This window comes from Nocardia sp. NPDC051463 (genome assembly GCF_040681975.1).
GTDB lineage: Bacteria > Actinomycetota > Actinomycetes > Mycobacteriales > Mycobacteriaceae > Nocardia.
Genome location: NZ_JBFBAB010000023.1, coordinates 57,084 through 113,236, shown reverse-complemented (window position 1 = coordinate 113,236; position 56,153 = coordinate 57,084). Strand labels below are relative to the sequence as shown.

General features: G+C 65.9%; 57 protein-coding genes (1 of these 57 only partly in view). 34 read left to right on the top strand and 23 right to left on the bottom strand.

The genetic code is table 11. The annotated features are described in order from the left end of the window. The 3 genes in view from AB0M74_RS26040 to AB0M74_RS26030 are tightly spaced (at most 22 nt apart) and all read right to left on the bottom strand, a layout consistent with a single transcriptional unit that may run on beyond the window. Positions 1-291, bottom strand: the 5' end (the start) of a protein-coding gene (locus AB0M74_RS26040) for a carbohydrate ABC transporter permease (protein WP_366528913.1). 651 nt of this gene lie to the left of the window's left edge; only the first 291 of its 942 coding nucleotides appear in the window; its start codon is at positions 289-291; its stop codon lies beyond the left edge, outside the window. Continuing rightward, positions 288-1,175 carry a sugar ABC transporter permease gene (locus AB0M74_RS26035; RefSeq protein WP_366528912.1) on the bottom strand — a complete coding sequence of 296 codons (888 nt, stop codon included), beginning with the start codon at positions 1,173-1,175 and terminating at the stop codon, positions 288-290. Before AB0M74_RS26035 ends, AB0M74_RS26040 begins: the two co-directional genes overlap by 4 nt. A gap of 22 nt (positions 1,176-1,197) precedes the next feature. Next, complete coding sequence (locus tag AB0M74_RS26030; protein WP_366528911.1) at positions 1,198-2,448, bottom strand: extracellular solute-binding protein; 1,251 nt, start codon at positions 2,446-2,448, stop codon at positions 1,198-1,200. Positions 2,449-2,573: 125 nt separating this feature from the next. Here AB0M74_RS26030 and AB0M74_RS26025 point away from each other — a divergent pair, with 125 nt between their 5' ends. The 7 genes from AB0M74_RS26025 (at position 2,574) to AB0M74_RS25995 (ending at position 10,595) form a co-directional block, all read left to right on the top strand. After that, positions 2,574-3,518 carry a sugar isomerase gene (locus tag AB0M74_RS26025; RefSeq protein WP_366528910.1) on the top strand — a complete coding sequence of 315 codons (945 nt, stop codon included), beginning with the start codon at positions 2,574-2,576 and terminating at the stop codon, positions 3,516-3,518. Positions 3,519-3,531: 13 nt separating this feature from the next. After that, complete coding sequence (locus AB0M74_RS26020; protein ID WP_366528909.1) at positions 3,532-4,677, top strand: ROK family protein; 1,146 nt, start codon at positions 3,532-3,534, stop codon at positions 4,675-4,677. Between the two features lie 127 nt (positions 4,678-4,804). Then, positions 4,805-5,974, top strand: coding sequence for an amidohydrolase family protein (locus AB0M74_RS26015; RefSeq protein ID WP_366528908.1), 1,170 nt, complete (start codon positions 4,805-4,807; stop codon positions 5,972-5,974). Next, positions 5,962-6,924: a 1-phosphofructokinase gene (locus AB0M74_RS26010; RefSeq protein WP_366528907.1), complete on the top strand. Its 963-nt coding sequence runs from the start codon at positions 5,962-5,964 to the stop codon at positions 6,922-6,924. Before AB0M74_RS26015 ends, AB0M74_RS26010 begins: the two co-directional genes overlap by 13 nt. Before the next feature lie 76 nt (positions 6,925-7,000). After that, positions 7,001-7,828: a class II fructose-bisphosphate aldolase gene (locus AB0M74_RS26005; RefSeq protein WP_366528906.1), complete on the top strand. Its 828-nt coding sequence runs from the start codon at positions 7,001-7,003 to the stop codon at positions 7,826-7,828. A 344-nt stretch (positions 7,829-8,172) separates the two neighbouring features. Next, positions 8,173-9,474: a glycosyltransferase 87 family protein gene (locus AB0M74_RS26000; protein WP_366528905.1), complete on the top strand. Its 1,302-nt coding sequence runs from the start codon at positions 8,173-8,175 to the stop codon at positions 9,472-9,474. Between the two features lie 413 nt (positions 9,475-9,887). Continuing rightward, positions 9,888-10,595 (top strand): hypothetical protein, encoded by a 708-nt coding sequence (locus AB0M74_RS25995; RefSeq protein ID WP_366528904.1) that lies wholly within the window; start codon positions 9,888-9,890, stop codon positions 10,593-10,595. A gap of 440 nt (positions 10,596-11,035) precedes the next feature. On the opposite strand, the gene AB0M74_RS25990 is transcribed toward AB0M74_RS25995, so the two are convergent. Both AB0M74_RS25990 and AB0M74_RS25985 read right to left on the bottom strand, forming a co-directional pair. Then, on the bottom strand, positions 11,036-11,242 hold the full coding sequence (locus AB0M74_RS25990) for a DUF397 domain-containing protein (protein ID WP_366528903.1): 207 nt from the start codon (positions 11,240-11,242) through the stop codon (positions 11,036-11,038). An 11-nt stretch (positions 11,243-11,253) separates the two neighbouring features. Next, the gene (locus tag AB0M74_RS25985) at positions 11,254-12,114 is read right to left on the bottom strand and encodes a helix-turn-helix transcriptional regulator (protein WP_366528902.1); all 861 of its coding nucleotides are present in this window, start codon (positions 12,112-12,114) and stop codon (positions 11,254-11,256) included. Between the two features lie 193 nt (positions 12,115-12,307). On the opposite strand from AB0M74_RS25985, the gene AB0M74_RS25980 reads away from it, so the two are divergent. Both AB0M74_RS25980 and AB0M74_RS25975 read left to right on the top strand, forming a co-directional pair. Then, positions 12,308-12,604 carry a hypothetical protein gene (locus AB0M74_RS25980; protein ID WP_366528901.1) on the top strand — a complete coding sequence of 99 codons (297 nt, stop codon included), beginning with the start codon at positions 12,308-12,310 and terminating at the stop codon, positions 12,602-12,604. A gap of 64 nt (positions 12,605-12,668) precedes the next feature. After that, positions 12,669-13,127 (top strand): DUF4254 domain-containing protein, encoded by a 459-nt coding sequence (locus tag AB0M74_RS25975; protein ID WP_366528900.1) that lies wholly within the window; start codon positions 12,669-12,671, stop codon positions 13,125-13,127. Here the strand turns inward: AB0M74_RS25975 and AB0M74_RS25970 are convergent. The 6 genes from AB0M74_RS25970 to AB0M74_RS25945 all read right to left on the bottom strand — a co-directional run bounded on the left by AB0M74_RS25970 (position 13,112) and on the right by AB0M74_RS25945 (position 18,123). Continuing rightward, a complete protein-coding gene (locus AB0M74_RS25970) occupies positions 13,112-13,597 on the bottom strand; it encodes a hypothetical protein (protein WP_366528899.1) in 486 nt (161 codons plus the stop codon). The two genes, AB0M74_RS25975 and AB0M74_RS25970, sit on opposite strands and share 16 nt — an antisense overlap. Positions 13,598-13,759: 162 nt before the next feature. Then, positions 13,760-14,053, bottom strand: coding sequence for a DUF3349 domain-containing protein (locus AB0M74_RS25965; protein ID WP_366528898.1), 294 nt, complete (start codon positions 14,051-14,053; stop codon positions 13,760-13,762). 9 nt (positions 14,054-14,062) lie between these two features. Continuing rightward, positions 14,063-14,398 carry a DUF3349 domain-containing protein gene (locus AB0M74_RS25960; protein WP_366528897.1) on the bottom strand — a complete coding sequence of 112 codons (336 nt, stop codon included), beginning with the start codon at positions 14,396-14,398 and terminating at the stop codon, positions 14,063-14,065. A 10-nt stretch (positions 14,399-14,408) separates the two neighbouring features. Continuing rightward, positions 14,409-14,693, bottom strand: a complete 285-nt coding sequence (locus AB0M74_RS25955) for a hypothetical protein (RefSeq protein WP_366528896.1) — start codon at positions 14,691-14,693, stop codon at positions 14,409-14,411. Positions 14,694-14,807: 114 nt separating this feature from the next. Then, entirely contained in the window at positions 14,808-16,190 is a 1,383-nt protein-coding gene (locus AB0M74_RS25950) for an inorganic phosphate transporter (protein ID WP_366528895.1), read from the bottom strand. A gap of 421 nt (positions 16,191-16,611) precedes the next feature. Beyond that, complete coding sequence (locus tag AB0M74_RS25945) at positions 16,612-18,123, bottom strand: ATP-dependent DNA ligase (RefSeq protein ID WP_366528894.1); 1,512 nt, start codon at positions 18,121-18,123, stop codon at positions 16,612-16,614. Between the two features lie 93 nt (positions 18,124-18,216). On the opposite strand from AB0M74_RS25945, the gene ramB reads away from it, so the two are divergent. Then, positions 18,217-19,623 (top strand): acetate metabolism transcriptional regulator RamB, encoded by a 1,407-nt coding sequence (ramB, locus tag AB0M74_RS25940; RefSeq protein ID WP_366528893.1) that lies wholly within the window; start codon positions 18,217-18,219, stop codon positions 19,621-19,623. A 355-nt stretch (positions 19,624-19,978) separates the two neighbouring features. On the opposite strand, the gene AB0M74_RS25935 is transcribed toward ramB, so the two are convergent. Then, positions 19,979-21,241 (bottom strand): MFS transporter, encoded by a 1,263-nt coding sequence (locus AB0M74_RS25935; protein WP_366528892.1) that lies wholly within the window; start codon positions 21,239-21,241, stop codon positions 19,979-19,981. 74 nt (positions 21,242-21,315) lie between these two features. Between AB0M74_RS25935 and AB0M74_RS25930 the strand changes: the two genes are divergently transcribed. After that, positions 21,316-22,242: a TetR family transcriptional regulator gene (locus AB0M74_RS25930; protein WP_366528891.1), complete on the top strand. Its 927-nt coding sequence runs from the start codon at positions 21,316-21,318 to the stop codon at positions 22,240-22,242. Between the two features lie 390 nt (positions 22,243-22,632). Here AB0M74_RS25930 and AB0M74_RS25925 read toward each other — a convergent pair whose 3' ends face one another. Continuing rightward, positions 22,633-24,462, bottom strand: coding sequence for an acyl-CoA dehydrogenase (locus tag AB0M74_RS25925; RefSeq protein WP_366528890.1), 1,830 nt, complete (start codon positions 24,460-24,462; stop codon positions 22,633-22,635). Between the two features lie 353 nt (positions 24,463-24,815). Here AB0M74_RS25925 and urtA point away from each other — a divergent pair, with 353 nt between their 5' ends. The 6 genes from urtA (at position 24,816) to AB0M74_RS25895 (ending at position 30,498) form a co-directional block, all read left to right on the top strand. After that, on the top strand, positions 24,816-26,111 hold the full coding sequence (gene urtA / locus AB0M74_RS25920) for an urea ABC transporter substrate-binding protein (RefSeq protein WP_366528889.1): 1,296 nt from the start codon (positions 24,816-24,818) through the stop codon (positions 26,109-26,111). Positions 26,112-26,181: 70 nt separating this feature from the next. Continuing rightward, a complete protein-coding gene (gene urtB, locus AB0M74_RS25915; RefSeq protein ID WP_366528888.1) occupies positions 26,182-27,066 on the top strand; it encodes an urea ABC transporter permease subunit UrtB in 885 nt (294 codons plus the stop codon). Then, positions 27,063-28,226: an urea ABC transporter permease subunit UrtC gene (urtC, locus tag AB0M74_RS25910; protein WP_366528887.1), complete on the top strand. Its 1,164-nt coding sequence runs from the start codon at positions 27,063-27,065 to the stop codon at positions 28,224-28,226. Before urtB ends, urtC begins: the two co-directional genes overlap by 4 nt. Further along, a complete protein-coding gene (gene urtD, locus AB0M74_RS25905) occupies positions 28,226-29,071 on the top strand; it encodes an urea ABC transporter ATP-binding protein UrtD (RefSeq protein WP_366528886.1) in 846 nt (281 codons plus the stop codon). Before urtC ends, urtD begins: the two co-directional genes overlap by 1 nt. After that, positions 29,064-29,756 carry an urea ABC transporter ATP-binding subunit UrtE gene (urtE, locus tag AB0M74_RS25900; protein ID WP_366528885.1) on the top strand — a complete coding sequence of 231 codons (693 nt, stop codon included), beginning with the start codon at positions 29,064-29,066 and terminating at the stop codon, positions 29,754-29,756. Before urtD ends, urtE begins: the two co-directional genes overlap by 8 nt. A gap of 10 nt (positions 29,757-29,766) precedes the next feature. Then, positions 29,767-30,498, top strand: a complete 732-nt coding sequence (locus AB0M74_RS25895; RefSeq protein ID WP_366528884.1) for a GntR family transcriptional regulator — start codon at positions 29,767-29,769, stop codon at positions 30,496-30,498. Positions 30,499-30,526: 28 nt separating this feature from the next. On the opposite strand, the gene AB0M74_RS25890 is transcribed toward AB0M74_RS25895, so the two are convergent. Continuing rightward, complete coding sequence (locus tag AB0M74_RS25890; RefSeq protein ID WP_366528883.1) at positions 30,527-31,414, bottom strand: nuclease-related domain-containing protein; 888 nt, start codon at positions 31,412-31,414, stop codon at positions 30,527-30,529. A 351-nt stretch (positions 31,415-31,765) separates the two neighbouring features. On the opposite strand from AB0M74_RS25890, the gene AB0M74_RS25885 reads away from it, so the two are divergent. Then, positions 31,766-32,311: a carboxymuconolactone decarboxylase family protein gene (locus AB0M74_RS25885; RefSeq protein WP_366528882.1), complete on the top strand. Its 546-nt coding sequence runs from the start codon at positions 31,766-31,768 to the stop codon at positions 32,309-32,311. 41 nt (positions 32,312-32,352) lie between these two features. Here the strand turns inward: AB0M74_RS25885 and AB0M74_RS25880 are convergent, their stop codons facing one another. After that, entirely contained in the window at positions 32,353-33,129 is a 777-nt protein-coding gene (locus AB0M74_RS25880; protein ID WP_366528881.1) for a TetR/AcrR family transcriptional regulator C-terminal domain-containing protein, read from the bottom strand. Positions 33,130-33,272: 143 nt separating this feature from the next. On the opposite strand from AB0M74_RS25880, the gene AB0M74_RS25875 reads away from it, so the two are divergent. Beyond that, a complete protein-coding gene (locus tag AB0M74_RS25875) occupies positions 33,273-33,650 on the top strand; it encodes a VOC family protein (RefSeq protein ID WP_366528880.1) in 378 nt (125 codons plus the stop codon). A 97-nt stretch (positions 33,651-33,747) separates the two neighbouring features. Here AB0M74_RS25875 and AB0M74_RS25870 read toward each other — a convergent pair whose 3' ends face one another. Beyond that, positions 33,748-34,599, bottom strand: coding sequence for an SDR family oxidoreductase (locus AB0M74_RS25870; RefSeq protein ID WP_366528879.1), 852 nt, complete (start codon positions 34,597-34,599; stop codon positions 33,748-33,750). A 100-nt stretch (positions 34,600-34,699) separates the two neighbouring features. On the opposite strand from AB0M74_RS25870, the gene AB0M74_RS25865 reads away from it, so the two are divergent. The 3 genes from AB0M74_RS25865 to AB0M74_RS25855 all read left to right on the top strand — a co-directional run bounded on the left by AB0M74_RS25865 (position 34,700) and on the right by AB0M74_RS25855 (position 36,291). Further along, the gene (locus AB0M74_RS25865) at positions 34,700-35,098 is read left to right on the top strand and encodes a helix-turn-helix domain-containing protein (protein ID WP_366528878.1); all 399 of its coding nucleotides are present in this window, start codon (positions 34,700-34,702) and stop codon (positions 35,096-35,098) included. 91 nt (positions 35,099-35,189) lie between these two features. Continuing rightward, positions 35,190-35,606: a PPOX class F420-dependent oxidoreductase gene (locus tag AB0M74_RS25860; RefSeq protein WP_366528877.1), complete on the top strand. Its 417-nt coding sequence runs from the start codon at positions 35,190-35,192 to the stop codon at positions 35,604-35,606. An 88-nt stretch (positions 35,607-35,694) separates the two neighbouring features. Beyond that, entirely contained in the window at positions 35,695-36,291 is a 597-nt protein-coding gene (locus tag AB0M74_RS25855) for a Uma2 family endonuclease (RefSeq protein WP_366528876.1), read from the top strand. Positions 36,292-36,375: 84 nt separating this feature from the next. Here the strand turns inward: AB0M74_RS25855 and lpdA are convergent, their stop codons facing one another. Then, a complete protein-coding gene (gene lpdA / locus AB0M74_RS25850; RefSeq protein ID WP_366528875.1) occupies positions 36,376-37,776 on the bottom strand; it encodes a dihydrolipoyl dehydrogenase in 1,401 nt (466 codons plus the stop codon). 184 nt (positions 37,777-37,960) lie between these two features. Between lpdA and AB0M74_RS25845 the strand changes: the two genes are divergently transcribed. After that, positions 37,961-39,043, top strand: coding sequence for an AraC family transcriptional regulator ligand-binding domain-containing protein (locus AB0M74_RS25845; protein ID WP_366528874.1), 1,083 nt, complete (start codon positions 37,961-37,963; stop codon positions 39,041-39,043). A gap of 150 nt (positions 39,044-39,193) precedes the next feature. Beyond that, entirely contained in the window at positions 39,194-40,231 is a 1,038-nt protein-coding gene (locus tag AB0M74_RS25840; protein WP_366528873.1) for an NADP-dependent oxidoreductase, read from the top strand. Between the two features lie 61 nt (positions 40,232-40,292). On the opposite strand, the gene AB0M74_RS25835 is transcribed toward AB0M74_RS25840, so the two are convergent. Then, the gene (locus AB0M74_RS25835; protein ID WP_366528872.1) at positions 40,293-41,270 is read right to left on the bottom strand and encodes a membrane dipeptidase; all 978 of its coding nucleotides are present in this window, start codon (positions 41,268-41,270) and stop codon (positions 40,293-40,295) included. A gap of 277 nt (positions 41,271-41,547) precedes the next feature. Between AB0M74_RS25835 and AB0M74_RS25830 the strand changes: the two genes are divergently transcribed. The 5 genes from AB0M74_RS25830 (at position 41,548) to AB0M74_RS25810 (ending at position 47,038) form a co-directional block, all read left to right on the top strand. Then, the gene (locus AB0M74_RS25830; RefSeq protein ID WP_366528871.1) at positions 41,548-41,961 is read left to right on the top strand and encodes a hypothetical protein; all 414 of its coding nucleotides are present in this window, start codon (positions 41,548-41,550) and stop codon (positions 41,959-41,961) included. 41 nt (positions 41,962-42,002) lie between these two features. Further along, positions 42,003-44,066: a prolyl oligopeptidase family serine peptidase gene (locus AB0M74_RS25825; protein ID WP_366528870.1), complete on the top strand. Its 2,064-nt coding sequence runs from the start codon at positions 42,003-42,005 to the stop codon at positions 44,064-44,066. Positions 44,067-44,198: 132 nt separating this feature from the next. Then, positions 44,199-44,834 carry a TetR/AcrR family transcriptional regulator C-terminal domain-containing protein gene (locus AB0M74_RS25820; protein WP_366528869.1) on the top strand — a complete coding sequence of 212 codons (636 nt, stop codon included), beginning with the start codon at positions 44,199-44,201 and terminating at the stop codon, positions 44,832-44,834. A gap of 661 nt (positions 44,835-45,495) precedes the next feature. Beyond that, positions 45,496-46,128, top strand: coding sequence for a TetR/AcrR family transcriptional regulator (locus AB0M74_RS25815; protein ID WP_366528868.1), 633 nt, complete (start codon positions 45,496-45,498; stop codon positions 46,126-46,128). A 49-nt stretch (positions 46,129-46,177) separates the two neighbouring features. Then, entirely contained in the window at positions 46,178-47,038 is an 861-nt protein-coding gene (locus AB0M74_RS25810) for an alpha/beta fold hydrolase (protein ID WP_366528867.1), read from the top strand. On the opposite strand, the gene AB0M74_RS25805 is transcribed toward AB0M74_RS25810, so the two are convergent. The 3 genes from AB0M74_RS25805 to AB0M74_RS25795 all read right to left on the bottom strand — a co-directional run bounded on the left by AB0M74_RS25805 (position 47,035) and on the right by AB0M74_RS25795 (position 48,308). After that, the gene (locus AB0M74_RS25805) at positions 47,035-47,472 is read right to left on the bottom strand and encodes a nitroreductase/quinone reductase family protein (protein ID WP_366528866.1); all 438 of its coding nucleotides are present in this window, start codon (positions 47,470-47,472) and stop codon (positions 47,035-47,037) included. The two genes, AB0M74_RS25810 and AB0M74_RS25805, sit on opposite strands and share 4 nt — an antisense overlap. Before the next feature lie 10 nt (positions 47,473-47,482). Further along, positions 47,483-47,830 (bottom strand): helix-turn-helix domain-containing protein, encoded by a 348-nt coding sequence (locus tag AB0M74_RS25800; RefSeq protein ID WP_366528865.1) that lies wholly within the window; start codon positions 47,828-47,830, stop codon positions 47,483-47,485. A gap of 157 nt (positions 47,831-47,987) precedes the next feature. Continuing rightward, entirely contained in the window at positions 47,988-48,308 is a 321-nt protein-coding gene (locus tag AB0M74_RS25795; RefSeq protein WP_366528864.1) for a helix-turn-helix transcriptional regulator, read from the bottom strand. A 46-nt stretch (positions 48,309-48,354) separates the two neighbouring features. Here AB0M74_RS25795 and AB0M74_RS25790 point away from each other — a divergent pair, with 46 nt between their 5' ends. Beyond that, positions 48,355-49,533, top strand: coding sequence for an MFS transporter (locus AB0M74_RS25790; RefSeq protein ID WP_366528863.1), 1,179 nt, complete (start codon positions 48,355-48,357; stop codon positions 49,531-49,533). Continuing rightward, positions 49,458-49,988, top strand: a complete 531-nt coding sequence (locus tag AB0M74_RS25785; RefSeq protein ID WP_366528862.1) for a YceI family protein — start codon at positions 49,458-49,460, stop codon at positions 49,986-49,988. The genes AB0M74_RS25790 and AB0M74_RS25785 overlap by 76 nt, the downstream gene beginning before the upstream one ends. A gap of 30 nt (positions 49,989-50,018) precedes the next feature. On the opposite strand, the gene AB0M74_RS25780 is transcribed toward AB0M74_RS25785, so the two are convergent. Then, positions 50,019-50,462 carry a MarR family transcriptional regulator gene (locus AB0M74_RS25780; RefSeq protein ID WP_366528861.1) on the bottom strand — a complete coding sequence of 148 codons (444 nt, stop codon included), beginning with the start codon at positions 50,460-50,462 and terminating at the stop codon, positions 50,019-50,021. Positions 50,463-50,586: 124 nt separating this feature from the next. Between AB0M74_RS25780 and AB0M74_RS25775 the strand changes: the two genes are divergently transcribed. From AB0M74_RS25775 to AB0M74_RS25765, 3 genes are all read left to right on the top strand, one after another. Further along, complete coding sequence (locus AB0M74_RS25775; protein WP_366528860.1) at positions 50,587-51,612, top strand: superoxide dismutase; 1,026 nt, start codon at positions 50,587-50,589, stop codon at positions 51,610-51,612. 130 nt (positions 51,613-51,742) lie between these two features. Continuing rightward, positions 51,743-53,044, top strand: coding sequence for a PepSY-associated TM helix domain-containing protein (locus AB0M74_RS25770; protein ID WP_366528859.1), 1,302 nt, complete (start codon positions 51,743-51,745; stop codon positions 53,042-53,044). Positions 53,045-53,126: 82 nt separating this feature from the next. Then, positions 53,127-54,239, top strand: a complete 1,113-nt coding sequence (locus AB0M74_RS25765) for a DUF6585 family protein (RefSeq protein ID WP_366528858.1) — start codon at positions 53,127-53,129, stop codon at positions 54,237-54,239. A 102-nt stretch (positions 54,240-54,341) separates the two neighbouring features. Here the strand turns inward: AB0M74_RS25765 and groL are convergent, their stop codons facing one another. Beyond that, a complete protein-coding gene (groL, locus tag AB0M74_RS25760) occupies positions 54,342-55,967 on the bottom strand; it encodes a chaperonin GroEL (RefSeq protein WP_366528857.1) in 1,626 nt (541 codons plus the stop codon). Positions 55,968-56,153 lie beyond the last annotated feature (186 nt).

The following is a 56,153-nucleotide window of genomic DNA, read 5'->3' as shown; positions in this document are numbered from 1 at the left end:
CCACATCGTGCGGTAGTTGTCCGGATGCCAGGACTCCGGCAGGTATGTCGGTGGGATGCGCAGGATCTCGGCCCTGCTCTTCAGCGACCCGAGCACCATGACGAGGAACGGAATCAGGAAGATCGCGGCCACCAGCACTCCGACCGCGGTGAGCTCCCAGCGGCGCCGCTTGCCGCGCCCGGCCGTTGGTCCCCGATGCGCTGCCGTGGGCGGGAGGTCGACGCCATCGATACGGATATCGGCCTGTGTCGTCATCGCCTCGCCCTGCCCTCGGTGCTGCTGCGCGCTCATCGGTCGACCTGCTGTGTCGGCTTGACGACCTTCACGTAGATCGCGATGATCACCACGATCAGCGCGAAGTTGAGCACGCTCATCGCGGCAGCGGTGTCGATCTGCTGATTCTGCCGAATCAGCTTGAACGTCAATGTGGTTGTGGTGTCAGCGGAGAAGCCTGCGATGCTGCCGGTGATCACTTGCAAGATCGGCAGCGAATTGAACACATTGATGATGTTGATGATGGTGGCTACCGCGATCGCCGGACGCAGTTGCGGCAGTGTGAGATACCGGTAACGCTGCCACGGACTTGCGCCGTCGACCCGACCCGCCTCGCCGATCTCCGCCGGAATCCCTTGTAGCCCCGCCAGAATCGTGTAGGTGGTGAACGGAATGGAGACGAATACCGCGACCCCCATCGCCACCAGGAAGGCCGGGACCGGCTGCTTGGTGAAGCCGTAACCACGGTCGAGCAGCCCGATGTCGACGAGGAAGCGGTTGGCGATGCCGACGTCGGGGTCGAGCATGTAGTAGAAGATCGTCGTCGTCATCACCACCGAGGCCGCCCACGGCACCAGGATCGCCATTCGCACCGCGGTGCGCCCCGGAAAGTCCTTGTTCAGGAACTGCGCCAATGCCGCCGAGAGCACCAGAGTGATCAGCACGACGCAGACCACCCAGATGACCGTGTGCAGCAGCACCGAGCCCAGTTCACTGATGTCGAACAGATTGCGATAGTTGGCCAGCCCGGCGGAGCCGCGATCCTGGCCGTAGGCGCTCAGGTCCCTGGTGCTCGTCCAGACCATGTAGCAGACCGGGAAGGCGACGATAGCCGCGATCAACACCAGGGCGGGCCCGAGCCACGGAATCGCCCGCAGCCCGCTCGCCCGTCCAGACGGCACCCGGGCTTCTGTGCGCCCCACGCTAGTTCGCGGCTTCCTGGATGCGCTGCAATACCTGCGCCGGGTCCGCGCCCTGGGCGATGGTGCCCATCTGCTGACGGATGGCGCCCTGTGCCGCAGCCCATTTCGGGTTGTTGCTGGGGTAGAACTTGGCCACCGGCAGCGTCGCGGCGAACGCCTTCGTCACCGGGTCACCGGCGAGCTCGGCGGCGGCGCTGTTGGTGATCGGGATGAAACCCTCGTGCTGCACGAAGTTCGAGTAGGTATCCGCACCGTAGAAGAAGTCGAGGAACTTCTTGATCGATTCGGTCTTCTTGCCGTCCTTCTTGAACGCCATCAGATGATCGGCGACGCCGAGGGTGACCGGTTCGCCCGACTTGGTCGGCGAGGGCGCCGTCAGGTACGGCAGACCCGCGTTCTTCGACGCGATCTGGCCGATCGTCGGTGGCAGACCCTCGATCATGCCGATCTTGCCCTGAATGAAGGCGTTGATGACGTCCTTGCGGTCGGTAGCGCCCGGATTAGGCTGTGTCGCACCGGAATCGATGAGTTCACGCATGGCACGGACACCCTCGAGATTCTGCGGAGTGTCCACGGTGACCTTGTCGCCATCGGCCCAGTTACCGCCGGCACCGAAGGTCCAGATGGAGCTTTCGCCCTGGGCCTCCTCGCTACCGAGCGGCAGACCGTAGCCGGAGACGCCGCCGCCGAGCGCCTGGATCTTCTTGGCCGCTTCGGTGAGTTCGGCCCAGGTCTTCGGCGGCGCGGCGACGCCCGCCTTGGCGAACAGGTCGGTGTTGTAGAACAGGGTGCGGGTCGAGGCGAACAGTGGCAGCGCGAACTGCTGGCCGTTGAGCGACGCGTTCTTGGCGAAGCCGGGCTGGATATCCGACAGCACGTTCGGGGACACGACCTCCGAGGCCTCGTAGAGCATGCCGTCACCGGCGAAGCTCGCATAGGCGTCGATGTTCAGAATGTCGGGGGTAGTGGACTTGGATTGCAGCTTGGTCCGCACCACGTCGTTGATCGAGTTCCACGACTCCATCTGCAGGTTCACCGTGACGCCGGGGTTGGCCTTTTCGAAGTCGGCGATGATGCCGTCCCACAGCGCCTTGGTGCCGGTGGCGCCGTCGCTGTAGACGGGAGCCAGGACGTTGATCGTGGAGTCGGAGTCGGTCGAGTCTTTCGAGCCGAACCCACAGGACGCGACGGCGAGGGCGAGGCCGGTGGCCATCGCGATCCCCGCGAGCACGCCGTGGAGTGGTCTTTTCACGAGCAGAACCTTTCAATTTTCACACCCGGCGCCAGCGGACCGCCGATGATGGAGCGAACTATCGACTGACCAACAATCTAGACCTCAGAGTGATCATATGTGACTGTTTTGATCGTAAATTTGACATGAACGATCATCAGGTCGATTCTGTTGTGGTGCCGATCTCCGCTCACCCCGCCCCCGCGACCCATCTGGCCGCCGAGGTCGCCACCCAGCCGGACGACTGGGCGCGCGCCGAAACCATCGCTGCCGAACACCGCGCCGTACTGCCCCAGCGGGGCGAGCGCGTCGCCGTCATCGGCTGCGGCACTTCACTGTTCATGTCCCGGGCCATCGCGGCGCTGCGCGAGGGCTCCGGCCAGGGCATTACCGATGCCTGGCCGGCCAGCGAAGTCCGCAGCGGTCGCGAATACGACCGCTACCTCGTCATCTGCCGCTCCGGCACCACCACCGAGGTGGTCAACGCCATGCGGGAGATCCCGGCCCACATTCCGCGCACCGTCATCTGCAGCAGCCCGGGCACCCCGGTGCTCGAGCTGGGCGATGCGATCCTGATCGACGAGGTCGACGAGCAATCGGTGGTACAGACCCGCTTCGCCACCACCACGCTCGCCATCCTGCGCTGGCATCTCGGCGAGGACTTGAACCCCGCGATCGCCCAGGCCCGCGCCGTCCTCGCCGAGGATCCCGCGGCGGCACTCGCCGAAGTCCGGCACGCCGAACAGATCAGCTTCGTCGGCATGGGCTTCGCGGCCGCCATCGCCGAAGAAGCGGGCCTCAAGCTCCGCGAGTCCTGCCAGTCCTGGACCGAGGCCTACCTGCAGACCGAATACCGCCACGGCCCGATCAGCATCTCCACCCCCGGTCGCGCGGTCTGGGCCTTCGGCCCGTTGGTCCCGCATTTCGAAGCCGATGTCGCCGTCACCGGCACCCACTTCGAACACCGCGATATCGACCCGATGGCAGACCTGGTCCGAGTCCACCGACTCTGCGTCCTGCGCGCTGCCGACCTCGGCCTGGACCCCGACCATCCCCGCAACCTCAACCGCTCGGTAGTCCTCGACCGGTGACCCTGACGCCACCATGACCGACTCTCCGACACCGGCCGGCGGATCGGTGCTGCTCACACCACCAGAAGTGGTTACCCTGACCGAGATGGGAACGGCACACCCCGCAGCAGGATCACCGCGACCGGACGCCGGATCAACCCGGCCCGGCCCGACGGCCGTCGCGCCCGGCGTGGCAGTCGATCCGAGAGCCACCACACCGGATGCCGCATTTCCCGAGGACACGTCGATGCCGGGGCCCGTACTTCCCGAGGATGCCCTGGTGCTCGGCATGGATGTCGGTGGGACCACCACGAAAGGTGAGATCACCGACGCGGCCGGAGTAGTGCTGGCCGCTGCCGTCACCGCAACACCGCGGGGCGAGGCGGCGTTCGACGCCATGGGCGCGCTCGGGGATCGGCTGCTGGCCGAGCTCACGGCACCACAGCGCGGCCGAGTGGCGCGGGCCGCGGTGCTGTTGCCGGGGATCGTGGACCATGTCCGGTCGATTGCCGTGTTCAGCAGCAATGTCGGCTGGCGCGATGTGCACATCGGCGATCGGTTCATCGAACGCTGGCACATGCCGGTGTTGATCGAGCACGATGTCGCGGTGGCCGGTTGGGCCGAATGGCGGTACGGAGCAGGGCGCGACCACGACAACGTGTGCGTGGTCATTCTCGGCACCGGTATCAGCGGAACCCTGTCCGTCGGTGGCCGACTCGTGCGCAGCGAATACGGCCAGACCGGCGAGTACGGTCACATCCCGGTTCGCCACGCGGATGGCCTGCGCTGTCCGTGCGGCAACATCGGCTGCGTCGAGACGGTGGCATCCGGCGCGTCCATCGCCCGCGCCTACACCCGCCGAACCGGCACCGAAACAAAAAGCGCGGCAGACGTTTTCGCACTTCTCGATACCGACGCCGACGCCAAGGCCGTAGTCGACGACGCCATCAGCGCCCTCGCCGATGGCCTGCTCGGCATCATCCATGCCGCCTGCCCCCAACTCATCGTTCTCGGTGGCGGACTGGCCGGCGCGGGCGCCGCCCTCACCGAACCCCTGCACCGCACCATCGCCGAACGACTCCGCATCGTCCCCGCGCCACGGGTGGTCCTCGGTGAATTCGGCGCACGAGCGGGCCTGGCGGGCGCGGCCCTGTTCGCCCGCCGCGGGGGTTTGACATGAAGCACGACAACGCACACCGGACACCGCAGGCAGGAGGCGAACAAGGTCGAGCAGTTGCCGTGGTATCGGCTGCCGAAAGCGTTGCCGCGCTGCATGACTGCGCCATGCTCAGCAACGGAGCCGACGTATGACGCGGCAGGCCCTCGCAGCCGAGTTCGACATTCGCGGGCGGATTGTTTCGACGGCACAGACACTCGACGACGGCGTGGTCTCGGTTCGCGGCGAGCGGATCAGCGCGGTGCGGTCGGTGACGGAATGGGCTGCGGTGCATCCCGATTCGGCCATGCCGATATTCAGCGGCACGGTGTTGCCCGGACTCGTCGACATCCATAATCACGGCGGGTTCGGACATCGGTTCGATACCGTCGACGACGCGCAGGCGCGCGCAGCGGCCGAGTTTCATCATTCGCGCGGGTCGACCACAGTGTTGGCGAGCGTTGTCACCGGTGCCGCGGCGGACATGGTGGCGCAGACGACCATGCTGGCCGGGTTGGCCCAGACCGGAGTGATCGGCGGGATCCATGCCGAGGGACCGTTTTTGTCCTCGGCCCGCTGTGGCGCCCAGGATCCGCGCTATCTGCGCGATCCCGACCTCGAGCTGACCGATCAACTGCTGAAGGCCGCGGGCGGACACCTGCGCGTGATGACGATCGCACCGGAACTTCCGGGATTTCGGGCAGTCGCCGAACGACTGTCCGACAACGATGTGGCGGTTTCTCTCGGGCACAGCGACGCCGCCTTCGATGAGTTTCGACAGTCGTTGCGCCCCAATGGTTTCGGAAGTCTCGTCACGCACCTGGCGAACGGTATGCCGCCGCTGCATCATCGAGAGCCCGGTCCGGTGGCCGCCGCATTGGTCGCCGCCGCGGCCGGTGATGTGGTCGTCGAACTGATCGGCGACGGGGTTCATGTCGACTCCGGTTTCGCCGCACTGGCTTTCGCGACCGCGCCGGGTCGGGTCGCGCTGATCACCGACGCGATGCAAGCGGCGGGCATGCCGGACGGCGAGTACCAGCTCGGTCCGCAGGCCGTGCGGGTTATCGACGGCATCGCCAGAGTAGCCAGTGGATCCATCGCCGGGGGTACTGCTCACCTACTGCAGTGTCTGGCCTGGGCCGTGCGCGAGTGCGGCGTCCCACTGCGCGACGCTGTGATTGCGGCCACTTCCGTTCCGGCCCTTTCCGTCGGATTGGCCGATGTGGGCGATATATCGACCGACCAGTTCGCGGACCTGTTGATAGTCGATGACAATCTACAGTTGCGCCGGGTGCTCAGACATGGACAGTGGTTGACGTGATCCTCACCGTGACAATGAATCCTGCCTACGATATGACCTATCGCGTCGAGCGTTTCGAACGCGGCCAGGCGCATCGGGTCAGGTCCGTCGAGCAGCGCATCGGCGGCAAAGGCATCAATGTGACGCGAGTGCTCAACCAACTCGGAAGATACTCCCGGGCAACGGGTTTCTCCGACCATGCCTTCGCGGCCGCCGCCGAACTGGAGATGCCGGTCGATTTCGTGCACGCGCTGCCGTGGGTCCGGCGCACCGTGGTGATCAGCGAATCCGAGGACGGTACCGCCACCGCCTTGTGGGAACCCGGTGCGCGCGTGTCGAATCCGCATGCCGTCCAACAGCTTGCCGTGCGAGTGTCCGGCCTGCTACCCGATATCAACGGCCTGGTGATTTCCGGATCGCTGCCCGGCGGCGTCTCGCCCAGTCTCCCCGCCGACCTCGCCCGCACGGCCATCGCCGCAGGTGTTTCGACCATCTGCGACGTCGACGGCGAATCCCTACGCCTTGCCGCCCAGGTCCCCGGCGTCATCCTCATGCCGAACACCGACGAACTCGAACGCCTCACCGGCCGAGTCCCGCTCACACCCGACGAGGTCGCGACCGCCGCGCGCCCACTCATCGATCGCGGAGTGCGCGCCATTATCGCCACCCGCGGTATCGATGGCATGATCGCGATCACCGAGGCAGGCTCCTGGTATGCGAATCTCCCCGAACCGATGTCCGGAAATCCTACCGGCGCAGGCGATTCCGCCGCCGCAGCCGTCATCTCGGCCCTCTCGGACGGCGGCGATCCGGACTGGCCCGCCATCCTCATCGACGCAGTCGCCACCGCCGCCGCCGCAGTACTGATCCCGGTGGCAGGCGAAATAGATCGCTGCGCCAGGACCCGGCTCACCCCCACCGTCCACCTCGAAAAGCTAGCCGAGCCCAGTCCGCAGGACTCCTCACCATGAGCTCGAGACACCAGGCTCCCACGACGGCCGGCACGCCACCTCGCCCCGGCCGACCCGAGTTCCAGGAGACCCGACCATGACTCTGACACCTGTCTCCGAACTGATCACCGCCGCACGTCCCGGTGGCCTCGGCGCGTTCAATGTGATCACCCTGGAGCATGCCGAAGCCATCGCGAGCGCGGCTGAAGTAGCGAAACGGCCAGTGGTTCTACAGCTTTCGGAGAACACCGTCAGCTACCACGGCAGCATAGCTCCTATCGCGCTCGCCTGTCTGCGGATCGCCGCGGACAGCACCGCAGCCATCGCCGTGCACCTCGACCACGCCACGTCGTTCGACCTGATCCGCGCCGCCGTCGATCTCGGCATCCGATCGGTCATGTACGACGGCTCCACCCTCGACTACACCGCCAATGTCGCGGCCACCGCGGAAGTTGCCCGGTGGTGCCATGATCGTGGCGTCTTCGTCGAGGCCGAATTGGGTGCGGTCGGCGGCAAAGACGGCGCACACGCGCCGGGCGTGCGCACCGATCCGGACGAGGCGGTCGAGTTCGTCGCGACAACAGGCGTCGACGCCTTGGCCGTGGCAGTCGGCTCCTCACACGCCATGCACACCCGCACCGCCGAACTCGACAACAACCTCATCTCCCGGTTGGCCGCGAAAGTGCCCGTCCCCCTTGTCCTACACGGCTCCTCCGGCGTGCCTGACGAAGGTCTGCGCACCGCGGTCGAACACGGCATGACCAAAATCAACATCGCCACCCGCTTGAACGTCCTTGCCACCGAAGCAATCCGGGCCACGCTGGAGCGGAGCCCCGACGTTTCCGATCCGCGCAAATACCTGAAACCCGCACGCGCCGTTGTCCAGTCCGAGGTCGAACACCTCCTGCACCTGCTTGCCACGTAGGCCGTATCCACCCATCTGCCAGAGCTCTCCACGCCGGCTTTCACTGGCGCGGCAGCCACCCCTCGGCAAGCATCACGCAACCGGGATCCGCGCTCGGTGCCGAAACCACAATGCAGAGCGCGACTTCGATCACTCCGTCAGCCGTTCCACTCTCGGCGGTGCGTCGTCGCAGTTCAGGTGACGTATCCAACGGGAACCGGCGGGGATCGCGACCTCCCCATGCCCGGGAAAGCATGGGCACGCGCATCGGCCGGGCTGGATGATAGGATGAATTGCCCTTAGTTTAGCTAACTATTTGCTCGCCTCGCTTGTGCTGTCTCACCTGATGAAGGAAACACAACTACATGGCTGCCATCCTGCAAATGGGAGAACAGCGCGCCACCGGGACCGTCGAGCCGTCCCGGGCCCCGCACACAGTGCCGGCCCTTTGTGCCGCAATAGCTTTCGCTGCCCTATCCGTCGGCGTCTGGCTGGAATTCCTGCGCCCGAATTGGGAGATGTACTGGCACCAGATCGACCTACAGGTCTATATGTGGGGCGGTTCGACCGCGGCGGCACACCCCGAGCTGCTCTACGACGGCCGCGGGCCGATGGGCCTGCCCTTCCTCTACCCAGTCTTCGCCGCATGGATCTGCGCCGAGCTGTCACGATTCCCGATCAATTACATCGGGACCGGCATCGTGGCCCTCACCATGGCATCGCTGTATGTGAGCGTGTGGAGCACCGCCGCACTCCAGCGGCATCGGCGCGGAACCAGCGTGGTCGCGATGACAATCGCCATCAGCGCCGCCGCGATCTGGATCGAGCCGGTGCAGCAGGCATTTCAGTTCGGTCAGCTCAGCGTGATTCTCATGGCGTTGGTGCTCGCGGACTTGGCCATCCCCAAGGATCGCCGGTATCGGGGCATCCTGATCGGTATCGCCACGGGTCTCAAGCTGACCCCCGCGGTGTTCATCGTCTACCTGCTCATCACACGCCAGTTCAAAGCCGCGGGCGTCGCCATCGGGACCTTCGCCACCACCGTCGCGATCGGCTTCTGGTATCGCCCTGCCCAGGCGTTCGAGTTCTGGACCACGACCACGTCCTCGCAGAACCGAATCGGCTTCGCCTATGTCCAGAATCAGTCGATCAACGGCCTTTTCGGTCGCCTGCAATGGACGACATGGGATAGCAGCGAGGCCTGGCTCGTCGGCGCAGGCTTGCTCGCGATCGCCGGCATTGCCGCCGCCCGCGTCGCCTACCTGCGCGGCGACGAACTACTGGGCGCCCTCCTCGCGGCCACCGTCATGCTGCTCGCCTCCCCGATCTCCTGGACCCACTACTGGGTCTGGATCGTCCCCGCCCTGATATGGATCTTCCACGCACTGCGCAACCGCCCACGCAGCATCCGAATCGGCGTCCCCGCCGCCATCTACCTCTTCACCTTCGCGTGGCCGATGCAGGTCGACCGCATCGGCATGTGGGACCCGGACCTTCCACTCCTCCCGCAGGGCCTGATCTGGTTCGTCCCCCAAACCAACGCCCGCGAATTCCACTGGACCCTCCCGCAATTCTTCCTGGGCAACGCCTACGCCCTCCTGGCCACCGCAGCCCTGCTGGCGGCCATCGCCTATCTGCTCCCCCGTAGCCCTAAAGCCTTCCGATAACACCGGCGTCCCGACAACACCCACGTGACAGCAGACGCGGTCGGGTGCGGATCAGACGTGTCCGCTGCCAGTAGACGCCGCGACGAATTTTCACTGATGGGAAGCCACAGAGCTCCGAAAAGGCGCCGGTTCAGAGCCGCGAAAACGCTGGCCCCGCCGCGAAGAATGCCAGTTCAGGGCGGAGATCGAAACCACGAACGGCAGTCGTCCACAGCACCGGCCGCACACCACTCGGTGATAGACAACGAAAATCGTTTCCGTTAAGTTTGCCCTCCCAAGTCGAGAGCTCAGTGGCGGGCGCGAACGGCAACCGAGATTCGTTGTGGTGCTCATGGACGACACGCACCGACGACGGACTCGTTGACGAACCGACCCACGCTGCGCAGTCAGTGCAGATCAGAGGTAAGGGCTACATGGATAAGTTCACCCGCGCGACCGTTGTTGCTGTGACGATCGCGAGTGCTGTGGGAATCGGGTCCGCTACGGCGACGGCCGCACCCGCAATACCGGACCGGCGCACATTGAGTACCGAGATCGCGCCGGGGGTGCAGTACACCAGTAGCTCGCTGGACCAGTCCGTGGTCATCGAAACCGGGATGTCCACTCTCATCACCCAGGGCGGGCAGTTCCAGGTGCGGGACGCGACCGGCAACACAGTGGCCGGGGTTGCGTCGTTCGCAGTCACGCCGAAAGCGCTGGAAGCCGTCGAGGCGCCGGCACAGGTGAAGGCGGCCGTCCAAGCGGCGACGCCGGACATGCATCTCGACGACATCAGCGCCGATCCACGGACCGAGCGGTTCGACACGGCCATACAGGCCGCCATCAACGAGTTCGATTTGGCCGTCGGGATGGGCACCCTGGCCGGCGGACTGATCGGTGCGGCCATCGGCTGCGGTGTCGGCGCGGTCGCCGGTGCCGTTTTCGGCGCTCCCATCCTCGATGCCGGTGGCCTCACCCTGATCGCGGGCTGCCTTGCCGGTGCCGGCGTCCTCGGCGGATTGGGCGCCATCGTCGGCGCCGGGGTGCTCGGTGTCCCCGTGGGCATTGCCGCCGCGATCAAGTTCCAGAACACCATGAACCAGCCCTACGACGAGGAAAAGCCGGACGCCGACAAGGAGTGAGGCGACCTCCGATGCCGACCGGTGGCGCGGGCGAGGGTTCCCACGCCACCGGCAGGCGGGCGGTGGGTCAGGGCAGTGAGCCACCTGGGCCGGACGGAAAGGTTGGACCGTTGGGTGAGGTGGACCGCTCCCGTTGCCGACAGGGCAAGCCTGCTCGGAGGACTGCCCACGGGGACACCGAGCACCCCGGCGCCGACGATGGCGCCCGACCTCGAGGGTTACCGGGATCGGGCTGTGAGTCGGCTGGGAACTACGCCGCTGAAGTCCGGCGGGCAAAATCGCGCCGCCAGTGCCGCGGCCAGATAGCTCCTGTCGTATCGAACCCCGGTTCCGGGAGGCTGCCGAACGTAGTCGAATGGCGGTCGCCCAGGCCGTATTCGACCGCCATCCGACTACGCTCGGCGAGCCGCCGGAGTGGGTAGCGAGGTGACGGTGGCCGCTCAGGCCAGCGACGACGGGGACGTTCGGATGGCCGCGGTAAAGCCGGCCCACTCGACGTGGCCGAACTCGAGGACCGGACGGGCGTCAGGGAGCCCCTGATACTTGCTGTCGCGGACGAGAATTCGGTCGCCTTCGAATCGGACTTCCACACACGCGGTGCTGTCGTTCGAGTACGACGACTTGAACCAGCCCGGCACGCCATCCATACCGGCCGAGCCTACAGCTCACCGAGTTTGCGCTCGATCAACGTTATCGAATCGTCCCGCGGCAGGGCATGATCGGCGATGGTGTTGGCATACATGGTGCTGAGATGCCTTACCGGCTCGGCGTCTTCGATCAATCCGAGATGAACCAAGGTCTCGGTCCAGCCCACGTCGGGCAGCAGCACGTTCTCGAATCCGAGTAGGTGGAACGATGCGCCGGCCAGCAGCGCACCCCCGGGCGCATCGAACGGGATGACGCGAATGTCCACCGAATCGCGGTGCTCATCGACCATCGAGACCAGATGGCGTAGCTGACCTTTCAAGACCTCGGTACCGCCTGTTCGCTGTGTCAGGGCGGCCTCGCCGACAATGGCGGTGACATTCAACGGTTCCGCGCCGGTCAGCCGTTGCTGACGCCGCATGCGTACCGCCACCCATCGATCGATCTCGACCTGCCGAACGCGCGCGGTGTCGTTGGCGATCACCGCACGGGCGTAATCCTCGGTTTGCAACAGCCCGGGGATCAGGACACTCGCATAACTCCGAATGTTGTGCGCTCCGGACTCGAGCCCATAGAGCCGCGAGACCTCATCCGACAGCAACCCGGCATAGCTCGACCACCACCCGCGTTGCTTGGCGATCTCGCGCAACCGCAGCATCTCGTCGCGTTCGGCGGGGTCGAACTCGAGCAACGACATCAGCCGCTTCAGCTTGTCCTCGGCCAGGATGCGTTCTTTCTCGACCTTCGACCAATATGACAGCGTGAAGCCGAGTTCCTTGGCGATGACCGACGCGCTGACATCGAACTCGCTGCGCCTGCGCTTGATTCGGAGCATGAGTTCCCAGCGGGCGACCGTTGGCGAGAGTGGTGCCATCGACGGATGGTGTCCTTCCAGCTCTAACGATGCGTGGAGATGACCGTACCTCTCAGGAGACTAGATCGATCAGTGGTGAAATCGATTGGTCAACTTGACTTATCGATAGACAAAACCCTAAGCTTCCTGTGTCTCAGATCACAGGCGGGAGCGTTCCAGCCGGGCCCGCACGGCGTGGGATCGAGGGGGGCGCATGGCTGTGCATGTTGTCGGGCGGGCGTGGATGGTCGGGGATCGAACGGCGCATCAGGCGCGGCGGGTCAGCGATGACGCGTGGGTGGTCTCGTATTTGCGAGGCAGGACACTTACCACCGAGCAGGCGACGGCTGCGATTCAGGCGGCGGAGTTTGTTGCGGTAATGGATGAGCTTGCGGCGCGGATGGGGCTCACCGCGCTGGAGGCATTGGGGCTTGTCGTCAACGAAACCCCTTGGGAGACACCGCCATCACGGCAGCGCCATACCGGAATCCGTGGACGGCATCGGCGTTGAGCATTGTCGGCTTATACGGGTAGATCGTTGTCCAGCAACATCATTCGAATGAGGGGGAATCGGCATGGAACCACTGCCATCGAAGGAAATGATCCTGGAAGCCTGCCGCAGCCTGCCGCGCGGCGATCATCCGATCCTGGCATCCGCGCACCAACTGGCGGGGCTGCACGAACGGCGCAGCTACTGCGCGCTGGGCTCCACAGCCGAAATCGACGAGCGGCGAGCGCATTTCGTACTCACCATCGATCGTTGGATCGCCACGGAAGTTCCGCTTCCGCACGGTGGCGCGCACATGCACACCGAGACGGTCGGCACCGTGATCGACAGGATGGCCCAATTCTCCACCTGTGCGTACGCGGCCCTGCGCACCGCACCGGACTGGATCGTCCACGACGCCTGGCAGCGTTTGGCCGAGCTCGCCCTCGGCTACCAGGATCTCGCCTTCGAGGTCTCCGCCGGCATCCGCCGCCTCCCCGACCTCGGCGGCCACCGACCCTACAGCTCCGGTCAGGGCTGGCTCTGAACCACCACCCGAGACCACGGCAGCGCTTCCCGCCACCCCGGCTGTCCGAAAGCCCAGCCCTGCAACACCTTTGCCACGATCTCGTGACCCGACATATCGAACGGGCCGGCCACGCGCGCCGCGAAGTGCCGGTCGGAGCTCCCCTCGCGGAACTCGATCTGACAACTCATGTTGTCGTTGAGATAGATCTGCATGTAGTGCTGTCCGACCGGCTCGGCATCCAACCGATCCACGATCACGAACCGATGCTGCAGATTCATCTCGCTCAACAGATCGAACAATAAGTCCGCAGAGGGGTTTCCCCACGCCTCCCCGCTCGCCGTCTCCACCCGCAACGCCGCATCCATCACCCCGCCGACCCTAACCAGTTCCCCATACTGGCAATACCCAAACATCACCGCAAAACTTTGATCCGCCGAGCCGCTGCTGCCGACCGATATGCACTCCTCGGCCGTGGTCGCTCGGCCCACCTACCGTGCCCAGCGCCCTCCGATCCACCGAACAGGGCATCACCGAGATCCAATCCGCGATACGCGGCAGCCGAGCCCCGCTGTGCCGACCAGGCGGAAAACGCGCTGGAACGCCGCAGAGCTGTTGGCGCGAGCCGGATTCGAGGAGTGCCGGACCGGTGGCTATTCGCCGGAGGCCGGGTCGGGCCAGGCGTGGGCCTCCAGTCGGGACCGGACCCGGGCGACGTCTGTTTCCGAGGGCATTTCGTTGGTGGTCTTGGTGATCATGACCTGGATGTCGGTCTTGTCGGCGGGGAGGTCACCGGTGGCCGCCAATTCGGCGGCTATCTGGCGGACCTCCTCGGCGGAGAGGCGGCGGCGCAGTAGGGCGAGCAACGGGATGTAGTCGGATTCGGGGACACCGTCCGGATATCCGGCCCGCAGCCAGTCGATGATCGCGTGGAGAAACGGCGGCATCGGGCTGGTTCACTCGGTGTCAGGGAAGGGGGTGGCCAGGGGCCAACCGCCTGCGGCGAGGTGCGAGGCAACGCGAGCGACGTCGTGATCGTCGGGCTGCTCCATCGCGAACCGCGTGATCGCCGTCTCGATATCGGCGTGACTGATCTCGGTGTCGGGGTTTTCACTCACCAATGTCTCGGCGATGGCGACCACCTCGAAATCGGTCAGGTGCCGGTGCAACACCGCGAACAGGGCGACGTAGTCGGAGCTGGGGATCCCCTGTGGGTATCCGGCGCGCAGCCAGCCGATGACCCGGCTGAGCACATTCGGTCGCCCCTGCGTGGATTTCGGTTGTTCTGTCACGATGCGCCCTTCAGGCCTGTCCGAACAGGTGGATACCGAATTTGGCGGCGAGGAATGCCTTGGCGGTGTAGAGGATTCCGGTGATGATCGCGGCGATGATCAACCCGAAGCACGCCAGCGCCCCGGCCAGCGCCGGGTAATTGCGTCGGACCGCACCGCCCTCCGCGGTGACCGAATCGGCCACCGACCAGAACCGCACTCCGACGGCGAAGATGATCGGCAAGCCCGCGCCCAGCACCAGGCCGGCCGCGGTCACCTTCCACAGCGAGTTCAGATTCGTGATGAGCGTGTGCACGGTGCTCTCCTCCTAGTGCCTACGGTGGACGACGCTGCGGGAACGATCCACCGGTGCGACTGCTCGCATGCGACGCCCGAGCGGGGCGGGATACAGCGCGTTGGTCGACACGCTTCACACCTGGGCGGAACGGTTGGATTTGGTACCGGGGCCCTCCGACGAGGACGTGTCCGCGGGTGGCGACAACCCGTCCGCGGTCACGCCGCCCGGCTTGCCCTCGGCCGTCGACGAAGTACCCGCCGCGTCGGCCGACGACGCGTCCTGCGCGGTAGCAGCGTCCTTCGCAATGCCGGAATCGGCGACCGGCGTGTCGTCCGCCGCCTGCGCACCGCCAGGCTGTGCGACCGACTCGGCGGCCGGTGTCTCGCCGGGCCATTCGTTGACATTGCTGGTATCGACCGGGTCGCGCCGTGAGCGCAGGTACATGACGGCCGAGAGCGCAATGAGGATCGCGAACACGACGAGCACGCCTGCGAGCCCGCCGATGACGTGCGCGATGGCCCAGCAGATAGCCCCCGCTACACCCGCGAGCGGCAGCGTGAGCAGCCACGCGACGGTCATTCGACCCATCACGCTCCAGCGGACCTCCGCGCCTTTGCCGAGCCCGGTGCCGAGGATCGAGCCGGTCGCGGTCTGGGTGGTGGACAGCGGCAGACCGAAATGGGCCGAGGTGAGAATGATCGCGGCCGACGAGGATTCGGCGGCCAGCCCCTGCGGAGAATCGATCTCGACGAGGCCCTTGCCGAGAGTGCGGATAATGCGCCAACCACCCAGGTAGGTGCCCGCCGCAATGGCGACGGCACAGGCCGCCATCACCCACAGCGGCATCTCGTCGTTCTTGGTGAGGGTGCCGTGCGCGACGAGCGCCAGGAAGATGACGCCCATCGTCTTCTGTGCGTCGTTGGTGCCGTGCGCCAGCGAAACCAGCGAGGCGGAGCCGATCTGACCCCAGCGGAAACCCTGGTCGACTTTGTTCGGATCGGACTTCTCGGTGATCCGATAAACCCCCCAGGTGCCGATCGCCGAAACCAACGCGGCCACGATCGGGGCGAGCACGGCAGGCAGCACGATCTTGGTGAGCACACCTTCCGAACCGGACGCCCAGATCACTCCGCTCCAGCCGAGCGCGGCGATGGTGGCACCGATCAGGCCGCCGAACAGCGCATGCGATGAACTCGACGGCAGGCCGAACAGCCAGGTCAGCAGATTCCACAGAATGCCGCCGACCAGGCCGGCGAACACAATGATCAACAGATCCTGCCCGTCGACGCCCTCGAGTCGGACGATGCCCTTGGCCACCGTCGCGGCGACCGCCACCGAGAGGAATGCACCGATGAGGTTGAGCAGCGCCGACAGTGCGACCGCCACGCGCGGCCGCAGTGCGCCGGTGGCGATCGAGGTCGCCATCGCGTTCGCAGTGTCGTGGAAGCCGTTGGTGAAATCGAATGCGAGTGCCGTGACGATGACGATCAGAAGAACCAGTAATTCGACGGTCACCTCTTAAGTGTGAAGTACCGGCCATCTGAATTGCGATGCGGTTGCCGTCTGCCGGGACTAGATTTCGATCGGTTACCGTAGACCTGGCCTCTACCCTGCCCAAGCGCGAGCAGCCTTCGGCGCAGGGCGGCCCGGCGAAGCGATCATGGATTCACGCATCAGCCGTCCAGGTGTTGCTCGCACCCCCTGCCGAGCGAACCCCTACCTCGTCGATTGCACAGTGGTACACGGCACCGTGACCGGACATGACACCATGCCGAATTTCGGCAGCGGCGCCCGGCCGGACCGCACGCGGGTAGCTCGATGGGCCGTGGTCACAACTCGGTCCACCCTCGGTAGCCCGAGCTCAGGGCAGCGCCGAGATTCCGAACGCCGGCAGGCTCTCGCAACGAAACCGCGGTGCCGTGCGGTCAACGGCTACTCACGGCAGCAGGCCACGAACAGTCTCGATGGTGTCCGCGTCCGCGGGTTCCTTGTCCGGGCGATAGCGAACGACACGGGCGAAGCGCAGGGCGACACCGCCGGGATAGCGCGGACTCACCTGGACGCCGTCGAGCGCGATCTCCACGACCAGCACCGGCCGCAAATACACGGTCTGGTCGTCGCGGGCGCGCTGGTGGCGCGGAAATTCGGCGGTCTGCCACTGCAGGAGCGCGTCGGTGAGGCCCTTGAACGTCTTGCCGACCATCACCGGTTCGCGGGTTTTCGGATCGCGGGCTCCGAGGTGCAGATTCGACAGGTAGCCGGTGCGACGGCCGTATCCCCACTCGGCGCCGAGCACCAGCAGGTCGAGGGTGTGGGTCGGCTTGATCTTCTGCCAGGCGCGGCCGCGTCGACCGGCCGCGTACGGCGCGTTCAACGACTTGATCATCACGCCCTCGTGCCCGGAGGCGAGCGCGCCGTCGAAGTACTCCGCGGCGGCCTCGGGATCCGGCCGCAGCAGCGCCGGAATGCTGTGTTCGACAGCGACTTTCGTCAGCGCCGTGCGGCGCTCGCGCAACGGGGCGTCCAGCAGGTCCTGGCCGTCGAGGTGCAGGCAGTCGAAGAAGTAGGGGTGCAGCAGCAGTTCCCTGGTCGAGCTCACCTCGGCGAAGCGGCTCATCGTCTCCTGGAACGGGCGGGGCCGACCCGAATCGGTCAGTGCGAGGGTTTCCCCGTCCAGCACCACGCTGGTGCATTGCAACCGGGAAACCAGATCGACCAGCTCGGGCACGCTCGCGGTGATATCGCGCAGCGTCCTGGTGAACACCCACACCCGCGACCCGTCGCGATGTACCTGGATCCGGGCGCCGTCCATCTTGTGCTCGACAGTCACCTCCCCGTCGAATTCGGCCACCGCCTCTTCCAGCGAGGCGCCGGGCGAGGCGAGCATCGGCTGGATGGGGCGACCCAGCTCCAGCCGGAACTCGCTGAGCACGTCCTCGCCGCCGGTCAGCGCAGCAATGGCGGTGGCCGGCAGCTGCCCCGACAGCATGTAGGCCCGGCGAACCAGATCCACCGGCACCCGCGCCGCGACCGCGACCGCCTCGCTGACGACCGCGGTCAGCGCACCTTGGCGCAGCTCACCGGTCAGCAGCCGGAGTAGGAACACCTGTTCATCGACGGTCGAGGCGGTCCACAACGCCGTGAGCAGCTCCCTGCGCCGGTTCGCCGAACCCGCACCCGCGATACCCGCCAGCTCGCTGAGCGCGCCATCGACATCCGAAACCGTCAGTGTCGCAGTGTCGCTCGGCGCACCATCCATCGTGGTGAGCGTGCGCCAGCCGGTGCCGATGCGCCCCTGCCGGAGCTCGCCGGAGGCCCAGGCGACCACCGGGGCGAGCTCGTCCGGCGCGGCATCGGACAACAGCCCGGCCAGCGCGGCGATCTTGGTCTTCCGGGACCGCGTCGCGCGGACGGTCTCCGAGGTCCGCACGACATCCGAGAACAGCACCACCCGACGGTAACCCGGGGGTGTGACATATCGCTCAGCTCTACTGCTAATCCACCATTGGCACGACTGCGAAAGCGACCATAAACTGGACAGATGGCCAAGACTTACGTCGGGGCGCGGCTTCGTCAGCTGCGGACCGAACGAGGGCTGAGCCAGGTCTCACTCGCCCAGAAGCTGGAGATCTCGGCGAGCTACCTCAATCAGATCGAGCACGATGTACGCCCGCTCACCGTGCCGGTGCTGCTACGGATCACCGAGGTCTTCGGCGTCGACGCCACCTTCTTCTCCTCACAGGACGACACCAGGCTCATCGCCGAACTCCAAGAGGTCGTGATGGACCAGGAGCTCGGCATCGAGGCCGACACGCAGGAGATCGCCGACATGGTCTCCGCGCACCCGAGCATGGCGCGCGCACTGGTCAACATGCACAACCGCTACCGCAACACCTCCGCGCAGCTGGCCGCCGCGACCGAGGACCGATTCGCCGACGGCTCCGGCAGCGCGACGATCAGCAAACCACACGAAGAAGTGCGCGACTTCTTCTATCAGCGGCAGAACTACATCCACGAATTGGACACCGCCGCAGAGGAACTCACCGCCCGCATCCGATTCCACGGCGGCGACATCAACAACGAGATCGCGCGCAGGCTACGCGCGCACGATGTCCGGATCGTCGAACGCATCGACCTCGGCGAAGGGGTGCTGCACCGGTACGACCCGGACACCCTGCGACTGGAGATCGCCCCACACCTGTCCGGCGGTCAGCGCACCTTCAAACTCGCCGCCGAATTGGCCTATTTCGAATGCGGCGAGTTGCTCGAAAAGCTGGTCGAGGAGGGCAATTTCGTCTCCGAGGACACCCGCAAACTGGCCATGCTCGGCCTGGCGAACTATTTCGCCGCGGCCACCGTGCTGCCCTACACGCATTTCCTCGAGGTCGCCGAGGACTTCCGCTACGACATCGAGCGGCTCTCGGCCTTCTTCACCCAAAGCTACGAGACCATCTGCCACCGGCTTTCGACGCTGCAACGCCCCAAGTTGCGCGGCGTGCCCTTCTCGTTCGTCCGCGTCGACCGAGCAGGAAATATGTCGAAACGCCAGTCCGCCACCGGTTTCCACTTCTCCGCCAGCGGCGGCACCTGCCCGCTGTGGAATGTCTACGAGACCTTCGCCTACCCCGGCAAGATCATGACCCAGATCGCCCAGATGCCCGACGGCCGCAAGTACCTGTGGGTCGCCCGCACCGTGGAGCGGCGGGCCACCCGATACGGCCAGGCCAGCAAGACATTCGCGATCGGGCTCGGTTGCGAACTGCGGCATGCGAGTCGGGTCGTCTACGCCGACGGGATCGATCTCGACGAGGCGAAGGCCACCCCGATCGGCGCGGGCTGCCGGGTCTGCGAACGCGCCAATTGCCCACAGCGCGCGTTTCCGCCGCTGGGCAAGGTGCTGGATATCAGCGAACACCGCAGCTCGGTGTCACCGTACGTTCTCAAGTAGGCGGGTACCCGCCTCACTACATATGGCCCTGATGGCTTCGCCCGCACGTCCCTGCCGGAACTTGTGCGCACCGCATTCGACCCGCTGCACATCGGTTGACACGAGCGTCGCCCCCACCTCGCAATAGCAGTTCGGCTCGTTGCGCAGTCAGGTCGAACAACAAGGCGGCAAACCGATCTCGTATCCGTAAGCGGTAGAACACAAATCGGCCATGGCGCGATCGGACGCCCTGGACCTCATCGGCCGAGCACAGCTGAGGCCCGAATGTTCGAACTCGGGGATATCGACCTGCGGCCCGACACGACAGGGCCGGGCGACATCAGCGAAACCCGATGTCGCCCGGCGGGTCATTTGCTCACGCGGGTTGTGCGCCCGCAAGGTCCGGCACCACGGTTGCGGCCATGCGCTGAAACCGCATACCGAGCATGGTCAACCCGAGCGCGGTGACCAACAGGATGGCCAGTGTCCAGGCGAGCATCGAAAAGCCGTGTGGCGCAGCGACTGCCGCCACGATCGGGCCGAGGGTCGCACCGACGTAGAAGCTGAACATGGCGACCGAAGAGGCCGCGGCCCTGGCTTCCCCACCCAGCTCGCCCGCGCTCTGCAAGACGGCGGGGGCGATGATGCCGAGGCCGCCGACGAGCACCGCGAGCAGCACCGTCAGCACGCCGAGGTGTCCGCCTTCGAAGGTGGCGAGCACCATTGCGGCAGCGGCGACGAGCACGCCGAGCACGATCTGACCCGGCTTCGACAGCCGCGCGAGCGGCATCGCGAGCAGTGGCAGTGCGACCATCACCGGCAGCGCACCGGCCCGCAGGGCGAGCAATTCGCCCGATCCCTCGACGATGCCGGTGAGCTCGATGCCGGTGTAGACCCCGACCATGACCGCCATGCTCAACGCACCGGCGGCGAGCATCGGCAGCAGCGGCTTGATCCGCAGCACCGCGGGAATCGCCGCATAGCTGTGCAGCAGCGGCTTGTCCCGGCCGGTCGGCGCGTCATCGAGCATGACAGCGCGCAGGGCGAGCGCCAGTGCCGTGAAAACGACGGCCGAACCGACGAACATGGTCCGCCACGGGAATGCGGCGACCACGGCCTGCGAGACGATCTGCGCGAGCACCGTCGCGGCGAGGAACGAGGTGGCCACCGACATGGTGACGACGGCGCGGTGCGCGGGCGCGATGCGAGTGGCGACGTAGGCCATGATCGCCGGTGGGATGGAACCGACGACCAGACCCTGCACGATCCGCAGGCCGACCGCGATCGGCGCACTGAACGCCAGACCGGTCAATAGAGTGACCACTGCGGCGGCGATCATGCCGGTGACGAGCACCCGCCGGTGGCCGAAGCGATCCGACAGTGGGCCGAAGAGCACGAAACCGCCCGCATAGCCGAATGCGAAGGCGCTGATGATCCACGTCATCACCCCCGCGCCGACGTTCCAATCGGCCTTCATAGCCGTGAACAGCGGAATCGGTATGTACATCTGGCCGGTGGCCAGCAGGGCGGACAAGACGAAGACGGGCAGTGTGCGCCCGGTGTGCGCGCGTGGCGACACGCTGCGGGTCCGAACGGCAGCCGGAGTACCGGCCGGAAGCTGAAGTGTCGGCGTTGCCATGGCGATGACAGTACGACCGCCATCAAACCTTGTCAACCAAATAGTTGGTTTAATGAAATGGTAAAGTCGCCGTTATGACCGTCACGATGAAGCGCAGCGACGCGACCAAGCAGGCGCTGCTGCGCGCCGCCCGGGACGAATTCGCCGAATACGGCCTCGCGGGTGGCCGAGTCGACCGCATCGCCGAGGCGGCCGGGGTCAACAAGGAACGCATCTACGGCCTGTTCGGCAGCAAAGACAAGCTGTTCGACGTCATCCTCATCGACACCTTGCGCGAGTTCATCGACGTGGTGCACCCGATGGCCGACACCGAACCCGGTGATTACGTCGGCAAGCTCTTCGACTACCACCGCGACAACCCCCAGTTGTTGCGACTGTTGCTCTGGGAATCACTCCATCGCGGGGCCGACGCACACGACATCGACGGCTGGAGAGCCCAGCACTACGTACAGAAATTCGACCGGGCCCGAGAGCAATTCGGCGTCGACGAGCAGCAGGCCGGACTCGTTCTCCTTGCCCTGTGCGGCGTCGCCAACTGGACATACGCGGTGCCACAAACCACCCGCCTGCTACTCGGCGCGGCCGCCGAGGACTACGAAACGACCAAGCGGTTCATGCAGGAGTTCGCCAGGGCCGCCATGCGGCGCGAGCCCCGAGCCGATCTTTCGGTCAACGAGTTGACCACACGGTCGGCGGGCGCCGCGGCGACCGAGACGCTCCAGACCACGGCGATCGAGACTCCGGTGGCGGCGATCGCCGGAGCGGATGGCAACGCCGCTGCGGAGCCGACCGCGCACACCGGCCCGGAGAACGCCCGCGACAACGTGGACCGAGCCGCCCAACGACTACGCGAGGCACAGGCCGCCTCCGACGCCGCCCGCGGCGAACTGGCCGAAGCCCTGCGAACAGCCCACGCAGCAGGCGCGGGGGCCAACCAGTTGGCCCGCCGAGTCGCGGGCACACTCTCCCGTCCGGTAGTGCTCAAACTCCTGGCCGACTGACTTCGCCGACACCGGTCCGCGACGTCGCGGACCCTTCCCTGCTAGTAGCGCTCCCCACCGATCAACTCGGCCAACGGCCGACAGCGTCACGGCTCTCCCCTGCCGTAGGGCTCCCCACCGATCAACTCGGCCAACGCCCGGCCGACAGAGTTCGCCCGCCTTCCCCTGCCCGTAGAGTTCCGCACAGATCACGCAGCCAACGGTTGACAGAATTGCGGGCTCTGCCCGCCTCACGGGGCTCCACCGAGCCGACTGCGAACGCCCCCTCACTCGGCCGCAGGCCTCCGCCCGGTATCACTCCCGGCCGGTCTCGGACCACACGACCCGACCGCCGGTGCCCGTAGCCACCGGCGGTCGCGTCGACGTGCCTGCGTCAGAACACGGTGACGGCTAAAACGCTGCCTCGTCCATCTCCATGATGTCGTTATCGATCGCAGCGAGAATGTCCTTGACCGCGGTCAACTCCGGTAGCACGTTCTTCATGAAGAAGCTTGCGACAGCAACCTTTCCGGCATAGAACGGCTGGTCCTTCGCCGCCGGTCCCGCTGCCAGTGCGACCGCAGCGATTTCGGCCTGCACCAGCAGCCGCCAGCCGATCAGCAGGTCGCCGACGGCGAACAGGAAACGGACCGACCCCAGGCCGACCTTGTACAGCTCGGCCGGATCCTGTTGCGCGGCCATCAGGTATCCGGTCAGCGTGGCCGCCATCGCCTGCACATCGGCGAGCGCGGTTGCCAGCAGCGCCCTTTCGGGCTCGAAGCGACCGGTCTTTACTTCCAGGAACGCGGAGATCTGCCCGGTGACATGCGCGATGGCGACGCCCTTGTCACGAATGATCTTGCGGAAGAAGAAGTCCTGTGCCTGGATCGCCGTGGTGCCCTCGTACAGCGAGTCGATCTTCGCGTCGCGGATGTACTGCTCGATCGGGTAGTCCTGCAGGTATCCCGAACCACCCAGTGTCTGTAGCGATTCGGTGAGGTACCGGTAGGCCCGCTCGGAGCCGACACCCTTGACGATCGGCAACAGCAAATCGTCCACCCGATGCGCCAATTCGGCATCGGCACCCGAAACAAGCTGCGCCACATCGGCATTCTGATGGGCGGCGGTGTACAGATACACCGCACGCAGACCTTCGGCATAGGCCTTCTGCATGGCGAGGCTGCGCCGCACATCCGGGTGGTTGGTGATGGTGACGCGCGGTGCCTCCTTATCCGACATCTGCGTCAGATCCGCGCCCTGGACCCGCTGCTTGGCGTAGTCGAGCGCGGTCAGGTATCCGGTGGACAGCGTGCCGGTGGACTTGATGCCGACCACCATGCGCGCATTCTCGATCACCTGGAACATCTGCGCGATGCCGTTGTGCACCCCACCCACCAGCCAGCCCTTGGCGGGAACGTCGGTGCCACCGAAGGTCACCTCACAGGTGGGCGAGGACTTCAGGCCCATCTTGTGCTCGACACCGGTCACATACACACCATTGCGATCGCCCAGCTCGAGCGTCTGGTGATCGAAGAGGAACTTGGGCACATAGAACAGCGAGAGGCCCTTGGTGCCGGGTCCTGCGCCCTCGGGTCGAGCCAGCACGAGGTGGAAGACGTTCTCCGCGGTCGTACCGACATCGCCGCCGGAGATGAAGCGCTTGACGCCCTCGATGTGCCAGGAGCCGTCCTCCTGCGGGACAGCCTTGGTGCGCCCCGCGCCGACGTCGGAGCCGGCATCCGGTTCGGTCAGCACCATGGTGCCTTGCCAGCCGCGTTCGTAGCCCTTGGTGGCCCACGCCTTCTGTTCATCGGTGCCGACGTTGTAGAGCACCGAGGCCATCACCGGACCCATATTGAAGAAGCTCGCCGACGGGTTGGCGCAGGTGAGCATCTCGTTGATCGCCCAGATCACCGCAGCGGGTGCGGGCGTGCCGCCCATCCCCTCCGGCATGCCGAGCCTGCCCCAATCGGCCTCGCGCACGGCCGCGATCGTCTTGCGCAGCGGCTCCGGCACGACGATGGAGTAGGTGGCCTGGTCGTAGACCACCGGCTCGCGATCCGCCGCGGCGAACGATTCCGCGATTGGGCCCTCGGCGAGGCGCTTCACCTCGGTCAGCATCTCGCGCACGGTGTCGGAGTCGAGATCACCGTAGGCACCCGTATCCAGCAGCTTGTCCAGCTGCAACACCTCGAACAAATTGAATTCGATGTCGCGCACGTTCGCCTTGTAGTGACCCACCGTTGTCCTCCTCAACTGACAATTCCGCGGCCAGGCACACCGCGGGATCGGCTTTCTGACGATGTACAAATGAAGCCTGCCGTACCGCGATGACGCTACGCAACCGTAGCCATTGGGAAGCCTCACAGTCGTTCACCGAGCGGTTACCACAAAGGTTCACGCGCCGGAAACACCGGCAACGGACTCGTCATCGGGAGTCATTCCGGCGCAACAACTTCTGTCTAGTGTTCGCACCACGAATACAGCCCTGTATACAACCCGGTCGACCCACCTGACCGGCGCAAAGGCGCGCGTATTCGCCCGCGGCGCACGCAGCGCCGCCGAACACCTGATGAGTGAGAAGGGTCCTGCCCATGCCAGATTCCCGTGACATCCACCGGCCGCACATCCACCGGCAGCACGCGCATCGCGCGGCAAAAGCGCTGGTCGCTCCGACCGCCGTCGTGCTCGCCGGTCTGTTGCTGACCGCCTGTGGCGCCAAGGACGACGACTCCGCCAGCGGCTCCAACGCCGCGTCCTGTGTGGACACGTCGAAGGATTCGATCAAGGTCGGTTCGCTGCACTCACTGTCGGGCACGATGGCCATTTCCGAGGTCACCGTCGCCAACTCCACCAAGCTCGCTGTCGACCAGATCAACGCCGCGGGCGGCGTCCTCGGCAAGAAGATCGATCTGGTGCTCGAGGACGGCGCCTCCGACCCGAAGACCTTCGCCGAGAAGGCCGAAAAGCTCATCAGCTCCGACTGCGTCGCCGCAGTGTTCGGCGGCTGGACCTCCTCGAGCCGCAAGGCCATGAAGCCGAAGTTCGAGAGCCTGAACTCGCTGCTCTACTACCCCGTTCAGTACGAGGGCCTGGAAGACAGCAAGAACATCTTCTACACCGGCGCGACCACCAACCAGCAGATTATTCCCGCGCTGGACTACCTGAAGCAGAAAGGCATCACCTCCCTTTATCTGGTCGGCAGCGACTACGTCTTCCCGCAGACCGCCAACCGCGAGATCAAGGAGTACGCGAAAGCCAACGGCATCGAGATCAAGGGCGAGGACTACACCCCGCTCGGCTCGACCGACTTCTCCACCATCGTGAACAAGGTGCGCACCGCCAAGGCGGGCGCAGTGTTCAACACCCTCAACGGCGATTCCAACGTCGCGTTCTTCCGCGAATACACCAACGCGGGCCTGAAAGCCGCTGAGATGCCGGTTGTTTCGGTGTCCATCGCCGAGGAAGAGGTCGCGGGCATCGGCGCGCAGAACATCGCGGGACAGCTGACGGCATGGAACTACTATCAGACCGTCGACACCCCGGTGAACAAGAAGTTCGTCGCGGATTACAAGGCCGCCTTCGGTGCCGACAAACCGACCTCGGATCCGATGGAAGCCGCCTACGCCTCGGTGTACCTCTGGAAGAACACCGTCGAGAAGGCGAAGTCCTTCGCAGTGGCCGACATTCAGGCCGCGGCCGACGGCGTGAGCTTCGAGGCGCCCGAGGGGCTGGTCACCCTCGACGGATCCAATCACCACATCACCAAGACCGCCCGCATCGGTGAAATCCGGCTGGACGGACTCATCTACACGGTGTGGGACTCGGGCAAAGCCGTCACCCCGGACCCTTACCTGAAGTCCTACGACTGGGCCAAGGGCCTGAAGTAGTCGATCGGCGCCGATGCGGACCGCGCCGAGGGGACGCGGCCCGCATCGGCACACACCGTTAGGAACCTTTATGGACGTGCTGATCGGCCAGCTCTTCACCGGGTTGAGTCTGGGATCAATTCTGTTGCTCGCCGCACTCGGGCTGTCGCTGACCTTCGGTCAGATGGGCGTGATCAACATGGCGCACGGCGAGTTCATCATGGCCGGTTGCTACACGACTTACGTTGTGCAGAAGGTGTTCTCATCGGCAGGTGTCTCGCTGGTGGTGTCGCTGCTTATCGGGTTCCTCGTCGGCGGCCTGCTCGGCGCTGCACTCGAGATGGGCCTGATTCGCTGGATGTACGACCGGCCGCTGGACACCCTGCTCGTCACCTTCGGTCTCGGCTTGGTGCTGCAGCAGCTGGCCCGCGACATCTTCGGCGCACCGGCCAAGAATGTGCTCGTCCCCGAATGGCTCGGCGGCGGCATCACCATCATGGGCGCCGTGGTGCCCAAGACGCGCATCTTCATCCTCGTGCTCGCGGTCGTCGCGGTGACCGCGCTGGCCACGGTGCTCGCGACGACACCGCTGGGCCGCCGCATCCGCGCAGTGGTGCAAAACCGCGGATTGGCCGAGACCAGCGGCGTTTCCAGTCGCGTTACCGATATCAGCACCTTCTTCATCGGCTCCGGTCTGGCCGGTGTGGCGGGTGTCGCGCTCACCCTGATCGGTTCGACCAGCCCCACCATCGGACAGAGCTATCTCATCGACGCATTCCTCGTGGTGGTGATCGGCGGACTCGGACAGATCAAAGGCACCGTCGTCGCCGCGTTCGCGCTCGGCCTGCTCAATTCCTACATCGAATACTCGACCACCGCGTCCATCGCCAAGGTGATCGTCTTCGTCATCATCGTGATCTTCCTGCAGGTCCGGCCGCAGGGGCTGTTCACGGTCCGGACTAGGAGCCTCGCTTGACCACACTCGTGCAACGGTGGCGCGCACCCTCCTCGCTGACCACACTCGGCGGGTTCGCGCTCGCCGCGATCCTGTTGTTCGCGGTAGCACCCGCCGTGCTCAGCGACTTCCGGCTGAACCTGCTCGCCAAGTTCCTGTGCTTCGCCATCGTCGCGGCAGGCATCGGATTGGCTTGGGGCCGTGGCGGAATGCTGACCCTCGGTCAGGGCGTGTTCTTCGGGATCGGCGCGTACATCATGGCGATGCATCTGCAGATGGCCGATGCGGCCAGGCTGCACAACGACGTGCCGGAATTCATGGAGATCGCGGGCATTCGCGAATTGCCCTCGTTCTGGCAGCCTTTCGCCTCGGGCCCGGTCGCGCTGATCGGCGTTCTGGTGCTACCCGCGCTCGTCGCGGCGGCGCTCGGGTACGGCGTGTTCAAGCGCCGGGTCAAGGGCACCTACTTCGCCATCTTGAGCCAGGCACTTGCCGCCGCGCTGGCCATTTTGGTCACCGGTCAGCAGAAGCTCGGCGGCTTCACCGGCCTTTCGGACTTCCGTGCCTTCTTCGGGTTCAAGCTGTCGGATCCGGCCAACCGGCAGATGCTGTTCTTCATCGCGGCGGGCACGCTGCTCGTGGTTGTCGCGCTGGTTCGCCAGCTGATGCGCAGCCGCTACGGCGAACTGCTGGTGGCCGTACGTGATCAGGAGGAGCGGGTGCGCTTCCTCGGCTACGACCCGGCCAACGTCAAAATCGTCGCCTATGTCGTCGCGGCCTTCTTCGCGGGCATTGCCGGCGCACTGTTCACCCCCATCGTCGGCATCATCTCGCCCGCCGATATCGGAGTGGTGCCCTCCATCGCCTTCATCATCGGTGTCGCGATCGGCGGCCGGGCCACGCTGCTCGGGCCGGTGCTCGGCGCGATCGGCGTCGCGTGGGCCCAGACCGCGCTTTCGGAGCAATTCCCGTCCAGCTGGACCTACCTGCAGGGCGTGCTGTTCATCGTGGTCGTCGGGTTCATTCCGGCCGGTCTTGCCGGTGTCTGGCCGATGGCGAAGGGCGTGCTGGAGGGCAGATTCCACCGCACCGCACCGACGACGCCGGCCGCACCGGCAACGGTCGTCGCAGATGCCGCACTGCCCGAGGACGCACTGGTCGAGGAGAAGGTGAAATCCTGATGACCGAGACAACGCACGAACCGAAGCTCGGCGGCAATGCGGGCATGTCCAGTGAGTACCTCGAAATCCGTGGTCTTTCGGTGAGTTTCGACGGCTTCAAAGCCGTGACCGACGTGGATCTGACTGTGCTGCAAGGTGATCTGCGCTTCCTCATCGGTCCGAACGGCGCGGGGAAAACCACGCTCATCGACGCGATCACCGGGCTGGTACCCGCCTCCGGGTCGGCGCGGAAGTCCGGGGTCGAACTGCTCGGCAAGAAGGTGCATCAGATCGCGCGCCTCGGCATCGGTCGAACCTTTCAGACAGCAAGCGTTTTCGAACACCTCAGCGTCTTGCAGAACCTCGATATCGCGGCGGGCGCGGGCCGCTCGGCGCTGACCATGCTGCGGCGGCGCGCATCGGTGCTGCCGAGTATCGAAGCGGCGCTCGAGATCACCGGCCTCGGCGATGTGCGCGACAAGCCTGCCGGCGTGCTCGCCCACGGACAGAAACAGTGGCTGGAGATCGGCATGCTGCTGGTGCAGAACGCTTCGGTGCTGCTGCTCGACGAACCGGTCGCGGGCATGAGCGCCGAAGAACGCGAGGAGACCGGAAACCTGTTGCGCCGCATCGGCGGCGAACACATCGTCGTCGTGGTCGAGCACGATATGGATTTCATGCGCGCGTTCGCCACCTCGGTAACGGTACTGGCCGCGGGCAAGGTGCTCTGCGAAGGCACGGTCGAGCAGGTACAGGCCGATCCGAAGGTGCAGGAGGTCTATCTCGGCACTGCGGCGGCCATCGGGCTGGACGGGGCAGGCGACGAGAGTGCCACCACAGCGAACAAGGAGGCCGCCGATGCTTGAACTCATCGATATCCGCTCCGGCTACGGCCGGACCGAGGTGATCCACGGTGTTTCGGTGACCGTTCCGGACGACAGTGTCGTGGCGATCATGGGACACAACGGCGCGGGCAAGACCACCTTGCTGCGCACCGCGGTCGGCCTGATCGGCGCCGAATCGGGCCGGATAGAGTTCGACGGCGAGACGATCACCACGATGTCACCGTCGCGTCGGGTGCGGCGCGGCATCGCGTATGTGCCGCAGGGACAACAGAGTTTCCCGCAGCTGACCACTGCGGAGAATCTCCAGGTAGTCGCCGACGGCCGCAAGCGCGGCAAGGCGCTGATCGATGAGTCGCTCGACCTGTTTCCGGCCTTGCGCGAGCTGCTGACCCGCAAGGCCGGCCTGCTCTCCGGCGGCCAGCGGCAACAGCTGGCGATTGCGCGGGCCCTGATCACCGAGCCGAAGCTGCTCATCCTGGACGAGCCGACCGAGGGCATCCAGCCGTCGGTGGTCGCCGAAATCGAGCGCACCATTGTCGATCTCACTCGGCGCGGCGGACTGAGTGTGCTGCTCGTCGAACAGCACATCGGTTTCGCGCTGCAAGCCGCGCAGCACTACTACATCCTGCAATCCGGGAGTGTCGGCTCCGATGGTGCGGGCGGTGCGAGCGCGGAGACCGCGGTTCGCGCGGCGATGGCGATCTGAGCTGGCCGCCGTGACGCGCAGGGGGCGAGTCCCGCTGAGCGAGAAGGTGTATCACTCGCTGCGGCGTGACCTGGCCACGGGAGCGATCGTGCCGACCGAACGGCTCGGCGAGGAGCGTCTCGCCGAGATCTACGGTGTGTCCCGCACCCCGGTGCGGGAGGCGCTGGCCCGGCTGCAGGCCGACGGCCTCGTCGAGCGACACACCGACGGGCTGTACCCGTACCGGCCACGTCTCGAGGAACTGGACAACCTGTTCGAGCTGCGAATCGTGTTGGAAACCAGGGGGATTACGCGCATCATCGACGCCGCACCCGCCGCCGAACGCGTGGCAAGCGGGTTCGAACCGCTACCCGCATACGATCTGACACTGGTACGCGCAGAACTCGACACCTGGCGCCGGATGCTCGAGGATCCACCCGTGCCGGGCCCGGCACTGGTTGCCGCCGACGAGCAGTTCCACACGACACTGCTGGCCGCGGCGGGCAATACGGTGCTGGCCGACGCGCTCACCGGTGTCCACGTTCGGGTGCGCCCGGTCCGGACCTTGGATCTGCCGACCCCCGACCGCATTGCCACCATGACCGCCGAACACATCGACATCGCCGAACAACTCCTGTCCGGCAATCCCGACCGGGCCCTCGGCATCCTCGTCGCCCATATCGACAGTTCCCGAGCCCACGTTCTTTCCCGTGCTCAGCAGGCCATCGACCTGACCAAACTCGCTCGCGCCGTGCGTGATTGACGCGCTGGAGCCGATCAGCTCCGATTGATCAGCAATTCGGCTGGAGGGGCCAACATTCGACCGGGTGATACGGCGGTGGTGTGGGTGTCGAGCTCGTCATCCCGCTGCGCGGTTCGGGGTGCGCGCGGCCGGAATCGTGCGCGATGCCGCTGATGATCACGCCGATGACGACGAAAATCCCGATGACCGCGAGGGCGACGACAACCCAGGAGGCAATGCTCTGGCGTCGCGTCGGCTCGCCGGGAATCGGCGCGACCCACGGCGTTCCGGCCTCCGGCGGGCCGATCGTGTTCGGGTCGGAAACTACCGCGTCGAACCCGTCGGCGATGAGTTCGGCGCGTGAGGGACCGTTGTCCACACCGAGTGCTCGGTAAGCGGCAAAGACGCGGTCGGCGGTCCAGTTGCGCGGGCCCGCGGAGAAGCCTTCCAGGTAGATGCGCAGTTCGGTCGCGTCGCGCGCGTTGGCGGCGAGGACGTCGATCCCGGGGCGAAGAGTGGTACGCGCCGGGCGCACCACGACGCCGTGAAACGGGACGAGCACCACGGCACCGCAGACATGGCCCGGGTCGAGCAGCGCCCGCTCCAGTCGGCTCTTCACCGCATACACCGCGTGTTCCAGCTGGTCGGATGGGCTGACCGCGCTTTCGTCGTCCAAATCAGCGCGCGCATCGCTGATCGTCCACGGCCCGTCGGCCGGGATATCGAGAATGCCGCTCTGGCGGCGGCGGAAACCCCTGACCTCGATCACCGTGATGCCGCGTGCGGTGAAGAGCACCGCATCGACCTGCCGGGTTCCGTTGTCGCGCACGTCCAGGTCGACTACCGCCAGGCACGTCGTCGGAAACAGCCGCAAGGACTCGACGAACTCCTGTTCGGCCCCGGAAAGAGTCGCTCCGGTCTTGATCTTCACCAGCATTGCGTTTTCCTGCCCGCCTCATTCGGATCGACGCGGTCCGCCCGCCGCACCACCGCGCCGGTACTGATGATGACGCGCTATCACGCCGAAGACCACCGAAAACCCGAGAGCGGCACAAACAGTGCGCTGATGCAGACCGGCCGGTCGCCTTGTCGACCCGGATCGGGCGGTTGCCCAACCTGGCTCGCGACGCGGTGGCCGACGCTTTGGGAGCTCGTAGTTTCCGGACCTCCCCGGCCAGGGCAACACCCTTTAGTACGCTCGGGTCGGCCCGTCCCACCTCGGGCCCCCAAACAGGGTCCCCGCAGCGCAGGCGCGTTAGCCGGAGATCGCGCAGGAGGAGGCGCAAGCATGGTTTCGGCGTGGCATCCACGGGTTTCACCCGGCCGGCTTCGCGAGCTGGGTCCGGTCAATTGGGTTGTCTGGCAGGTGCTCTCCCGCGCCGCGGGGACCGGCGATGCCCATCTGTTCAGCACTCTCGGTCGGACCAAGGGCTTGTTCCGGGGTTGGCTGCACTACTCGGGCAAGCTCATGCCGGGCGGCAAGCTGCCGCGGCACGAGTCCGAACTCGTGATCCTGCGCGTCGCGCATCTGCGTGCCTGCGAATACGAGATGGACCACCACATCCGCCTCGGCAAACGCGCCGGGGTCACCTTCGAAATCTTGGACCGCCTCCGCACCGGACCGTCCGCGCCGGATTGGTCGGACAAGCACCGCGCGCTACTCTGCGCTGTCGACCAACTGGTGGAATCCCGCGATATCGACGATGCCGCCTGGTCGAACCTGGCCGAGCATTATGACGAGCGTCGTCTCATCGAAATCGTCCTGCTCGTCAACCAATACGAGGGCCTGGCCTCCACCATCACCGCCCTGCGCATCCAGCGCGACGGGGTATAGCGTCACTTTCGCGGGCGCCGACGAACGTACGGCGTTGTCCTTCAACGGCTTTCGATCAACGTCGCCAAACCGTCCAAGACCCGGGTCAGCCCGAATTCGTAGGCGTGGTCGGCGCTGTAGGCGGCATCGTGGGCTCGGCCCGCGGCGGCGCCGATGCGCGCGGCGAGCGGGTAGCGGTCGGCGTCGAAGACCTGCGCCAGGACCGGCGCGGCGCGCGCCCACCATTCGGAGTCCGTCATGGCGCTGTCGGCCGCCGCGCGGGCGGTGTCGATGGCGATGCGGGCAACCGAGGTGACGAAGCCGAGCACGAAGGTCAACGCCGCATCCATCTCGACATCGTCGAGGCCGAGGCCGTCGAAGGCCCGTAGTTCGTGCTCGTATTTAGCGACGAGACCGGGGCCGAGCGGCGGACGCGTGGTCGGCAGGTAGGCCACCCACGGATGCAGTGCCAGCAGCGCACGGTTCTCGGCAGCGATCGCGGTGACCCGGTCACGCCAGGGCAGGTCGGTCATATCCGTGCGCGACATCTCGCCATAGACCGTGTCGAGCATCAGGTCGACCAGCTCCGCCTTGCCGGGCACATAGGTATAGGTGGCCATCGGCGTACAGCCGAGCCGGTTGGCGACGGCGCGCATGGTGAGTGCGCCGATCCCGTCCGCGTCGGCGATCGCGACGGCCGCGGCAACCACGGCCTCGACGCTGCTGCGCTGCTTCGGTCCACGCACCGCACCCTGGCCTCCAGGCACGCGCCAGAGCAACTCCAGAGTTCGCACCGGATCGCCCGCGCCGCTGCGCTCCTTCGCTCGCTTGTCTGCCACACCTTCTCCTCGATCGCGCGGCCGCATCGCCGAGCCCTCGATGATATCGATGTGATGTAGGTCATAGTGCAGCGCGGCGAGAATCCCCCTACAAAGTAGAACGTACTTAGTACAGAGATTGAGTGCAGCCCAGAGGAGAGCCCATGAACATCACCGCTTCCGCCATCTCGCTCAATGTCGCCGACCCGCAGGCGTCGGCGAAGTTCGTCGTCGACCACCTCGGTTTCACCGAGAAGATGTCGGCCGACGGATTCGTGTCACTGGACCGGCAGGACACAGGCATGAACCTGATCTTCCTGCGGACCGGACTGGGAACGTTCAAGCCGAAGCGCGCGGCAGGTCACGCAGGCGACGGCTTACTCGTCGTGTTCATCGTCGATGACATCGACGCGGAGTACGCGCGACTGCGAGCCGAGGGCGTGCCGATCGTGACGCCCATCGAGACCGAGGAGTGGGGTGAGCGCTACTTCCAGATGAGCGATCCGAACGGCATCATTCTGCAGTTGGTTCAGTGGGTGTGACCGATCCGAACGGCTGGGCGGCACCCGAAAGACGGACACCCTCGCGAGTGCGCAGTGGAAATCCACGACCACTCGCGAGGATGTTCGCCCGCACCGATCAGGCGAGGCCCGCGCGGAACACCTCGACCGCAGGAGTCGAGGCGCGGCCGATCAGCTTCTGCAGGTCACCGCTGTCCACATCGAGGATCCCCGCGGCGATCCCGGTGTCCGCGTCGGCCAGCGCCGCGGCGTAGCCCGCATCGAGACCCGCTTGCCGCAGCGCCGCGCTGTAATCCGCCTGCGACAGGTTCTCGTAGCGCACCGGCTTGCCCGATGCCTCCGAGATCGCCTGCGCCAGTTCGGCATAGGTGAGCCGCTCGTCGCCGCCGAGTTCATAGATCTTGCCCTCGTGCCCGTCGGTGGTGAGCACGCGCGCGGCCGCCTCGGCGTAGTCGGCACGTGCGGCAGCCGCCACTCGGCCTGCGCCGGCGGCGCCGTGCAGCACCCCGGTTTCGACAGCGTGGCCGAGCCCACCGAAGTAGTTCTCCCAGTACCAGCTGTTGCGCAGCACGGCATACGGGACCGTCGATTCCGCGAGTACAGCTTCGGTGCCCTTGTGCTCCTGCGCCAGGATCAACGGGTTTTCGGTGGCGCGCGGAATGCTGGTGTAGGCGAGCAGTTTCACACCGGCCCGCTCTGCGGCCCGAATGACGTTGGTGTGCTGGGCTACTCGTTCACCGAACTGATTGCCGGAGATGAGCAGCACGCGGTCGACGCCGTCGAGCGCGCGGTCGAGCGCATCCGGGTCGTCGTAGCCTGCCTGCCGGACATCGACGCCACGCTCGGCCAGGTCTGCGATCTTGCGCGGGTCACGCACGATCGCGACGACCGGCGTAGATCCGTCGCGCAACAGCGCCTCCACCACGAGACGGCCCAGCTGCCCACTTGCTCCGGTGACTGCCACGGTCATGACTACCTCCACATGTTCTGTACTGATCTGTAAGCACTAACTAATAGTAAGTACTATGCATTCCTACACTACTTTGGTCAAGTTGGGTACTATCAAATCCATGAGTACACAGCGGATCCAGTCGACGGAGACCGACGATCCCGCGCTGGAAGCCGACGTTTTCGCAAGAAACTGCACGTCACGTCCGGTTCTGCAGAACGTGGCCAGCCGCTGGGGCATCCTGGCCCTCGTCGCGCTGCGCGAGGGGCCGTATCGATTCAGCGCGCTGCGCAGACGCGTCGACGGTGTCAGCGAGCGCATGCTGTCGCAGACCCTGCAGGCCCTCGAACGCGACGGCATGGTGCACCGCGAGGTCCACGAGACCATCCCGCCGCGCGTCGAATACACCCTCACCGATCTCGGCGCCGACGTCGCCGACCGCCTGGAATCCCTCATCCAGGTGCTCGAAACGAACATGCCACGGGTCCGCGATGCCCAGGCGGCCTACCACCGCGAATGACCGGCGGACCTGTGACGGTCGACGACCCGCGGATCCGAACGCGACCGACACGCAGGGGAAGCACCCTCGAGGCTGACCGGTTGACCTGTTCATGGAACTGTCCTCCGCACTCGATTTCGCGCGTGCGACCAAACGATCGGTGCTCACCACCATCCGCCGCAACGGCCGCCCCCAGCTGTCCAACGTGCTGCACGTCATCGGAGACGACGGGATCATCCGCATCTCCGTTACCGCCGACCGCGCCAAATATCACAACCTGGTGCGCGACCCGTGGGCGGCGATCCACGTGACCCGCCCCGACTTCTTCGCCTACGCCGTCCTCGAAGGCGCCGTCGAACTCACCCCAGTCGCCGCCGCCACCGACGACCCCACCGTCGACGAACTGGTCGCCTACTACCGCGCAGGCTCCGGCGAACACCCCGACTGGGCCGACTACCGCAGAGCGATGGTCACCGACCGCCGCGCCCTGGTCCGCCTGACCCCCACCCACGCCTACGGCATGCTCTGAGCGCGCATCGCGTAATCCGGGTGTCGGGAGTTGGCGGTCGGACCGGCATACGATTGGTGCGACCACCCCCCACGAGACCGAGGTGATCATGAGCGCACTGCCTGCCTGGGCCGCCGACCCGGAGACACTGCTCATCACAGAGGAAGGGTATGAGGCACTACCTGCCGAGGTCCAGAAGCAGATCGAAGTACTGGACGGCAGGGTGATCTTCTGCCGTAGCGGAAGCGTCGAGCACAACATCGTCGCTCGACGCTTGGCGAACGGATTCGATGCGGCGCGGCCCACCGAGCCCTGCACACGAGTGGTGACCGATTTCGAGATGCATTACCGCAAGGTGCGCCCGCGCAGCCCTGGTTTCTCGTTCCGCCGCCCTGATGTCGTCGTCCATCGATGCTTCCCTCGCGGTCAGAAACTGACGACCGAGGACGCCCTGCTGGTAGTCGAGGTCATCTCCCCGGGTTCGGAATACATCGATACGGTGGATAAACGGGCCGAATATGCGGGCGAGGGGATCCCGACCTATCTCGTCGTCCATCTCGACGCCGAGCTACCCGTCGAGATCATTCAGGAATTCCGGCTTGACCGGGCCAGCGGAAACTATCGGCTGGCGGAGACGCACCAGGAGATTCTCGTTCTCGAAGAGCCCTTTCCGGTGGAGATTCCGTTCGCCGATCTCGACGGCTGAGCACAAGTCACCCGCGAAACGCAAACCGACGGTGGCCGGTCCGCCGCAGCGAACCGGCCACCGTCGAGGCGCGGGATGAACCGATCAGAAGTTGATCATGTGGCCGCCGAGGCCGTGGAACGCTTCCTGCAACGCTTCGCTCAACGTCGGGTGGGTGTGGACGTTGCGGGTCAGCTCGTTGACCGTGAGGTCCCATTTCTGGGCGAGGGTGAGTTCAGGCAGCAGCTCGGAGACGTCCGGGCCGATGAGGTGGCCGCCGAGGAGTTCGCCGTACTTGGCATCGGAGACCAACTTGACGAAACCGGTCGGGTCACCGAGGCCGTGGGCCTTGCCGTTGGCAGTGAACGGGAAGGTCGCGACCTTCACGTCGTAGCCTTCGTCGCGGGCCTGCTGCTCAGTGAGGCCGAAGCTGGCGACCTGCGGCTGGCAGAAGGTGGCGCGCGGCATCATGCGGTAGTCGCCGAGGGTAACGGTCGGCGCGCCCGCGATGGTTTCGGCGGCGACAACGCCCTGTGCCTCCGCGACGTGGGCGAGCTGGAGCTTCGCGGTGACGTCACCGATGGCGTAGATATGCGGCACATTGGTGCGCATGTTGTCGTCGATGGCGATGGCGCCACGCTCGAGCGCGACACCGGTGCTCTCCAAGCCGTAGCCCTCGACCCGCGGCGCGAAGCCGACGGCCTGCAGCACCTTGTCGACGGTGACGGTCTCGATCGAACCGGTCTTGTTGTCCTTGATGCTGACGGTCACCTTCGACCCGTCGTCATCGATGGACTGCACGGCCGCACCGGTGGAGATGGTGATGCCGAGCTTCTTGTACTGCTTGGTGATCTCCTTGGAGACGTCCACGTCCTCGTTCGGCAGCGCGCGGTCCAGGAACTCCACGATGCGCACGTCGACGCCGTAGTTCTTCAGGACGTAGCCGAACTCCATGCCGATCGCGCCCGCGCCGACGATCAGGATCGAGCCGGGCAGTTCCTTGGTGAGGATCTGCTCTTCGTAGGTGACGACGTTCGCGCTCAGCGAGGTGCCGGGCAGCAGCTTGGTGACGGTACCCGCGGCGATGATCGCGTTGGCGAAGGTGATCGTCTCGGTGCCGCCGTTGGACAGCGCGACCGAGAGCGTGTTCGCGTCGGTGAAGGTGCCCTTCCCGTCGAACTCGTCGATCTTGTTCTTCTTCATCAGGAAGTGGACGCCCTTGACGCGGCCGTCGGCGACCTTGCGGCTGCGGTCGAACGCGACGCCGAAGTCGAAGCTCACCTCACCGGAGATGCCGAAGGTCTTGGCCTCCTTGGTGAAGATGTGCGCCAGTTCGGCATTGCGCAACAGTGCCTTGGAGGGGATACAGCCGACATTGAGGCAGACGCCGCCCCAATACTTCTGCTCGACGATCGCGGTACGGAGGCCAAGTTGTGCCGCACGGATGGCGGCGACATAACCGCCAGGACCGGCACCGAGAACGACAACGTCGTAATGGGAAGTCACGTCACCGAGCCTAACTCCGTCGCCAGGACTTCACCCACCGGTCCCCCGCAACAGTGAGAAGCACGACGCATCGACCTGGCAGATCGTCGGCGTGAACAAAATGAACGGATCAAAGGGGCGGTCACGAGCGCCCGGCCCCACAGCGTGTGCGACCCGGTCGGTGCCTGCTCATTACTGTGAACGGGTGGCCGATCGCGGAGCAGGTGTCGACGATCCACGCACCGCAGCGCGATCGGTGCCGCTGGCGCTCGACCCGTTGGACGAGACCGCCTCGACCCATCTGATCCGGTTGGTCCTCGCGCAAGCACGGCGCGCGGGTGTCGGCGCCGAACAGCTCGCGATGGTGCACGGCATCGACGACAACGCCCTGACCGGAGAGCTCAATCGAATTCCGTTGCGTTCGCTGATCCGGCTGTGGGAGTTGCTGGCCGCCGCGCGGCCGGGTCCGGGCGGCGGTGTCGCCGTGGCCGATGCCGCCCCGCTCGGCACCCTCACCACCTGGGATTACCTGGTCACCACGGGGTCGACGCTCGCGGATGCGCTGCGCGCGGCCCAGCCGTATCACCGCCTGGTGACCGCGGCGGCCGAAGGCTTCGATCTGCGTCACGACGGCGAGCTCACCGTCGGCTTCCGCACCACCGCAGGCGATCCGGCGGTCGCGGCCATGGTCAACGAGTATGTGCTCGCCTACTACCTGCGGCGGGCCCGTGAGGCCACCGGCCGCGCCGTCATCCCGACCTCGGTCACCTTCGGTCATGCCGCGCCACGCGATCACACGGCGCTCACCGACGCCTTCGGCACCGATCGCATCGAATTCGACGCACCCGCCGACACCATCACCTTCCGCGCCGACGACGCCACCGCCCCCTTGCCGCGCGCGGACCCCATGCTGGCCGACCTACTGCGCGGCCACGCCGATCTGGTGCTGGCGACAGCGCACCCGATAGCCGGTCCGCTGGATGCCTTCCGCATCGCGGTGGCGGCCGCCATCGCCGACGGCGACGCGTCGCTTGCCGCGGTCGCGCGCAGGCTGGCGCTGAGCCCGCGCACCCTGCAACGCCAGCTGTCCGAGCAGGGCACCACCTGGCGGCACGAATTCGATCTCGTGCGCTACGAACAGGCGAAAACCCTACTGGGAGAAGGCCGTTTGACCACCGCGGCCATCGCGGGGCGGCTCGGATTCACCGATGATCGCGCATTGCGCAAAGCTTTCCAGCGGTGGGCCGGTTCGTCGCCGTCACAGCTGCGAACCGCGGGCCCGCTGTAGTCGTCGAGCCGCCTTTTTCGCCAGGTCACAAGGCTGGCGCGGATGGACCGGTTGGTGGCATCGCAGGACCTGGGAGTCCGGTCCGCGAGTCCATAACGTCTTCGGTACCGGATCGACACGGTTCGGATCTACCGAAGAAAAGGCAGTGTCATGCAGACCATCACCACCGACGATGTCACCACCCTCCCCCGCACCTCCCGGGAGATCCAGCTGGCGGCACGGCCGACCGGCGCCCCGACCGCGGAGCACTTCGCGCTGGTGCGGCGGCCGATTCCGGAACTGGTCGACGGGCAGATCCTGGTGCGCAACACGTGGATGTCGGTCGACCCCTACATGCGCGGCCGGATGGACGATCGCCCGTCCTACATCCCGCCGTTCCAGCTCGACGCGGCGCTCGAGGGTTCGGCGCTCGGCGAGGTGATCGCCTCCCGCAGCCCGAACATCCCCGTCGGCGCGACGGTCTCGCACTTCGCGGGCTGGCGCGAGTACGCGGTGCTCGATGCCGCGACCGCGACCCCGATCGCTCCGGAACTCGCTGCGGCGCATCACTTCTTGGGTGCGCTCGGCACCACCGGTCTGACGGCATACGCGGCGCTGACCGATGTGGCGCCGATCCGGCCCGGCGACACCGTGTTCATTTCCGCCGCGGCCGGTGCGGTGGGCAGCGTCGCGGGACAGATCGCCAAGGCGCTCGGCGCCGCCCGGGTGATCGGCTCCGCGGGCGGGCCCGCCAAGACCGCACTGCTGCTCGACGAATTCGGCTTCGACGCCGCCATCGACTACCGGGCGGGCGACCTCGCCGGACAGCTCGCGGCGGCGGCACCCGAGGGCATCGATGTGTATCTGGACAGCGTGGGCGGCGAGCACCTTCGGATCGCGGTGGAGGCCATGCGGCCCAAGGGCCGGATCGCGCTCGTCGGCGCCATCAGCGGCTACAACGGCGAAGCCGCCGAAGCGGGCCCCGACCTGTACAAGGCCGCGACCAAGGAGGTTTCGCTGCGCGGCATGCTGGTGAACAGCTACTTCCCGATCTTCGGCGAATACATCGGCAAGGCGGCGGGCTGGCTGGCCGACGGCACCATCCGCACCAGGGAGACCGTCTACGAGGGACTCGAGCAGGCTCCCGCCGCTTTCCTCGGCGTGCTATCGGGCGCCAACACCGGCAAGATGCTCGTCCGCCTCGGCTGAGGAGGACCGCGGGGATGTGTGGCGCGCGGCGTTCGACGCTCGCGCCACACCCGGCTGCGGGTCAGTCCTGCCAGACCTGCTGTGCGGCGCGGGCGAAGTTACCTCCGAAGATCGCGGCTCGGTCGGCAGCACTGAAACCCCGGCGCGACAACAGCTCGTCGAGTCCGGGCAGTTCGCTCCGTCCGAGCAAGTCCTCGGGCGAGACCCATTGCAGTGGACCCCATTTGGTGTAGGCGTCGGAGAACGCCGCCGGGTTGTTCAGCATTTCGTTGTTGAAGTCGATGGCGTCGAACGAATAATCCGAGCCGATACCGATATGGTCGATGCCGACCAACTCGACGCCGTATTCGATATGCGCGGCCATGGCTTCCACCCGCTGGGCGCGTTCCTCGGGACCGTTATGCCCGAGGAAGATTCCCACACCGTTGATGCCGATAACGCCGCCGGTGCCCGCGCAGGCCACGGCCTGTTCGTCGGTGATATTGCGCGGGTGTTCCCACAGCGCGTCGAAGTTGGCGTGGCTGTAGATCATCGGCGCTTCGGTGCGCGAGGCCAGGTCCAGGCCGGTGCGCCGGGAGCAGTGTGCGCCATCGACGAACATGCCGACCACGTTGAGCGTGCGCACCAGATCACGGCCGTACGCGGTAAGTCCGGTGTCTTCGGTGTCCAGGCACCCGGAGGCCGCCTCGTTGGCGTGGTTGTAAGCGGGCTGCAGCGATCGAACGCCGAGGTCGTAGAACACTTCGACATTGTCGAGCTGCCCACCGAGCGGGCCCGCGTCTTCCAAGTCGAAGGCCAGCGCAATAGTTTCGATATCGGCGGCGACATCGTCATAGCTGTGCACGAGACGAAATCGGCCATCCTCCAGGGCATCCCGACGAAACTGCCGTGCGAGCGCCAGTGCATCCGCGGTGGACTGCCTGGAGTATCCGATATTCACCGACAGGTAGGAGCCGAGCGGATACCTGGCCAAGTCCTCGATTCGCGCCGAGGACAGCAGCGGCAGACAGCAATGCTGTTCCCACAGAAATGGAGACAAGCTCGGGCTCCTGTTCGCTCGGTACGGGGATGCCGATACTACGGAGCGCGATGGGGCACATCCCTTTCGCCCGACCACCGCGTAACGACATGTCCGATTCGACCGATTTATCGAAAGATTCACCCCAACTGCCGAAGGCGGTGCGGCCATGCGTCGCATAGTGCTCCTGTTTGCCTCGGTCGCGACTTGCGTAGGCCTCTGGATCATTCCGGGACCGGCCGCTGCGACTCCCTCTTGCGGATTTGTCTGGAGTTCGCTCGATAAAGAGAATCCCGCCATGCCCGCTGCCCCGCTCACCGATATCCGTTCCGGTCGACACGACTGCTACGACCGGCTGGTATTCGAGCTCGCGGGCTCGGCCATCGGCTATCGGGTCGGCTACGTCGACGCCGTCGTGATGGACGCGTCGGGCGCGCCGGTCCCCTTGCGCGGCGATGCATTCCTGCACATCGTCGTCCTCGCGCCCGCTTACGACAGCGCAGGCAACAACACCTACCGCCCGTCGAACCGGAGCGAACTCGTCGATCTGACGGGCTACCGCACCTTCCGCCAGGCCGCGTGGGCGGGCTCGTTCGAGGGACAGACAACCGTCGGCCTCGGGGTCCGCACGCGACTGCCCTTCCGGATATTCACCCTCGAAGGCCCAGGTAGCGGGTCGCGGATCGTGCTCGACGTCGCCCACTTCTGGTAACCGGACCACCCACCGCCGCGCCGTTCGGCAACAATGTGGACATGAGCGGTGTTGAGCAGAGTGTGAACGATCCGTATCTGTGGCTCGAGGAAGTGACCGATGAGCGGGCTCTGGACTGGGCCCGTGCGCACAACGATGTGGTCGTGGCACGTTTTGCCGCGTCCGAGCGGTTCACCGATCTCGAGCGCCGCATCCTCGACATGCTCGACACCGACACCAAGATCGCCTATCCCGGGCGGCGCGGCCGTTGGCTCTACAACTACTGGCGTGACGCCGCCCATCCGCGCGGGCTGTGGCGGCGCACCACCTTCGCCGAGTACGCCAAGGACGCACCGGACTGGGAGGTACTGATCGACCTGGACGCGCTGGCCACCGCCGAGGACGAGAACTGGGTGTGGGGTGGCGCAGCGGTGCTTCGGCCCGAACAGTCGCGCGCCTTCATCAGCCTGTCGCGCGGCGGTGCCGACGCGAAAGTCGTGCGCGAGTTCGATATCGAGAAGCGGGAATTCATCGACCCCGCCGACGGTGGTTTCTACCTACCCGAGGCGAAATCGGAACTGCGCTGGATCGATATCGATTCGGTGTACGTGGGTACCGATTTCGGGCCCGGCTCCTTGACCGACTCCGGATACCCGCGAATCGCCAAACTCTGGCGACGCGGTACCCCGCTCGCCGAGGCGGAAACGGTGTTCGAAGGTGAAGCGGGAGATGTCGCGGTATCGGCGGGCTACGACCGCACGCCCGGCTACGAACGGCATTTCGTCGGGCGGGCCACCGACTTCTTCAACGAAGAGGTCTACCTGATCGAAGAAGACGGCAGCCTGCGTCATCTCGACGTGCCCACCGATGCCAGTGAATCCTGGTACAAGGATTGGCTGCTGATCCGACTGAAGTCGCCGTGGGAGCTCGGCGATGCGAGCTACCCCCCGGGCGCGCTGCTGGCTATCGATTTCGAGAAGTTCCTCTCCGGCGCAAGAGAATTCGAGGTGATATTCACCCCGGACGCGCACACCTCACTACACGGTTACGGCTGGACCGAGCACCACTTGCTGCTGATCACCCTCGAGGACGTGCAGACCAAGCTCTACGTCCTCACCCCTGGCCCGGACGGCTGGACACGGGAGCCGCTGGCCGACACCCCGCCGATGGCCACCACCAGCGTGATGAATCTGGACCCGCTCGAGGGCGGCGACGAGTTCATGCTGACCACAAGTGGATTCACCAATCCCGCGACATTGCTCGCCAGCGCGGTCGGCGGCCGGACCGAACAACTCAAGCAGGAACCGGGCTTCTTCGATGCCTCCGGCATCGAGACCGAGCAATTCTTCGCCGAGTCCGACGACGGCACCATGGTGCCGTACTTCGTGATCCGTCATCAGGACCGCAAGGGCAGCCCGGGCCCGACGGTGATGTCCGGCTACGGCGGCTTCGAGGTGTCGCGCACCCCTGCCTACAGCGGAGCCTCCGGCATGGGTTGGCTGGAGCGCGGCGGCACCTGGGTGATGACGAATATTCGCGGTGGCGGTGAATACGGCCCCGAGTGGCACACCTCCGTGCAGAAGGCCAACCGGCACAAGGTGTACGAGGACTTCGCCACCATCGCGAAGGATCTGGTCGCCCGCGGCATCACCACCGCCGACCAGCTCGGCGCGGTGGGCGGCAGCAATGGCGGCCTGCTCATGGGTGTGATGCTGACCCGCTACCCGGAACTGTTCGGCGCCATCGTCTGCCAAGTGCCGCTGCTGGACATGAAGCGCTATCACCTGCTGCTGGCAGGTGCCTCGTGGGTGGCCGAATACGGCGACCCGGACCAGCCGGAGGAATGGGAGTACATCAGCAAGTACTCGCCGTACCAGAACACCCGCGCGGAGGTCACCTATCCACCGATCCTGCTGACCACCTCCACCCGCGACGACCGCGTGCATCCCGGCCATGCCCGCAAGATGGCCGCACTGCTGGAGGAACAGGGCCACACCTTCTGGTACCACGAGAACATCGAAGGCGGCCACGGCGGCGCGGCCGACAACAAGCAGTCGGCATTCCAGGCCGGACTGATCTACGAGTTCTTCACCCAGATGCTGATGGAGCAGGGCGCAGCCCGCTGACAGACACGCGGGCACCGCCGGTCGGCTCGGATCGGCAGGCGGTGTCCGTTTCTCGATGAGCAGAGGAGCAGGCGTGACCCACCGATCGCAGTCTGCGGCCGGACTGCTGGATGTCGGCAACGGGCCGGGTGCATGAGCGCCAGGAAACCCCCTGCGCCGAGCGCCCGGACCACGTTGAATCGCGACTACATCGCCGCGGTCGCACTGACCGTCATCGATGAGGCGGGCCTCGACGGTTTCACCATGCGGAAACTGGGAGCCGCACTCGGCGCGGACCCGATGGCCGCTTACCGCCACTTCACCGACCAGCAGGACCTGTTCGACGCCATCGCCGCGGCGATGTTCGCCGAATTGGAGATGGAAACCCTGCCCTGGCAAGAGGATTGGCCGGAGCTGATGCGCACCTATGCGTATCGGCTCCGCTCAACGTTGCGACGGCACCCGAATGCGGTGCCCATCTTCGCGACTCGGCCGGTCCGCAGCGCTACGTCCGTCGAGACCGGCAATTGGATGCTGGAGCGCCTGCAGGGCGTCGGCTTTCCGGCGGCCATCGCCCTACAGTTGGCCCGATGCCTGCGCGAGTACGTGATCGGCCACATCCTCAGCCAAACGGTGGCCACTGTGGCGGCGCAGCGCAGTCGCACCCCCGCAACGGATTCCGACGGCCAACACGCGCGCATCGCGGCTGTCGAGGCGGTCACGACCACCGATCATTTCGAGATCGGCCTGTCCGCCATGCTCGACGGATTCGGCAAACACCTCGATTGACCGGTCTCCTGGAGTGCGGGCGGCACCGGAGGTGACAGCGGCGGTTCCGGCTGCGGCGGCAGGCTGTGGCGACGGTGGTGGATGCAGTCGCGGCGGCAGCTGACGCGACATCGAAGCAACCGCGAAAGATACGTTTCGACAGCTTTTCCGGCACGCGCGTCGATATTGTTCGGGCCGAACGTATTTCGCGCTGTGGTCGCCGTGGCGCGGAATTGCGCCACGGCCGACAGTCCAGGCCCGCGCCTTCGACGCCGTTCGGGTTGCGAGTCGGCTTCGTCCATGTGAGGTTTGGCAGGCGAATCAGTCGCCGCGGAGAGCGCCGGCCCGGGCGCAAAGATCCGGCAGCGAACCGCCGGAAAATATTCTAGAAAATTCCTGCAAAACACTTCCGCTGGTGCAGCACGCTCTGTATCGTCCTTTGCGGCAAACAGCTAGTGACCGAGTGGTCACATCGGTGAGATCGGAGCAATACCTTGACCCTTCTTCTATCCAACGCAGTCTTTGGCCCTCTTCTGCAGCTGATTGCCACGGGGTCGGCGAGCCTGTCGGCGCATTAGTAACCGAGCCGCCAACTTTCGGCTAACGCGCGGACGCGCGTAGGTTTTCCAGAAGGGCCCGATCCATGACGAGGGGATCGGGCCTTTAGGTATTGTCTGCCCCAATGTCACAGGATGCGAATACGGGACGAATGTATGCCGGGCAACCCGTAGAGGACCGGCAGCGTCAGCGGCGTGCGCGTTTTCTGGAATCGGGCCTGACGGTCTTTGCGCGCGACGGCTACGCCAATAGTTCGGTCGGCGCTATCTGTAAGGACGCCGGACTATCGTCGCGGCAGTTCTACGAGGAGTTCACCGGTCGCGAATCCCTACTACTCGAGCTCTACCAGCAGATCGATAAGGAGTCGCGCGACGCGGTCACCGCCGCACTGGACAAGAAGGCCGACGCGACCGCGCTCGAGATCATCGACGCGTCCGTCCGCGCCTACGTCGAGGCCATCGGTTCCGATCCGCGCAAAGCGCGCGTGGCGCTGGTCGAAGTGGTCGGCGCGGGGCCGAAGGTGGAAAAGTATCGGCTCGAATTGCGCCGGGTCTGGGGTGCGCTGCTGGCCAGTGCCGCGGAGGACGCCGCCATGCACGGCGAAATCCCCACGGGCGATTACGAGATGCGCGTGCTGGCGATCATCGGCGCGGTCAACTACGTGGTCGACTCCTGGAGCGGCGCGGATCCGCGGCCACCGCTCGACGACGTGATCAGGGTGCTCAGCCGGGTGATCATGGGGGCGGTCGGCGCGTAGCGCCTTGCCGGAGCCGCCCGATGCGGCCCCGGCGCGGTAGCGTCGCGGCATGGAGACAGTTCCCATCCAGATGCCGGACGGCAGCGTCGTTCCGGTGCGGCTGATCCCGGCGAGCGGTGCGCACAGCCATCCGGTGACCCCGGATGCGCCGCGTCCGGTCGTGGTGATGGTCCCGGGGCTCGGCGTCCCGGCCGGGTATTACGAACTGTTCGCCGCCGGATTGGCCGAGCGGGGGTTCGACGTGGCGATCGGGGAAATGCGCGGCCAGGGCGACAGCAGGCCGCGACCGAGCTCCGCGAGCGCCTACGGCTATCACGAGCTGGCTTCCGTCGATTTTCCGGCGATCTTCGAGGTTGTGCGCGACCGCTTCCCTGCCAGCACCCCGTACCTGCTCGGTCACAGCATGGGTGGCCAGCTCGCGGTGCTGTACGCCGCGCGGATCCGCGGCAGGCTCGGCGGGCTGATCCTGGTCGCCTCCGGATCTCCGTATCACCGTGGCTTCCGTGGACTTTCGGGGCCCGGGATGCTCATGGGCACCACCGCGATCTCGTTGACCGCCAACATCGCGGGCTTCTGGCCGGGCGACCGGATCTCGGTCGGAGGCTTCGGCAGGCAGTCGAAGGTGCTGATCTCCGACTGGGCCCGACTGTCGCGCACGGGCCGCTTCGTTCCGGTCGGCGCGGATATCGATTACGAGGAGCGGATCGGCAGACTGAAGCTGCCGATCCTGTCCATCACAATGACCGGCGATGACCTCGCGCCGCCGAGCTCGGCCGCGCACCTGTTGGAGAAGATGCCCAAGGCCGAGGTGACGACCTGGCATCAGCCGGAGTCACTGGGGCATAACGGCTGGATTCGTCAGTGCCGCAGTACGGTTGATCAGATCGAGAAGTGGCTGCGCGATCGTTAGCCTGCCGCACTGCCGTTGGCCGGGGTGAGCGCCAAGACCGGAACCTCCCACGGCACCGCGTTCTGGAAGTCGGCGAGGAATGGCGCCACCTCCAATTCGCTGTCCCACAACCGCTTCCGCTCCGCGCCCTCGACGATCGACGCGACCACCCGCCAGGATTCAGTGCCGACCTCGACGGTGGCCTCGGGGTTCGCCACGAGATTGTGATACCAGCCCGGCCGGTTCTGCCGACCGCCGTTGGCTGCGAAAACCACCACCCGGTCGCCGTCGCGCAGATAGCCCAGCGGTGAGATGTGCTGCTCGCCGGTGCGCGCGCCGGTCGTGGTCAGCAGTAGCAAACTCAAGTTCGCGAACTGCCCGCCGACGACACCGCCATTGGCGCGGAATTCCGCGATGATTTCCCGATTGAGTTGTTGTCGTTGCTCATTGGACACGCACCTCATGCTATCCGCGTGCCTGCGCTTCCGCGCTCGGAGTGTCATGCCCCTGCGCGATTGCCGCGTCATATCGGAGGCAGGCGGCCGCCATGTACTCGCGGTGCCTCTCTGACCACTCGATGAGCGCGTCGACCTGCTTGGAGAGCGTGGCGCCGACGGGAGTCAGCGCATAGTCCACCCGAGGTGGCGAGGTGGGGGTCACTGTTCGCTCGAACATGCCGTCGCGTTCGAGGCTGCGCAGCGTGAGGGTGAGCATCCGCTGCGAGATGCCCTCGATCGAACGCTGCAATTGGGAGTAGCGCTTCGGTCCGTCGATGAGCAGTGCCATCACGAGCACGCTCCATTTGTCGCCCACTCGATCCAGCACCTCGCGCAGCTGACAGCGCGCCGTCTCGGCGCCGATCGGCGCCGCGGCCCCACGGGATGTCAGTGGCGCAGGGCATCGGCCATTCCCATCCGGATGTCAGCCGAGGGCGATCGTGAATGTCGTTCTCGTCGGACAAATGTCCGTCTCAGCGGGCCGTATCGGCGAGTACGGCGTCCAACAGCCCAGGGAAGCGCTCCGCGAGGTCGTCGCGCCGGAGTTCGACGAGTCGGTTGCGCCCGGACACGAAGGTCGTTGTGACGCCCGAGTCCCGCAGCACCTTCCAGTGATGCGACATCGTCGCGGCGGTGATCTCGACATCGAACTTGTCGACGCTACAGCTGAGCGGTTCACGCACTCCCGCGAGTGCCCGGACCAGCTCCAGCCGCACCGGATCGGCGAGCGCGCTCAGCACCCGGACCAGGTCCAGGTCGGCGGTGCTCGGCTGCGGTAGCTGGCGCAAATCCATTCTCCGATCGTTTGACAACAATCGAATCATATCTGAGCATACTAAGATGCTTCGACAATCATCGAACAATATTGTTCGGTCTCTGATTCCACTCGCCATCGGTACCTTCGTGCTCGGGACCGACCTGTTCGTGCTCAACGGCATGCTGCCGCTCATCGCCGCCGACCTGAACGTCTCCGTCGCCACCGCGGGCCAGCTGACCACGATGTTCTCCTGGACCTACGCCATCGCATCGCCACTCATCGCGGCCGCCACCGGATCCTGGGATCGACGCTGGCTATTGGGCGGCGGCGCAGTACTTTTCGTGCTCGGCATGATCGGCCAAGCCGCAGGCGAGACGTTCGCGATCATGGCGGTGGCGCGCATCGTGGCCGCGTTGGGCGCGGCGGCATTCCAGGCCAACGCCTTCGCCGTCGCAGGCGTGGTCGCCGATGACACCAACCGCGGTAAAGCACTGTCGGTGGTCGCCACCGGGCTCACCCTGTCCAGTGTCGCGGGCGTACCGATCGGCATCTTCGTCGAACGCTGGATCGGCTGGCGTGGCGTGCTGTGGGCGATCGCCGCCGCGGGCGCCGTCGCGGCAGTGCTCGTGTTGTTGCTGCGGCGGGTCACGCTCCCGAAAACCGGTCTGCGAGAACGGATCAGTGTGCTCGTGCGCCGACCGGTACTGCGGGTACTGATGGTCACCACGGCTGCCATGACGGCAACGTTCACTACGTTCGTCTATCTGCCTGTCGTGGTCGCGCCGTCGGTATCCCAGCAGTTGCTCGCGTGGCTACTGCTCACCATGGGCATCGGGCAGGTCATCGGCAACGCACAGGCCGGCCGTGCCGTCGACCGCTACGGGCCGTCGCGCACGCTGATCGTCGGCATCGTCGGCACAGCGGTCGGTTTGGTCCTGTTCGGTCCCGCCATCAGCACCGCCTGGACCGTCTTCACGGTCCTGGCCATCATCGGCCTGTTCGGTGCCACCATCATGGTTCCCCAGCAAACTCGTCTCTTCGGCATCGCCGCCGACGCGCCCACCGTCGCCCTCGGCCTCAACGGCTCCGCCATCTACCTCGGCAGCGGGATCGGCTCCATTGTCGGTGGCGCGATACTGGATTCGTTCGGCGCGTCCTGGCTGCCGTTCGTCTCCGCGCTCATCGCGTGTGCCGCGTTGGCGATGACTGTCGCAGACCGCACGCCCGGACCGACAAAAGCCGGGGCCCCCGCAACGGTCTGAACTGCCCACATCCGATCGGCCGATCCACCACCGACGCTGCATCGGCCACCACTCTGCTTGCTGCTCGTCGGTTCGGATGGTCAGCCGAAAAGATCACGGACACTGTCGATCTCGGTGACATCGACACCGCCGACGCACGCCGCGACAAGGATCTGCGCAAGCCACGACTGCCCGATCTGGATCGGCATCCGCGGATGAGCTTCGACGCCGACGACATCACCGGCACCGATGGTGAGTGGCGCGTCGCCGGCATCGCCGAGGTGCGCGGGCGACAGGTTCGTCCCGTCTGGACGGTGACGCGATTGGTCCTGGGCGCCGGCGACAGCGTCCGGCCGATCGCCGAGACGACCCTCGACCGGCGCGAGATCGGTATCCACGCACCACAATTCATGATCGGCCGACTGATCACGATCGATCCGACTGTGCTGCTGCGCGCTGCGCCACAACAGGGATAGGCAGCCGGGCCCGCTCGGCGGCGGGTCCGGCTATTCCGGTCGTATCGAATCGAGCAGGTCCGCGCAGCGATCGAGCAACTCCATCAGGGTTGCCCGCTCTTGCGTCGTGAAGCCCGCGGCCAGCGCGCGCTCGACTCGCACCGCCCTGAGGTCGGCATCCCGCATGACCGCCGCGCCCTTCTCGGTGAGGCGAGTCTCGAGCACGTTCTTGTGCCATTCGTGTGGTGTCCGCTCCACGAGGCCGCGGTCCTGCAAGTTGGTCAGCACCGTATTCATGGTCGGCGGGGTGACGCCACAGAGGCGGGCGAGCGCGGCAGCCGAGATTCCGGGATTCTCCGCCAGGAACAGTAGGGCCGCGTACTGCGGCACAGTCACGCCCGCGGGCTTCAATGCCGCGTTCTTGGCCGCGCTGAGCGCCTGCTCAGCCCGCTTGATCGGGGATCCGATGCGCTCCGATGCGGGCATAGACGTCATGGCTGCATGATATCCGCCCGTTCTGCCATTAGCGTCTTGACGATCATTAGAGTTCTAATATACATTCGTGCTCATTCTCAGATGCGGATACATCTGATTGATAGAACCGATGAGAGGCACGACCATGTCCCGCACGATCCGCCGCCACCACTTTTCGACCGTCGCCACCGCCATAGCACTCACCGCCGTCGCCGCCTGCGGCACGACCACCGATGCCGCGAAAGCCACCGACCAGGCCACCGCCTCCCGAATCAGCACCGCCTATGAATTGCCGAGCGATCGCGCATATCCCGAGGGCATCGCGATCGACACCCGCAACGGCGACACCTATGTCGGCTCGTACACCAACGGCGCGATCTACCGCGCCGCACCGGGCGCCCGCCGGGCCGAGACCTTCCTGGCCGAGGGCACCGACGGCCGCAAGACCGCCAATGGCTTGAAGGTCGATCGAGCCGGACGACTGTGGGTAATCGACTCGACCATGGGCGTCACGGTCTACGACACCGGAACCCGCGCCCTGATCGCCCGCTTCGACGTCACCGCCCCCAGCTCGCACCTGGTCAACGATGTAGCGATCGCCCAGGACGGCACCGCCTACCTGACCGACAGCCTGTCCGCCGTCGTCTACCGCGTCACCGAATCCCAACTGGCCGACGCTGCGGCACACGGCGGAAAAGCCGACCTGACAACACAATTCGAGATGAATTCCAGCATCGCATCACACAACGCCGGCTCCATCACCCTCAACGGCATCGTGTCCGACGACTCCGGTCGCTACCTGCTGGTCGTCGATATGACCGCAGGCGACCTGTACCGCATCGCAACAGCACCGAATTCACCCGACCCGATCCGCAAAGTCGCCATGCGCGGCGGCGATCTGAAGCACGGCGACGGCCTGGAACTGCACGGCGACACCATGTGGGCCGCACAGAACACCACCAACACCATCACCCGATGGAAGATCACCGACGACGGCGCTACCGCCACCCTGGAGCACTCCGTCACCGACGAATCCCTGCGCATCCCCACCACCCTGGTTCGTGCGGGTAACCAGACCCTGGTCGTCGCCTCACAATTCGACAAGGGCGGGCCGATGGGTCCAGGCACCCCCGTTACCCCGTTCGCCGTCCTGACCGTCGACGGAATCTGATCACCACCCGCCGAGGGCCGGTCCGCTATCGCACCGGCCGGTCTTCGGTCGTTTCTCGCCCGTCGCACGTTCACCAACGCCAGGAACACCGACGGTTACCCAGCACAAGAATTTAGGTTAGCCTGCCCTGATGACAGGAGTGGATTCGCGCCGCGCGAGTGCCCTCGAGGCAACCGGCGATCATTCGAAGTCCGCCGCCCGGGTCGCGCTCACGAACCGACCGCGTCGGCATAACCGGAAGCCGATTCGGCGAATGCTGATCCGCACCCATCGTTGGTCCGCACTGACGCTCGGCCTACTGCTGGTTATCCAATGCACGACCGGGGCGGTCCTGCTCTACCACGGCGAACTCTTTCGAGCGAGCCATGAGTCGTTCTATCAACGGACCGATGCCCCGCCGATTGTCACGACCGAACAGGCCGTCGACCTCATACGCGCCGCCGACCCGGACTTCGACATCGGCTGGGTCGGCTCCGACGGCGGTGTGATCGCCGTCGGCGACCGCGGCTTCACCACCGCCTACGCGGTGGACCCCGGCACCGGCCGGATCAACGCACGCGCCGGGCTCACCGACGGCGTACTCGGCTGGCTGGTCAACCTGCACGACTGCGCATTCGGCTGCCTCCGCTACGTGGGGGCGGTCCCTGCCATGAACGGCAAGGCGCCGATTCTCGACGTGACGTGGGCCTACCTGATTCTCGGCGTACTCGGAGTACTGCTCGTGCTGCTCGCGGTGTCCGGCGCTGTCGTGTGGTGGCCTTCACTGAAGCGCTTGCGCCACGGTTTCCGCGTCCGGACCGACAAAGGCCGCTTCGCCAGGGATCGCGACCTGCACAATGTCATCGGCATCCTCGGCGTCCCCTTCCTACTCATGTGGGCAATCACCGGTATCGCCTTCGAATTTCCCGCCGCGGAAAAGGCCTGGCTCGCCGTCACCGGCGGCGACACCGTCACCGAGATGCCCAACGACGCCTTCACTCCGCGGCCGACCGCACCACAGCGCCCACCGGTATCCATCGGCGAGGCGAGCACCATCGCACTCCAGCAGGTACCGGGCCGACTCGCCTACCTGACGCTGCCCGGCGCAAAGGGCGACTACTACCGGGCCTCGATAGCAGGCGCCTATTCACCCTACGAACACCGCGCCTTCTACAGCGGCGATGTCCTCGTCTACATCAACGCCAGAGACGGTGCTGACATCAAGGTGGTCGATTCCAGTCACGACCGACCGGTGGCCAATACGTTCTACGACAAAATCTTCCGACCCGCCCACTTCGGGTGGCTGGTCAACGGCTGGTGGCGCATTATCTGGCTGCTGCTCGGCCTGACGCCGGCGGCCCTCGCCCTCACCGGTACCTCCACCTGGCTGGTCAAACGACGAACCCGACGAAACGCCCGCACCCTCCGTGCCGGCGGCGCGCCGGTGGCGTAAGCTCGGCCGATCGCAGGCAAGCAAAACTGGGGTGGCGACCTCTGGTCGAGTGACATACGCTTCGCCGCGGAGGAAACGCGTCATGGAGGGACAATTGACCACTCCGAGCACGGTGAATCAAGGCGAAGCCGGAACCAGCGCGGTGCAAAAGGTTCCACTGACGCAGCTGATCCACTTGATGGCCGAATACCAAAAGCTCGGCACGCACCGCCAGACATTTCGACCGGCGGCGCCTGCAAGAGACAACTTCGTGCGCGGCTGCGGGATCGTGGCGGGCGGCTTCGTCACGGTCGGCGCCATCTGCGCGGTGGTCGGCGCGTACCCGGGCAGCATCGCGGTCGGCATGCTTGCCCTCGTCCCCGCGTCGATGGCATTCGCCTGGGGCAGGCGCAACCGGCACAACCGCGCCGCGCGCCTGGACCTTTTCGACTCCGGCATGACCGTGTATCGCTCCGGCGAGCAGATCGCCGGATTCCGCTGGGACAGCGCCGAAGTACGCCAGCAGGTGATTCCGTTCCAGAGCACCGCGCCCTCGGACTACTCGTTCGAGATGACCGGCCCCGGCAACACCATGGCCGCATTCGACGACGGGCTGTTCGGTGACGCGCGCGAATGGGCCAAGGCGATCCAGTCCGCAATCACCGCAACCCAATTGCCCCGCGCGGTCATCGCCATCGACGACGGTGCGACGGTGAATTTCGGCGAGATCAGCCTGCACCTGGGGGCACTCATCTTCCGCGACAAGATCTTCGCGTGGGAGCAGATCCAATTGATCGACGCCCGTAGCGGATTGGTCCGTATGAAGGTCGACGGCAACTGGGTATCGCTCACTCCCGTCGGCAAGATCCCGAACTTCTACATCTTCAACGAACTCGCCGAACGGCTGCGCCAGGCCGCCGCCGACGAATTAGCGGCAACCGGATCGATCACTGTGGAACCGGCCGCCGCCGCGGCTCCGAGCGCGGAGGCCACAGCCGCACAAGTCGACCCGCCCACTGCCGCGACAGTCGAAGCGACCGATGCCGCGCCGATTGCCGAGCAGGAACCATCCCACACTCCGGATGTCTCCGACGATGCAGAGCCCGATGCCACCGGCGCGGTGCGCAATCCGAACAAGGGCTCGAAGAATAAGCCCGCGGCAGGCACCGCGCGCGACGACCGGGACCCGGTAGACCTGAGCACCGCGTCCAAGTAACGCACACCCGATCGCTACACCGACCGATGCCGAAACGCCGGAAGCCGGCCACCCGAGGGTGGCCGGCTTCCGGTTTCTGAAGGTGTTGCCGGGAGGCTGGACTCAGAAGTCCATGCCGCCCATGCCACCGGTCGGGTCGCCGGCGGGAGCGGCGGCCTTCTCCGGCTTGTCGGCGACGACGGCCTCGGTGGTGAGGAACAGAGCCGCGATGGACGCCGCGTTCTGCAGCGCGGAGCGGGTGACCTTCACCGGGTCGGCGACACCGGCGGCAAGCAGGTCCTCGTACACGCCGGAGTCGGCGTTGAGGCCATGGCCTGCGGGCAGGTTGGAGACCTTCTCGGCGACAACGCCGGGCTCGAGGCCCGCGTTGAAGGCGATCTGCTTCAGCGGCGCCGACAGCGCGACACGCACGATGTTCGCACCGGTCGCCTCGTCGCCGTCGAGCTTCAGGTCGTCGAGAGCAGGAGCCGACTGCAGCAGAGCCACGCCACCACCGGCGACGATGCCCTCTTCGACAGCAGCCTTGGCGTTGCGCACGGCGTCTTCGATGCGGTGCTTGCGCTCCTTGAGCTCGACCTCGGTCGCGGCACCGGCCTTGATGACCGCAACACCGCCGGCCAGCTTGGCCAGACGTTCCTGCAGCTTCTCACGGTCGTAGTCCGAGTCCGAGTTCTCGATCTCGGTGCGGATCTGCGCAACGCGGCCCTTGATGGCCTCCGCGTCGCCCGCGCCCTCGACGATGGTGGTCTCGTCCTTGGTGATGACGACCTTGCGGGCCTGGCCGAGCAGCTCGATGCCCGCGGTCTCCAGCGAGAGGCCGACCTCTTCGCTGATGACCTCGCCACCGGTGAGGATGGCGATGTCGGCGAGCTGAGCCTTGCGACGGTCACCGAAGCCGGGCGCCTTGACGGCGACGGACTTGAAGGTGCCGCGGATCTTGTTGACCACCAGGGTCGAGAGGGCTTCGCCCTCGACATCCTCGGCGATGATCAGCAGCGGCTTGCCGGCCTGGATGACCTTCTCCAGCAGCGGCAGCAGGTCCTTGACGGTCGAGATCTTCGAGCCGACGAGCAGGAGGTACGGATCCTCGAGGACCGCTTCCTGACGCTCCGGGTCGGTGACGAAGTAACCCGAGATGTAGCCCTTGTCGAAGCGCATGCCCTCGGTGAGCTCCAGCTGGAGACCGAAGGTGTTGCTCTCCTCGACGGTGATGACGCCTTCCTTGCCGACCTTGTCCATGGCCTCGGCGATCAGCTCACCGATGGACGAGTCGCCTGCGGAGATACCAGCGGTCGCAGCGATCTGCTCCTTGGTGTCGATCTCCTTGGCGGTGTCGAGCAGGCGCACGGTGACGGCCTCGACGGCCTTCTCGATGCCACGCTTCAGGCCGAGCGGGTTGGCACCGGCCGCGACGTTGCGCAGGCCCTCGCGCACCAGCGCCTGGGCGAGCACGGTGGCGGTGGTGGTGCCGTCGCCTGCGACGTCATCGGTCTTCTTGGCGACTTCCTTGACCAGCTCGGCGCCGATCTTCTCGTACGGGTCCTCCAGCTCGATCTCCTTGGCGATGGAAACACCATCGTTGGTGATCGTGGGGGCGCCCCACTTCTTCTCCAGAACGACGTTGCGACCCTTGGGGCCGAGCGTCACCTTTACCGCGTCGGCGAGGGCGTTGAGGCCCCGCTCGAGACCGCGGCGGGCCTCTTCGTCGAACGCAATCATCTTGGCCATTGCGAAGTGATCCTCCAAGTAATGAGGCTGACACGCAGGGCGACCGCTTGTCGGATCGCCCCATTTACGCTGGCCAGGTTCGGTGCCCGCGACGGACGACCGGGGGTGTCGATGGAACCCGGTCTCACCGTCCCGACCTGGCACTCACAGGTAGAGAGTGCCAAAGCCCTTTTTAGCACTCAGGGG

Excerpts from the sequence above, each read along its gene's own strand:
- AB0M74_RS26025 (WP_366528910.1), top strand. The coding sequence starts at position 2,574 with ATGAACGATCATCAGGTCGATTCTGTTGTGGTGCCGATCTCCGCTCAC.
- AB0M74_RS26020 (WP_366528909.1), top strand. The coding sequence starts at position 3,532 with ATGACCGACTCTCCGACACCGGCCGGCGGATCGGTGCTGCTCACACCA.
- AB0M74_RS26015 (WP_366528908.1), top strand. The coding sequence starts at position 4,805 with ATGACGCGGCAGGCCCTCGCAGCCGAGTTCGACATTCGCGGGCGGATT.
- AB0M74_RS26005 (WP_366528906.1), top strand. The coding sequence starts at position 7,001 with ATGACTCTGACACCTGTCTCCGAACTGATCACCGCCGCACGTCCCGGT.
- AB0M74_RS26000 (WP_366528905.1), top strand. The coding sequence starts at position 8,173 with ATGGCTGCCATCCTGCAAATGGGAGAACAGCGCGCCACCGGGACCGTC.
- AB0M74_RS25995 (WP_366528904.1), top strand. The coding sequence starts at position 9,888 with ATGGATAAGTTCACCCGCGCGACCGTTGTTGCTGTGACGATCGCGAGT.
- AB0M74_RS25990 (WP_366528903.1), bottom strand. The coding sequence starts at position 11,242 with ATGGATGGCGTGCCGGGCTGGTTCAAGTCGTCGTACTCGAACGACAGC.
- AB0M74_RS25985 (WP_366528902.1), bottom strand. The coding sequence starts at position 12,114 with ATGGCACCACTCTCGCCAACGGTCGCCCGCTGGGAACTCATGCTCCGA.
- AB0M74_RS25980 (WP_366528901.1), top strand. The coding sequence starts at position 12,308 with ATGGCTGTGCATGTTGTCGGGCGGGCGTGGATGGTCGGGGATCGAACG.
- AB0M74_RS25975 (WP_366528900.1), top strand. The coding sequence starts at position 12,669 with ATGGAACCACTGCCATCGAAGGAAATGATCCTGGAAGCCTGCCGCAGC.
- AB0M74_RS25965 (WP_366528898.1), bottom strand. The coding sequence starts at position 14,053 with ATGCCGCCGTTTCTCCACGCGATCATCGACTGGCTGCGGGCCGGATAT.
- ramB (WP_366528893.1), top strand. The coding sequence starts at position 18,217 with ATGGCCAAGACTTACGTCGGGGCGCGGCTTCGTCAGCTGCGGACCGAA.
- AB0M74_RS25935 (WP_366528892.1), bottom strand. The coding sequence starts at position 21,241 with ATGGCAACGCCGACACTTCAGCTTCCGGCCGGTACTCCGGCTGCCGTT.
- AB0M74_RS25930 (WP_366528891.1), top strand. The coding sequence starts at position 21,316 with ATGACCGTCACGATGAAGCGCAGCGACGCGACCAAGCAGGCGCTGCTG.
- urtA (WP_366528889.1), top strand. The coding sequence starts at position 24,816 with ATGCCAGATTCCCGTGACATCCACCGGCCGCACATCCACCGGCAGCAC.
- urtB (WP_366528888.1), top strand. The coding sequence starts at position 26,182 with ATGGACGTGCTGATCGGCCAGCTCTTCACCGGGTTGAGTCTGGGATCA.
- urtD (WP_366528886.1), top strand. The coding sequence starts at position 28,226 with ATGACCGAGACAACGCACGAACCGAAGCTCGGCGGCAATGCGGGCATG.
- urtE (WP_366528885.1), top strand. The coding sequence starts at position 29,064 with ATGCTTGAACTCATCGATATCCGCTCCGGCTACGGCCGGACCGAGGTG.
- AB0M74_RS25890 (WP_366528883.1), bottom strand. The coding sequence starts at position 31,414 with ATGCTGGTGAAGATCAAGACCGGAGCGACTCTTTCCGGGGCCGAACAG.
- AB0M74_RS25885 (WP_366528882.1), top strand. The coding sequence starts at position 31,766 with ATGGTTTCGGCGTGGCATCCACGGGTTTCACCCGGCCGGCTTCGCGAG.
- AB0M74_RS25875 (WP_366528880.1), top strand. The coding sequence starts at position 33,273 with ATGAACATCACCGCTTCCGCCATCTCGCTCAATGTCGCCGACCCGCAG.
- AB0M74_RS25870 (WP_366528879.1), bottom strand. The coding sequence starts at position 34,599 with ATGACCGTGGCAGTCACCGGAGCAAGTGGGCAGCTGGGCCGTCTCGTG.
- AB0M74_RS25865 (WP_366528878.1), top strand. The coding sequence starts at position 34,700 with ATGAGTACACAGCGGATCCAGTCGACGGAGACCGACGATCCCGCGCTG.
- AB0M74_RS25860 (WP_366528877.1), top strand. The coding sequence starts at position 35,190 with ATGGAACTGTCCTCCGCACTCGATTTCGCGCGTGCGACCAAACGATCG.
- AB0M74_RS25855 (WP_366528876.1), top strand. The coding sequence starts at position 35,695 with ATGAGCGCACTGCCTGCCTGGGCCGCCGACCCGGAGACACTGCTCATC.
- AB0M74_RS25840 (WP_366528873.1), top strand. The coding sequence starts at position 39,194 with ATGCAGACCATCACCACCGACGATGTCACCACCCTCCCCCGCACCTCC.
- AB0M74_RS25830 (WP_366528871.1), top strand. The coding sequence starts at position 41,548 with ATGCCCGCTGCCCCGCTCACCGATATCCGTTCCGGTCGACACGACTGC.
- AB0M74_RS25825 (WP_366528870.1), top strand. The coding sequence starts at position 42,003 with ATGAGCGGTGTTGAGCAGAGTGTGAACGATCCGTATCTGTGGCTCGAG.
- AB0M74_RS25820 (WP_366528869.1), top strand. The coding sequence starts at position 44,199 with ATGAGCGCCAGGAAACCCCCTGCGCCGAGCGCCCGGACCACGTTGAAT.
- AB0M74_RS25815 (WP_366528868.1), top strand. The coding sequence starts at position 45,496 with ATGTCACAGGATGCGAATACGGGACGAATGTATGCCGGGCAACCCGTA.
- AB0M74_RS25810 (WP_366528867.1), top strand. The coding sequence starts at position 46,178 with ATGGAGACAGTTCCCATCCAGATGCCGGACGGCAGCGTCGTTCCGGTG.
- AB0M74_RS25795 (WP_366528864.1), bottom strand. The coding sequence starts at position 48,308 with ATGGATTTGCGCCAGCTACCGCAGCCGAGCACCGCCGACCTGGACCTG.
- AB0M74_RS25790 (WP_366528863.1), top strand. The coding sequence starts at position 48,355 with ATGCTTCGACAATCATCGAACAATATTGTTCGGTCTCTGATTCCACTC.
- AB0M74_RS25780 (WP_366528861.1), bottom strand. The coding sequence starts at position 50,462 with ATGACGTCTATGCCCGCATCGGAGCGCATCGGATCCCCGATCAAGCGG.
- AB0M74_RS25775 (WP_366528860.1), top strand. The coding sequence starts at position 50,587 with ATGTCCCGCACGATCCGCCGCCACCACTTTTCGACCGTCGCCACCGCC.
- AB0M74_RS25770 (WP_366528859.1), top strand. The coding sequence starts at position 51,743 with ATGACAGGAGTGGATTCGCGCCGCGCGAGTGCCCTCGAGGCAACCGGC.
- AB0M74_RS25765 (WP_366528858.1), top strand. The coding sequence starts at position 53,127 with ATGGAGGGACAATTGACCACTCCGAGCACGGTGAATCAAGGCGAAGCC.
- groL (WP_366528857.1), bottom strand. The coding sequence starts at position 55,967 with ATGGCCAAGATGATTGCGTTCGACGAAGAGGCCCGCCGCGGTCTCGAG.